Source organism: Hydrogenophilus thiooxidans, from assembly GCF_019049855.1.
GTDB classification, from domain to species: domain Bacteria; phylum Pseudomonadota; class Gammaproteobacteria; order Burkholderiales; family Rhodocyclaceae; genus Hydrogenophilus; species Hydrogenophilus thiooxidans.
This window is the reverse complement of sequence record NZ_JAHLSY010000001.1, coordinates 57,239-112,277: the sequence shown is the minus strand read 5'-3', so window position 1 is coordinate 112,277 and position 55,039 is coordinate 57,239. Positions and strand designations below refer to the sequence as shown.

The 55,039-nt window shown below is 58.8% G+C and carries 60 protein-coding genes (2 of these 60 cut by a window edge); 45 read left to right on the top strand and 15 right to left on the bottom strand.

Features of this window, described 5'->3' with window-relative positions; genetic code table 11:
* The 4 genes in view from rfbB to rfbC are tightly spaced (at most 20 nt apart) and all read left to right on the top strand, a layout consistent with a single transcriptional unit that may run on beyond the window.
* A protein-coding gene (gene rfbB / locus KUL93_RS00555) for a dTDP-glucose 4,6-dehydratase (protein ID WP_217125180.1) crosses the window boundary here: on the top strand, positions 1-173 show its final stretch. Its footprint begins 910 nt before the window's first position; only the last 173 of its 1,083 coding nucleotides appear in the window; the start codon falls outside the window, past its left edge; its stop codon occupies positions 171-173.
* On the top strand, positions 170-1,114 hold the full coding sequence (gene rfbD / locus KUL93_RS00550; protein ID WP_217125179.1) for a dTDP-4-dehydrorhamnose reductase: 945 nt from the start codon (positions 170-172) through the stop codon (positions 1,112-1,114). The genes rfbB and rfbD overlap by 4 nt, the downstream gene beginning before the upstream one ends.
* Positions 1,115-1,131: 17 nt before the next feature.
* Positions 1,132-2,082, top strand: coding sequence for a glucose-1-phosphate thymidylyltransferase RfbA (gene rfbA / locus KUL93_RS00545; RefSeq protein WP_217125178.1), 951 nt, complete (start codon positions 1,132-1,134; stop codon positions 2,080-2,082).
* A 20-nt stretch (positions 2,083-2,102) separates the two neighbouring features.
* Positions 2,103-2,654 carry a dTDP-4-dehydrorhamnose 3,5-epimerase gene (gene rfbC, locus KUL93_RS00540; protein ID WP_119334841.1) on the top strand — a complete coding sequence of 184 codons (552 nt, stop codon included), beginning with the start codon at positions 2,103-2,105 and terminating at the stop codon, positions 2,652-2,654.
* A 10-nt stretch (positions 2,655-2,664) separates the two neighbouring features.
* On the opposite strand, the gene KUL93_RS00535 is transcribed toward rfbC, so the two are convergent.
* A complete protein-coding gene (locus KUL93_RS00535) occupies positions 2,665-3,981 on the bottom strand; it encodes a M23 family metallopeptidase (protein ID WP_217125177.1) in 1,317 nt (438 codons plus the stop codon).
* A gap of 164 nt (positions 3,982-4,145) precedes the next feature.
* Here KUL93_RS00535 and KUL93_RS00530 point away from each other — a divergent pair, with 164 nt between their 5' ends.
* Complete coding sequence (locus KUL93_RS00530) at positions 4,146-4,349, top strand: cold-shock protein (RefSeq protein WP_119334843.1); 204 nt, start codon at positions 4,146-4,148, stop codon at positions 4,347-4,349.
* A gap of 102 nt (positions 4,350-4,451) precedes the next feature.
* Here KUL93_RS00530 and rpmG read toward each other — a convergent pair whose 3' ends face one another.
* The 3 genes from rpmG to radC all read right to left on the bottom strand — a co-directional run bounded on the left by rpmG (position 4,452) and on the right by radC (position 5,619).
* Positions 4,452-4,619 carry a 50S ribosomal protein L33 gene (rpmG, locus tag KUL93_RS00525; protein WP_119334844.1) on the bottom strand — a complete coding sequence of 56 codons (168 nt, stop codon included), beginning with the start codon at positions 4,617-4,619 and terminating at the stop codon, positions 4,452-4,454.
* 13 nt (positions 4,620-4,632) lie between these two features.
* On the bottom strand, positions 4,633-4,869 hold the full coding sequence (gene rpmB / locus KUL93_RS00520) for a 50S ribosomal protein L28 (RefSeq protein WP_119334845.1): 237 nt from the start codon (positions 4,867-4,869) through the stop codon (positions 4,633-4,635).
* Between the two features lie 66 nt (positions 4,870-4,935).
* The gene (radC, locus tag KUL93_RS00515; RefSeq protein ID WP_119334846.1) at positions 4,936-5,619 is read right to left on the bottom strand and encodes a RadC family protein; all 684 of its coding nucleotides are present in this window, start codon (positions 5,617-5,619) and stop codon (positions 4,936-4,938) included.
* A gap of 24 nt (positions 5,620-5,643) precedes the next feature.
* On the opposite strand from radC, the gene coaBC reads away from it, so the two are divergent.
* The 7 genes from coaBC (at position 5,644) to KUL93_RS00480 (ending at position 11,389) form a co-directional block, all read left to right on the top strand.
* The gene (gene coaBC / locus KUL93_RS00510; RefSeq protein WP_217125176.1) at positions 5,644-6,909 is read left to right on the top strand and encodes a bifunctional phosphopantothenoylcysteine decarboxylase/phosphopantothenate--cysteine ligase CoaBC; all 1,266 of its coding nucleotides are present in this window, start codon (positions 5,644-5,646) and stop codon (positions 6,907-6,909) included.
* Complete coding sequence (dut, locus tag KUL93_RS00505) at positions 6,890-7,351, top strand: dUTP diphosphatase (RefSeq protein ID WP_346731602.1); 462 nt, start codon at positions 6,890-6,892, stop codon at positions 7,349-7,351. The genes coaBC and dut overlap by 20 nt, the downstream gene beginning before the upstream one ends.
* Positions 7,348-7,842 carry an NUDIX domain-containing protein gene (locus KUL93_RS00500; protein ID WP_217125174.1) on the top strand — a complete coding sequence of 165 codons (495 nt, stop codon included), beginning with the start codon at positions 7,348-7,350 and terminating at the stop codon, positions 7,840-7,842. Before dut ends, KUL93_RS00500 begins: the two co-directional genes overlap by 4 nt.
* 66 nt (positions 7,843-7,908) lie before the next feature.
* Positions 7,909-8,427, top strand: coding sequence for a NapC/NirT family cytochrome c (locus KUL93_RS00495; protein ID WP_217125173.1), 519 nt, complete (start codon positions 7,909-7,911; stop codon positions 8,425-8,427).
* Positions 8,428-8,477: 50 nt separating this feature from the next.
* Positions 8,478-9,419: an ankyrin repeat domain-containing protein gene (locus KUL93_RS00490; protein WP_217125172.1), complete on the top strand. Its 942-nt coding sequence runs from the start codon at positions 8,478-8,480 to the stop codon at positions 9,417-9,419.
* Positions 9,420-9,502: 83 nt separating this feature from the next.
* The gene (locus KUL93_RS00485; protein WP_217125171.1) at positions 9,503-10,105 is read left to right on the top strand and encodes a c-type cytochrome; all 603 of its coding nucleotides are present in this window, start codon (positions 9,503-9,505) and stop codon (positions 10,103-10,105) included.
* Between the two features lie 15 nt (positions 10,106-10,120).
* Positions 10,121-11,389, top strand: a complete 1,269-nt coding sequence (locus KUL93_RS00480; protein ID WP_249419153.1) for an NAD(P)/FAD-dependent oxidoreductase — start codon at positions 10,121-10,123, stop codon at positions 11,387-11,389.
* A gap of 63 nt (positions 11,390-11,452) precedes the next feature.
* On the opposite strand, the gene KUL93_RS00475 is transcribed toward KUL93_RS00480, so the two are convergent.
* The 3 genes from KUL93_RS00475 to KUL93_RS00465 are packed head-to-tail and all read right to left on the bottom strand — an operon-like array spanning position 11,453 to position 13,730.
* On the bottom strand, positions 11,453-12,586 hold the full coding sequence (locus KUL93_RS00475; RefSeq protein WP_217125170.1) for an anthranilate phosphoribosyltransferase: 1,134 nt from the start codon (positions 12,584-12,586) through the stop codon (positions 11,453-11,455).
* Positions 12,587-12,612: 26 nt separating this feature from the next.
* Positions 12,613-13,035 carry a S24 family peptidase gene (locus tag KUL93_RS00470; protein ID WP_217125169.1) on the bottom strand — a complete coding sequence of 141 codons (423 nt, stop codon included), beginning with the start codon at positions 13,033-13,035 and terminating at the stop codon, positions 12,613-12,615.
* Complete coding sequence (locus KUL93_RS00465) at positions 13,032-13,730, bottom strand: iron-containing redox enzyme family protein (RefSeq protein WP_217125168.1); 699 nt, start codon at positions 13,728-13,730, stop codon at positions 13,032-13,034. Before KUL93_RS00465 ends, KUL93_RS00470 begins: the two co-directional genes overlap by 4 nt.
* 188 nt (positions 13,731-13,918) lie before the next feature.
* Between KUL93_RS00465 and dsrA the strand changes: the two genes are divergently transcribed.
* The 14 genes from dsrA (at position 13,919) to cobA (ending at position 26,831) form a co-directional block, all read left to right on the top strand.
* Positions 13,919-15,235 carry a dissimilatory-type sulfite reductase subunit alpha gene (gene dsrA / locus KUL93_RS00460; protein ID WP_217125167.1) on the top strand — a complete coding sequence of 439 codons (1,317 nt, stop codon included), beginning with the start codon at positions 13,919-13,921 and terminating at the stop codon, positions 15,233-15,235.
* Positions 15,236-15,302: 67 nt separating this feature from the next.
* Entirely contained in the window at positions 15,303-16,391 is a 1,089-nt protein-coding gene (gene dsrB, locus KUL93_RS00455) for a dissimilatory-type sulfite reductase subunit beta (protein ID WP_217125166.1), read from the top strand.
* A 17-nt stretch (positions 16,392-16,408) separates the two neighbouring features.
* A complete protein-coding gene (tusD, locus tag KUL93_RS00450) occupies positions 16,409-16,768 on the top strand; it encodes a sulfurtransferase complex subunit TusD (RefSeq protein WP_217125165.1) in 360 nt (119 codons plus the stop codon).
* A 10-nt stretch (positions 16,769-16,778) separates the two neighbouring features.
* A complete protein-coding gene (gene tusC, locus KUL93_RS00445) occupies positions 16,779-17,138 on the top strand; it encodes a sulfurtransferase complex subunit TusC (RefSeq protein WP_217125164.1) in 360 nt (119 codons plus the stop codon).
* 13 nt (positions 17,139-17,151) lie between these two features.
* On the top strand, positions 17,152-17,448 hold the full coding sequence (gene tusB / locus KUL93_RS00440; protein WP_217125163.1) for a sulfurtransferase complex subunit TusB: 297 nt from the start codon (positions 17,152-17,154) through the stop codon (positions 17,446-17,448).
* A gap of 27 nt (positions 17,449-17,475) precedes the next feature.
* Positions 17,476-17,811: a TusE/DsrC/DsvC family sulfur relay protein gene (locus tag KUL93_RS00435; RefSeq protein ID WP_217125162.1), complete on the top strand. Its 336-nt coding sequence runs from the start codon at positions 17,476-17,478 to the stop codon at positions 17,809-17,811.
* Positions 17,812-17,852: 41 nt separating this feature from the next.
* Positions 17,853-18,566, top strand: a complete 714-nt coding sequence (locus KUL93_RS00430) for a respiratory nitrate reductase subunit gamma (RefSeq protein ID WP_217125161.1) — start codon at positions 17,853-17,855, stop codon at positions 18,564-18,566.
* 2 nt (positions 18,567-18,568) lie between these two features.
* Complete coding sequence (dsrK, locus tag KUL93_RS00425) at positions 18,569-20,101, top strand: sulfate reduction electron transfer complex DsrMKJOP subunit DsrK (RefSeq protein WP_217125160.1); 1,533 nt, start codon at positions 18,569-18,571, stop codon at positions 20,099-20,101.
* 29 nt (positions 20,102-20,130) lie between these two features.
* Positions 20,131-22,104, top strand: coding sequence for an NAD(P)-binding protein (locus KUL93_RS00420; RefSeq protein ID WP_217125159.1), 1,974 nt, complete (start codon positions 20,131-20,133; stop codon positions 22,102-22,104).
* A 164-nt stretch (positions 22,105-22,268) separates the two neighbouring features.
* Positions 22,269-22,523 (top strand): hypothetical protein, encoded by a 255-nt coding sequence (locus tag KUL93_RS00415; RefSeq protein WP_217125158.1) that lies wholly within the window; start codon positions 22,269-22,271, stop codon positions 22,521-22,523.
* The gene (gene dsrO, locus KUL93_RS00410; protein ID WP_217125157.1) at positions 22,520-23,290 is read left to right on the top strand and encodes a sulfate reduction electron transfer complex DsrMKJOP subunit DsrO; all 771 of its coding nucleotides are present in this window, start codon (positions 22,520-22,522) and stop codon (positions 23,288-23,290) included. Before KUL93_RS00415 ends, dsrO begins: the two co-directional genes overlap by 4 nt.
* A gap of 3 nt (positions 23,291-23,293) precedes the next feature.
* Positions 23,294-24,475: an NrfD/PsrC family molybdoenzyme membrane anchor subunit gene (gene nrfD / locus KUL93_RS00405; RefSeq protein WP_217125156.1), complete on the top strand. Its 1,182-nt coding sequence runs from the start codon at positions 23,294-23,296 to the stop codon at positions 24,473-24,475.
* 30 nt (positions 24,476-24,505) lie between these two features.
* Positions 24,506-25,978: a cobyrinic acid a,c-diamide synthase CobB gene (locus KUL93_RS00400; RefSeq protein ID WP_217125155.1), complete on the top strand. Its 1,473-nt coding sequence runs from the start codon at positions 24,506-24,508 to the stop codon at positions 25,976-25,978.
* Between the two features lie 19 nt (positions 25,979-25,997).
* A complete protein-coding gene (cobA, locus tag KUL93_RS00395; protein WP_217125154.1) occupies positions 25,998-26,831 on the top strand; it encodes a uroporphyrinogen-III C-methyltransferase in 834 nt (277 codons plus the stop codon).
* Positions 26,832-26,844: 13 nt separating this feature from the next.
* Here cobA and KUL93_RS00390 read toward each other — a convergent pair whose 3' ends face one another.
* Positions 26,845-27,522, bottom strand: a complete 678-nt coding sequence (locus KUL93_RS00390) for a response regulator (RefSeq protein ID WP_217125153.1) — start codon at positions 27,520-27,522, stop codon at positions 26,845-26,847.
* Positions 27,512-28,621 carry a GAF domain-containing sensor histidine kinase gene (locus KUL93_RS00385; RefSeq protein ID WP_217125152.1) on the bottom strand — a complete coding sequence of 370 codons (1,110 nt, stop codon included), beginning with the start codon at positions 28,619-28,621 and terminating at the stop codon, positions 27,512-27,514. The genes KUL93_RS00390 and KUL93_RS00385 overlap by 11 nt, the downstream gene beginning before the upstream one ends.
* A 94-nt stretch (positions 28,622-28,715) precedes the next feature.
* Here KUL93_RS00385 and KUL93_RS00380 point away from each other — a divergent pair, with 94 nt between their 5' ends.
* Genes KUL93_RS00380 through KUL93_RS00370 form a run of 3 tightly spaced genes read left to right on the top strand, consistent with a single transcriptional unit; the run spans position 28,716 to position 33,227 of the window.
* Entirely contained in the window at positions 28,716-31,595 is a 2,880-nt protein-coding gene (locus KUL93_RS00380; protein ID WP_217125151.1) for a molybdopterin oxidoreductase family protein, read from the top strand.
* Positions 31,592-32,314 (top strand): 4Fe-4S dicluster domain-containing protein, encoded by a 723-nt coding sequence (locus KUL93_RS00375; RefSeq protein ID WP_217125150.1) that lies wholly within the window; start codon positions 31,592-31,594, stop codon positions 32,312-32,314. Before KUL93_RS00380 ends, KUL93_RS00375 begins: the two co-directional genes overlap by 4 nt.
* 1 nt (position 32,315) lies before the next feature.
* A complete protein-coding gene (locus KUL93_RS00370; protein ID WP_217125149.1) occupies positions 32,316-33,227 on the top strand; it encodes a dimethyl sulfoxide reductase anchor subunit family protein in 912 nt (303 codons plus the stop codon).
* Between the two features lie 80 nt (positions 33,228-33,307).
* Here KUL93_RS00370 and KUL93_RS00365 read toward each other — a convergent pair whose 3' ends face one another.
* The 4 genes from KUL93_RS00365 to KUL93_RS00350 all read right to left on the bottom strand — a co-directional run bounded on the left by KUL93_RS00365 (position 33,308) and on the right by KUL93_RS00350 (position 36,159).
* Entirely contained in the window at positions 33,308-34,252 is a 945-nt protein-coding gene (locus tag KUL93_RS00365; RefSeq protein WP_217125148.1) for a TauD/TfdA family dioxygenase, read from the bottom strand.
* Positions 34,239-35,342, bottom strand: a complete 1,104-nt coding sequence (locus KUL93_RS00360) for a YeeE/YedE family protein (protein WP_217125147.1) — start codon at positions 35,340-35,342, stop codon at positions 34,239-34,241. The genes KUL93_RS00365 and KUL93_RS00360 overlap by 14 nt, the downstream gene beginning before the upstream one ends.
* Positions 35,343-35,370: 28 nt before the next feature.
* Positions 35,371-35,838, bottom strand: a complete 468-nt coding sequence (gene dsrE2, locus KUL93_RS00355) for a sulfur carrier protein DsrE2 (RefSeq protein WP_217125146.1) — start codon at positions 35,836-35,838, stop codon at positions 35,371-35,373.
* 93 nt (positions 35,839-35,931) lie between these two features.
* Entirely contained in the window at positions 35,932-36,159 is a 228-nt protein-coding gene (locus KUL93_RS00350) for a sulfurtransferase TusA family protein (protein ID WP_217125145.1), read from the bottom strand.
* A 188-nt stretch (positions 36,160-36,347) separates the two neighbouring features.
* Between KUL93_RS00350 and KUL93_RS00345 the strand changes: the two genes are divergently transcribed.
* The 16 genes from KUL93_RS00345 to KUL93_RS00270 all read left to right on the top strand — a co-directional run bounded on the left by KUL93_RS00345 (position 36,348) and on the right by KUL93_RS00270 (position 53,601).
* Positions 36,348-36,815: a hypothetical protein gene (locus KUL93_RS00345; RefSeq protein WP_217125144.1), complete on the top strand. Its 468-nt coding sequence runs from the start codon at positions 36,348-36,350 to the stop codon at positions 36,813-36,815.
* A 126-nt stretch (positions 36,816-36,941) separates the two neighbouring features.
* Positions 36,942-37,832 carry a sulfurtransferase gene (locus tag KUL93_RS00340; RefSeq protein WP_217125143.1) on the top strand — a complete coding sequence of 297 codons (891 nt, stop codon included), beginning with the start codon at positions 36,942-36,944 and terminating at the stop codon, positions 37,830-37,832.
* Between the two features lie 47 nt (positions 37,833-37,879).
* Complete coding sequence (sulP, locus tag KUL93_RS00335) at positions 37,880-40,480, top strand: sulfate permease (protein ID WP_283249524.1); 2,601 nt, start codon at positions 37,880-37,882, stop codon at positions 40,478-40,480.
* A 162-nt stretch (positions 40,481-40,642) separates the two neighbouring features.
* Positions 40,643-42,001: a sulfite dehydrogenase gene (gene soxC / locus KUL93_RS00330; RefSeq protein WP_217125141.1), complete on the top strand. Its 1,359-nt coding sequence runs from the start codon at positions 40,643-40,645 to the stop codon at positions 41,999-42,001.
* On the top strand, positions 41,985-43,049 hold the full coding sequence (locus tag KUL93_RS00325) for a c-type cytochrome (protein ID WP_217125140.1): 1,065 nt from the start codon (positions 41,985-41,987) through the stop codon (positions 43,047-43,049). The genes soxC and KUL93_RS00325 overlap by 17 nt, the downstream gene beginning before the upstream one ends.
* A 25-nt stretch (positions 43,050-43,074) precedes the next feature.
* On the top strand, positions 43,075-43,539 hold the full coding sequence (gene soxY / locus KUL93_RS00320; RefSeq protein ID WP_217125139.1) for a thiosulfate oxidation carrier protein SoxY: 465 nt from the start codon (positions 43,075-43,077) through the stop codon (positions 43,537-43,539).
* 63 nt (positions 43,540-43,602) lie between these two features.
* On the top strand, positions 43,603-43,914 hold the full coding sequence (gene soxZ, locus KUL93_RS00315; protein ID WP_217125138.1) for a thiosulfate oxidation carrier complex protein SoxZ: 312 nt from the start codon (positions 43,603-43,605) through the stop codon (positions 43,912-43,914).
* A gap of 61 nt (positions 43,915-43,975) precedes the next feature.
* Positions 43,976-44,797 carry a sulfur oxidation c-type cytochrome SoxA gene (gene soxA, locus KUL93_RS00310; RefSeq protein WP_217125137.1) on the top strand — a complete coding sequence of 274 codons (822 nt, stop codon included), beginning with the start codon at positions 43,976-43,978 and terminating at the stop codon, positions 44,795-44,797.
* Between the two features lie 16 nt (positions 44,798-44,813).
* Positions 44,814-45,440 carry a sulfur oxidation c-type cytochrome SoxX gene (gene soxX / locus KUL93_RS00305; RefSeq protein WP_217125136.1) on the top strand — a complete coding sequence of 209 codons (627 nt, stop codon included), beginning with the start codon at positions 44,814-44,816 and terminating at the stop codon, positions 45,438-45,440.
* Between the two features lie 42 nt (positions 45,441-45,482).
* Complete coding sequence (gene soxB, locus KUL93_RS00300) at positions 45,483-47,207, top strand: thiosulfohydrolase SoxB (protein ID WP_346731601.1); 1,725 nt, start codon at positions 45,483-45,485, stop codon at positions 47,205-47,207.
* A gap of 45 nt (positions 47,208-47,252) precedes the next feature.
* Positions 47,253-48,305, top strand: a complete 1,053-nt coding sequence (locus KUL93_RS00295; protein ID WP_217125134.1) for an MBL fold metallo-hydrolase — start codon at positions 47,253-47,255, stop codon at positions 48,303-48,305.
* A 109-nt stretch (positions 48,306-48,414) separates the two neighbouring features.
* Entirely contained in the window at positions 48,415-50,154 is a 1,740-nt protein-coding gene (locus KUL93_RS00290) for a nitrite/sulfite reductase (RefSeq protein ID WP_217125133.1), read from the top strand.
* Positions 50,141-50,608, top strand: coding sequence for a DUF934 domain-containing protein (locus tag KUL93_RS00285; RefSeq protein WP_217125132.1), 468 nt, complete (start codon positions 50,141-50,143; stop codon positions 50,606-50,608). The genes KUL93_RS00290 and KUL93_RS00285 overlap by 14 nt, the downstream gene beginning before the upstream one ends.
* 2 nt (positions 50,609-50,610) lie before the next feature.
* Positions 50,611-51,366: a phosphoadenylyl-sulfate reductase gene (locus KUL93_RS00280; RefSeq protein ID WP_217125131.1), complete on the top strand. Its 756-nt coding sequence runs from the start codon at positions 50,611-50,613 to the stop codon at positions 51,364-51,366.
* Between the two features lie 34 nt (positions 51,367-51,400).
* On the top strand, positions 51,401-52,336 hold the full coding sequence (cysD, locus tag KUL93_RS00275; protein WP_217125257.1) for a sulfate adenylyltransferase subunit CysD: 936 nt from the start codon (positions 51,401-51,403) through the stop codon (positions 52,334-52,336).
* Positions 52,336-53,601 (top strand): sulfate adenylyltransferase subunit 1, encoded by a 1,266-nt coding sequence (locus KUL93_RS00270; RefSeq protein WP_217125130.1) that lies wholly within the window; start codon positions 52,336-52,338, stop codon positions 53,599-53,601. Before cysD ends, KUL93_RS00270 begins: the two co-directional genes overlap by 1 nt.
* 49 nt (positions 53,602-53,650) lie before the next feature.
* Here the strand turns inward: KUL93_RS00270 and fba are convergent, their stop codons facing one another.
* Positions 53,651-54,697, bottom strand: a complete 1,047-nt coding sequence (gene fba / locus KUL93_RS00265; protein WP_217125129.1) for a class II fructose-bisphosphate aldolase — start codon at positions 54,695-54,697, stop codon at positions 53,651-53,653.
* 62 nt (positions 54,698-54,759) lie between these two features.
* A protein-coding gene (locus tag KUL93_RS00260) for a phosphoglycerate kinase (RefSeq protein ID WP_217125128.1) crosses the window boundary here: on the bottom strand, positions 54,760-55,039 show its end. 923 nt of this gene lie beyond the right edge of the window; only the last 280 of its 1,203 coding nucleotides appear in the window; its start codon lies beyond the right edge, outside the window; it ends in the stop codon at positions 54,760-54,762.

Sequence of the window (55,039 nt, the reverse complement as noted above, 5' to 3'; positions counted from 1 at the left end):
AAATCGCATGCGAACTCGGTTGGCAACCGGCGGAATCGTTCGCAACCGGCCTCGAAAAAACGGTGCGCTGGTATCTTGTCCATCGCGATTGGGTCGAGCGGGTGCAAAGTGGCGCCTACCGCGATTGGGTTCGCACGCAATACGGCGCGCGGCTATCCCAGGAGGGGCGATGAGCCGTTTGCGTGTACTGCTTTTGGGTGCCAACGGCCAGGTCGGTTGGGCGTTGCGACCTCGGTTGGCGCTCGACTACGATCTGGTCGCGCTCGACCGGCAGGCGCTCGATCTGAGCGACCTCGACGCGCTGCAAGCGCGCCTTGACGCCGAGCGTCCTGCCGCGATCGTCAATGCCGCGGCGTATACGGCAGTCGACCGTGCCGAACGCGAGCCCGAACTGGCGTATCGTTTGAACGCGGCGGTGCCAGAACGGTTGGCGCGCTGGTGCGCGGCAAACCACGCGGCGCTCTTGCACTATTCCACCGACTACGTCTTCGACGGGTGCCGCAACCGCCCCTATCGCGAGACGGATACGCCGTCGCCACTCAATACCTATGGGGCCAGCAAACTGGCGGGCGAGCAGGCGGTGTTGGGCAGTGGTGCTCGTGCCGTCGTTTTGCGTGTTTCCTGGGTCTATGGCGTGCACGGCAACAACTTTCTCAAAACGATGCTGCGCTTGGCGCGGACCCGTGACCAATTGGCCGTGGTTGATGACCAAATCGGCGCGCCGACGAGTGCGGAATTGATCGCCGCAGTCAGCGAACGGTTGCTGACTCGGTTGCTCACAGTCGGTGATCGCGCCGCTCATGCACCGTCGCCGTCACCCGATCGCGTGCCACCGCTGCTGCACCTCGCGCCGAAAGGGGCGGTGAGCTGGTTTGGTTACGCGCGCTTTCTACTGAAATGCGCAGCGCAATATGGGTGGCCGCTGCGGGTGCACCCGGACGCCATTCGCGCCATTCCGAGCACCGACTACCCGACACCAGCACCGCGCCCGCGCAATTCGCGGCTCGCCACCGATTTGCTCGAACAGACCCTGGAGGTGACGCTTCCCAGTTGGGAGACGGACGTTGCCCGCACCGTCGAAGCGCTGGTGCAATGCTGCTCCCTCAGTGGATGACCTGAAGGAACGAGACGATGACATTATCCGTACCAACCGATTCGGCTGCCACTGTTGCGGTGGGGTTGCCGTATGCGTTCGAGCGGCGAACCAGCCAACGCAAAGGGATCGTCCTGGCGGGGGGGTCCGGAACGCGACTCTACCCCAGCACGTTGGCGGTTTCCAAACAGCTGTTGCCGCTTTACGACAAACCGATGGTCTACTATCCCCTCTCGACGCTGATGTTGGCGGGAATACGCGAAATACTCCTCATTTCGACGCCGCAAGACACGCCGCGCTTTGCGCAACTCTTGGGCGATGGCAGTCAATGGGGGATCGCGTTGCATTACCACGTTCAGCCGAAACCGGAAGGGATCGCGCAGGCGCTGCTGTTGGCCGAAGCGTTTCTTGCAGGTGCGCCTTGTGCGTTGGTGCTCGGTGACAACGTCTTCTACGGGCACGATCTGCAAACGCTCCTCTTTTCTGCCGATATGCGTGAAACGGGTGCTACGGTCTTCGCGTACCACGTCACCGACCCGCAACGCTACGGCGTCGTGGCGTTCGACCAAGCGGGGCGCGCGATCGATATCGAAGAAAAACCGGCGCGGCCGAAATCGTCTTACGCCGTGACCGGGCTCTATTTTTACGATGGGTCGGCGAGTGAGCGCGCCAAAAGGCTTCGTCCCTCGCCGCGTGGGGAGCTCGAAATCACCGATCTCAACCGCAGTTATCTTGCCGATGGCACGCTGCACGTCGAAGTGATGGGGCGCGGGTATGCGTGGCTCGATACCGGAACGCACGATTCGCTGCTCGACGCCGGCCAGTTCATCGCCACCATCGAACGGCGACAAGGTCTCAAGATCTCTTGCCCGGAAGAGATCGCTTGGCGGCAAGGGTGGATCGATGAGGAGGCGCTCTTGGCGCAAGCCGAGCGGCTCGGCAAAAGTGGCTACGGCGCGTACCTGCGCCGGTTGCTGCAGCGATTGTGAACGGACACAAGGAGTTTGGGATGCGCATCGTTCCCACCGCACTTCCCGAGGTGCTGCTGATCGAACCCGTCGTGCATGGCGACGAACGGGGGTACTTCTTCGAAGCGTTTCATCAGGCCCGTTTCGAAGCGGCGCTGGGGTATCGGGTGACCTTCGTCCAAGACAACGAATCCCGTTCGAAGCGCGGGGTGCTGCGGGGGCTCCATTATCAGTTGCCGCCGCACGCGCAGGGTAAGTTGGTTCGATGCGCAGAAGGGGCAATCTACGATGTGGCCGTCGATATTCGCAAAAGCTCGCCCACGTTTGGTCAGTGGGTGGGGGTGGAATTGTCGGACACCAACAAGCGGCAGTTGTGGATTCCACCGGGTTTTGCCCACGGTTTTCTCACGCTTACGGACTTTGCGCGCTTGCTCTACAAGGCGACCGATTACTACGCGCCGGAATACGACCGCGCAATCGCTTGGAACGATCCCCAGTTGGCGATCGCGTGGCCCGAACTCGACGTCCCGTTGATTATCTCAGAAAAGGATCGCCGAGCGCCACGCTTTGCCGATGCCGAACGGTTCGACTGAGCGCGCGTGATCATCCCTTTGGTTGGGATGGCTGCGCTCGCTGTTGCGTTGCAACCAATTCGGGGCGGCGCGCAACCGCTGCCAGTTGGGTCAGCGTGGATCGCGTCTGCTCGAGAAACCGCGCCAACTCCGCTTTCGGTAGCGGCTCGGGTCCAGGGAGGCGAACGGTTTGGGGGTTGTAGGGTTTACCGCCGATGCGTACCTCATAGTGGAGATGCGGACCCGTGACGCGCCCCGTCGCGCCCGAGTACGCGATCACTTGGCCCTGTTGCACTTTCTGTCCAGGCGCAAGTCCGTTGGCATACGCGGAGAGGTGCCCGTAACGGGTCTCGTAGCCGTTGCGGTGCGCGAGGATCACCAGTTTCCCGTATCCGCCTTTCCAACCGAGGAATGTGACGCGCCCGTCCGACGCGGCCAAAACAGGCGTTCCGGTCGCGGCAGCCAAATCGACGCCATAATGGTTTTTCATGCCGCCGGTTACTGGATGTTCCCGCAGACCAAATTGAGAGGTGACCCGGGTGAATTTGAGGGGGTAGCGCAAGAAACCGCTCCCCAGCGCTTTGCCGTCGGGGGTATAAAAGCCTGTTTCACCGTCTCGGTTGGTGTAGCGAAGAACCCGGTAGGTTTTACCCTGATTGGTGAATTCGGCGGCGACGATATCACCGACAGTTTTGTTTCCCAACGCGTCGATCGACGTCTCGTAGAGCACGACGAACGCGTCGCCTACACGCAAGTCGCGGGAAAAATCGATTTCGGTCCCGAAGACTTCCGCCAAACGGCTCGCGATTTCGTAGGGCAGCCCGATTTCGTCGGCAGTGGCGAAAAGAGACGACGAGATCACGCCTTCCCGTGCTTCAAGGAACGTGGTCGTGTCGCTGGAGTCGGCGTTATTTTTGACCGCAAAACGGTCACCGTCGCGTTCGATGGTCACCCGTTCACCGTGGGTGAGCGGAAGTTGTAGCGCAAAGACTTTGCCGGTTGGGTCCAGTTTGAGCGTGACCGTTCCGTTGCCCAAAAGGCGGCGATGGATCGGCTGGGCTTCCGGTGCCGCCAGCGCGTAATCGATCAATTCGGGGTCGTTCGCGCCGATTCGTTCCAACAATTCACTGAGTGTCTCTCCTTGTTGAACGCGGTCTCGGATCACAACCGGGGGGAGGGATGGCTCAGCGGCCGGGTGGAGAGAAATCGGGGGTAGCGAGGCGATGACCTCTTGCGGTGAGGGTGCCGTGCGGTTGGGATCGATTGCCGCAACGGCAAGACCCAAAGTGACGAATGCACCGGAAAGGGCGAACCAAAAAGGGGGGCGCAGCCAAATCGTTCGTTTCATCGCCTCCTCCGTTTTTCCTTTGCGCAGAATGCATCGAATTGTAGCGCATTTTTTTGTTGACATTGTGCGGGAAAGCGCGTATCGTGGAACCCGTGCTGCCGTGTTGCAGCACAAGCGAAGAGGGCTCTGCCCTGATTGATTGATGTTTGTAAGGAAGTAAAGCAATGGCAACAGGTACGGTTAAGTGGTTCAATGATTCCAAAGGCTTCGGGTTCATTACCCCGGACGAGGGCGGAGATGACCTCTTTGCGCATTTCTCCTCGATCAACATGCCCGGGTTCAAGACCCTCAAAGAGGGTGATCGCGTGCGCTTCGAGGTGACGCAAGGCCCCAAAGGTAAGCAGGCGTCGAATATTCAGAAAATCTGAGTTCGATACTGCCCTGGGCAGCAAAAAACCACCCGGAAGGGTGGTTTTTTTATGCTGTCCCGATCGCTGAAATGCCGACCGGGAGGCAAAGTACCGAAATGATTACTTCAACTTGGTCTCTTTGAACAGCACGTGTTTCCGGGCTTTCGGATCGTATTTTTTCAATTCCATTTTGCCCGGGGTGTTCTTTTTGTTCTTCGTCGTGGTGTAGAAATAGCCGGTACCGGCTGTGGATTCCAGTTTGATTTTTTCGCGGGCAGCTTTTGCCATGATGCGCTCCTAATCAGATCTTTTCGCCACGGGCGCGCAGTTCGGCAAGAACCGCATCGATCCCTTTCTTGTCGATCGTGCGCAGCGCCGCGTTGGAAACGCGCAGGCGTACCCAGCGGTTTTCCGCTTCGCTCCAGAAACGACGGTAGTGCAGGTTCGGCAAGAAGCGCCGTTTGGTTTTGATGTTGGAGTGGGAGACGTTGTGTCCCACCATCGGGCGCTTACCCGTCACTTGACAGACTCGAGCCATTGCTTTTGCTCCTCGAATTCCGATGAAACGCGGAATGTACCATAATTGCGCGTTTTTTTGCAAGAATCAGGTGGGGTCGAGCCATCCATGCTCGGCAAACGAAACGGCAGTGTCGCGGGTGACTAGGAAATGGTCGAGCAAGCGAACGTCGATCAACCGCAACGCGTTCTGGAGCCGCTGCGTCACCGCGATGTCGTCTCGACTGGGCACCGCGTGGCCGCTTGGGTGGTTGTGTGCGACGATCACGGCACTGGCGTTGAGCGTGAGCGCCAATTTCGCGACTTCACGGGGATAGACCGCCGCTTCGGCTACCGTGCCCCGAAAAAGGGTTTCGCTCTTGAGCAAGCGGTGACGCTGATCCAGTAGCAGTACCAGAAAGGATTCGTGGGGGAGCCCCCCGATTTGTAACCGCAGCCAATCCTTGACGGCTTGCGGCCGCTCGAAAGCTGGGACGGCTTGGGCTTCCTGCCACAACGCCCGGCGCGCCAGTTCCAGTGCCGCGAGCAGTTGCGCCGTTTTCGCCGGGCCGATACCTGGCATCTGGGCAAGCTGTTGGGGTTCGCAGTGAATGAGCCGAGCGATGCCGCCGAACGCGGCGATCAAGTCGCGCGCCAAATCCACGGCACTCTTGCCGCGTACGCCAACCCGTAGGAAAATCGCCAACAGTTCGGCATCGCTCAGAGCCTGCGCACCACGCGTCAAGAGTTTTTCGCGCGGGCGTTCCGCTTCGGGCCAATCGCTGATCGACATCGACAAGAGGAGCGAATTTCGACGATGGACAATCTTACCGCAAATGAAGGGCGCAACAGGGCGAAACCGCCATTCGTGCGCGGCGCGCGGATCGTATTGGCGGTGACCGGTGGGATCGCAGTATACAAAATTGCCGAAGTGGTCCGCCGGCTCGTCGACCGTGGCGCAACGGTCGACGTGGTCATGAGCGACGCGGCAACCCGGTTCGTCACACCGCTCACTTTTCAAGCGCTTTCTGGGCGGACGGTTTGGACCGATTTGTGGGACGGACGCGCCGAAGACGCGATGGCGCATATCGATCTGACGCGTGGTGCTGCGCTGATGGTCGTTGCACCTGCTACCGCCGACCATTTGGCGCGCTTCGCCCAAGGTCGTGCCGACGATTTGGTGAGCACTTTGGCGCTGGCGCGCACCTGTCCGCTTGCGGTAGTGCCCGCGATGAACCAGGCGATGTGGCACCACCCCGCTACCCAACGCAACGTGGCGCAACTGCAAGCGGACGGAGTTGCCATTTGGGGGCCAGCGGTTGGCGCCCAGGCGTGCGGAGAGGTCGGTGCCGGGCGGATGATCGAACCGCACGAAATCCTTGCGCGAATCGAAGCGGCACTCGCGCCCAAGTGGTTTCAGGGCAAGCGCGTCGTGCTCACGGCCGGGCCTACGTACGAGCCGATCGATCCGGTTCGCGTCCTCACCAATCTGAGTTCAGGCAAGATGGGCTTCGCGTTGGCCGAAGCCTTTGCAATGGCGGGCGCCGAGGTGACGGTGATCGCCGGTCCGACGGCGTTGCCGACCCCATGGGGGGTGACGCGTGTCGACGTCGTGACTGCAGAAGAGATGCGTTCGGCGGCGCACGAATATGCTGCGAACGCGGATATTTTCATCGGGGTGGCGGCGGTAGCCGACTACCGGCCGGAAACCCCGCAGGAGCACAAGATCAAGAAGTCCGCGGCGACGCTGACCCTCACGCTTGTCAAAAACCCCGATATCTTGGCGGAAATCGCTGCGTTGCCCAACGGGCCCCTCTGTGTCGGGTTTGCCGCGGAAAGCCGCGATTTGGACCACTACGCCGAGTGCAAACGCCGTGAGAAAGGGTTGTCGTTGGTGGTGGGAAATCTTGCGCAGGAAGCGCTGGGACAAGATGAGACGCGTGTCGTCCTCTATGACGATTTTGGATGCCATCCCGTGCCGGCCGGGAACAAGTCCGAAGTGGCGTGGGCGATCCTTGCCCACCTCAAACGCATGATCTCGGTTCGTGATGAGGGAGCTGCCAGTGAAACCACACCGTCGTAAAGTAGCGATTCGTTACCTCGACGAACGGATCCGGAAAAACCCACCCCATTACGCATCGGACGGTGCTGCTGGGCTCGATCTGCGCGCCGCGATCGCGGCACCGCTCATTTTGGCGCCCGGAGCGAGCGAACTCGTACCCACGGGAATCGCAATCCACCTCGCAGATCCCACCTTGGCGGCGATGATCCTGCCGCGCTCGGGGTTGGGGCACAAGCACGGACTGGTTCTGGGAAACCTAGTCGGTTTGATCGACTCCGACTATCAGGGTGAAATTTTGGTCTCGGTCTGGAATCGCGGGCAGCAGCCCTTCGTGATCGAACCGTTGATGCGCATCGCGCAGCTTGTCGTCGTCCCCGTGGTGCAGGTCGAATGGGATGAAAGCGACGCCTTTCCTCCGACGGACCGCGGCGCCGGCGGGTTCGGCAGTACAGGAAGCCAATGATGCAAGGTGGCGCGCCTGGGGGTGCCCGAGGCATCCCGACAGCGGTTCAGGTGCTGCTCCTGAACCCGAAAAAAGAGGTGCTCTTTCAACTGCGGCGTGGAACCGGTTTTTTCGACGGTTACTGGAGTCTACCCGGAGGGCACGTCGAACCCGACGAATCGTTATTCGCTGCCGCGTGTCGTGAGCTTGCCGAGGAGCTCGGCATCACGGTACAGGCGGAAGATCTGCGCCCAATCGGTGTGATTCACCGCCGTTCCGACACCAACCGGATCGAATTCCTTTTTGCCCTGACGCATTGGGGAGGGACACCCGCACGCTGTGAACCCCACCGTGCAGAGGCGCTGCGATGGCTACCGCTGGATGCCCCCCCGTCGCCTTTGGTTCCCTACTTGGAAGCGATTTGGCCCAGGCTCGGGCGAGAGTGGTTTTTCGAATGGGGGTGGGAGTTTTTGCGGTGCAGCACAAGTGATGGCGTCCATTTCTTGACATAGCGCAATTTCTTTATACAATCATGCTCATCATGGTATAATGTCAATCTATATCCACTAGGTGCTCCGATGAAGAAATGGCTTTTTGGCGCGGCGCTTTTTGCCTCGGGCGCTGTAGCGGTTGGCGCTGTCAACACCTTCTTCGAATACACGAATACCACAGAGTTTTGCACCTCCTGTCATACGATGCAATGGAACAAAGCGGAATGGATGGAGACTGTCCATTTCAAAAACCGGGTCGGTGTCCAAGCCGAGTGTGCTGATTGCCATGTGCCCAAGGAGTTTTTCCCCAAGGTCGCCGCAAAGATCATCGCGGTGAAAGATATCTACCACCACCTGATCGGCACCATCGACACCAAGGAAAAGTTCGAAGCCCACCGCTGGACGATGGCCAACCGGGTGTGGGAGAAAATGAAAGCGACCAATTCACGCGAATGTCGCACCTGCCACGAATTCGCCGATATGGACCTTGCGGTGCAAGGGCGTTCGGCGCGGCGCAAACACGAAGCGGCGGCGATGGAAGAGAAGACCTGCATCGACTGCCATCAGGGGATCGCGCACCGTTTGCCCAAAGAACCTGAATCGTGAGATCCTAAAAGCTACGGGGATCACTAGGGGATCAGAAAGGAGCAGGAGCAATGAGGCGCTGGTTGACGCGAATTGCATTGGGGCTGTTGTTCTCTTCGATCACACCAGCGCTTCAGGCGTTGTCAACCGAAGAGAAGGCGCTCTTTGACGCGGCGCAGTTGGGAGACGCTCGCGCGGTGCAGCGCCTGTTGGCAGCGGGGGTTTCGGCAAAAACGCAGGGCGCGTTCGGGGTGACGCCATTGATGTACGCTGCTGAAAGCGGTGACTTGGAAACGGTCAAAATCCTTCTCGATGCTGGTGCCGACATCCACGCGCGCTGTACGGTTGGGCGCACGGCGCTCTTTTATGCGATCGAATCGGGGCGTATCGAAACGGCTGCGTTCCTCATCGAAGCGGGCGCAAAAGTAAACGTCAAATCGCGAAGCGGTGTCACTCCGCTGGTTCTTGCGACGGAGCGGGGGTACTACCAGTTGATCGGCCTATTGCTCGCGCGCGGCGCCGACCCCGACAGCGCGGATCGCCATGGCATTACCGCGTTGATGCGCGCTGCGGAAAAGGGGGATCTCAAAGCGGTCGAACTGCTCGTAAGCGCAGGGGCTGATCTCGACCTGCGCGATCGCCAAGGACTCTCCCCGCTCCACTATGCGGCGCAAGCTGGGCGTTTGCATGTCGTACACTGGATGCTCGACCACGGCGCGCGGGTTGATGTTGTCGATGACGCGGGGCAGACGCCACTTATCCTGGCTGCAGCAAAAGGGCATATTCATACCGCTGAGGTGTTGCTCGACCGCGGCGCCGATATCAACCATCAGGACATCGACGGTCGAACGCCGTTGATCGCAGCTACCGAAAGCGGTCGGATCGAAATCGTGCGGTGGCTGGTGTCGCGCGGTGCCGCTGTGGCGGTGCGTGACCGCAACGGGATGGATGCGCTTGCGATCGCTAAAAAGCGGGGTTATGATGAACTTGCTCGCTTATTGCAAGCGCCATGAGGATTCGTCGCGCCGAACCGAATGCTCGACGCGATGAAGTGAGGGGCCCGTTTTGGGGACGTTGGGTAACACGAGAGGAGACGATGATGAAGCAGTTCAAACCGTTCGTGTTTGGGGCGGCTGCGGCTTTAGCCTTAGCGCTAACGCCGCAGGCAGACGCAGTCGAGGTCGATGATGCGCAGGTTATGGCCAATACCTGCGCGGGGTGCCACGGTCCCGATGGCTCGAGCCGTGGTCCTGCTGCACCAACCATCGCAGGGATGAGTCCGGAGATTTTCATCGATGCGATGAAGGATTATCGGGAGGGGAAGCGTCCCGGCACCATCATGCCCCGTATCGCTAAGGGCTACACCGATGAACAGATCAAACTGATGGCGGAATATTTCGCGAAACAGCCGTTTATGCGTTTCGCGCAACCGCACGACGCTCAATTGGCGGCGAAAGGGGCGAAATTGCACGAGCGCTACTGTGAAAAATGCCACGAAGAGGGCGGCAAAGCGAGTGCCGAAGCAGGGGTGCTTGCGGGACAGTGGCTGCCGTACCTCCATTATCAGTTAGAAGATTACCTTGCAGACAAACGCGCATATCGAGAAAAGAACATGCAGAAGCGGCTCAGCGAGCTTATTGAAAAAGAGGGGCAAGAGGGGCTCAAAGCAGTGCTTCATTTCTACGCGAGTCAGAAATAACGGAGGAGGACGAAGATGAACCGGATGCATCGTCGTACATTTTTGCAGGGACTGGGGGCTGCGGTTGCGGTGGGAGCCGTTGGCGCGCCGTCGCTTGCGCTGGGTGCCGCAAAGAAAGTGGTGATCGTCGGTGGTGGCACAGGCGGGGCAACCGCTGCGCAGTATCTGCGCCGTTACGACCCCTCGATCGAGGTAACTTTGATCGAACCCAACAAAGAGTATTACACCTGCTATTTCAGTAACCTAGTGATCGGTGGATTGCGCTCGCTCGACTCGATTCGCCATACCTATGACGGCTTAGCGAAGCGGGGTGTCAAAGTGGTGCATGACACCGTCACCGCCATCGACGGCACGGCGAAACAGGTCGTCACCGCAAGCGGTCAGAAATTCGCCTACGATCGTTGCATCGTCTCGCCCGGAATCGAACTCGTCTATACCGGCGTCGAAGGCTACAGCCAAGAGGCGGAAAAGGCGATTCCGCACGCTTGGAAAGCGGGAGAACAAACGGCGATCCTCGCCAAACAATTGCAAGAGATGCCTGATGGTGGCCAGGTGGTGATGGTTGCGCCACCGAACCCCTACCGCTGCCCGCCCGGTCCCTACGAACGTGCTTCGTTGATCGCGAATTACCTCAAGCAGCACAAGCCGAAATCGAAATTGATCGTTCTCGACCCGAAAGAGAAGTTTTCGAAGCAAGGGCTTTTCACTGCAGCGTGGAAGAACCATTACAGCGGCATCATCGAACGGTTGGGGCCTGATATGGCCGGCACCAAATTCACCGTCGACGTCAAAACGAAAACCGTGAAGTGCGACGCCGGGGAATTCAAGGCCGACGTCTTGAACATCATCCCACCGCAGCGTGCCGGCAAGATCGCGCAGGTGGCCAGCCTTACCGACGAAAAAGGGTGGTGCCCCGTGAACCAGCACACCTTCGAGTCGAAGCTGGTGCCTGGGGTGCATGTGATTGGCGATGCGGCAATCGCGGGGCAGATGCCGAAGTCTGGCTACGCGGCAAACAGTCAGGCGAAGGTGTGCGCGATGGCGGTTGCGCTTCTGCTCAACGGCAAAGAGCCGCTGAAACCGGCTTATACCAATACCTGCTACAGTTTCATCGCGTCCGATCAGGCGGTATCGGTCGCTGGGATCTATGAGCTCAAAGAGGGTGCGATTGTCGAAATCGCTGGCGGTTTGACGCCCGCCGATGCACCGGAGGCGATCCTGCGTCGCGAAGCGGAGTACGCCGAGTCGTGGTACAAGAACATCATTACCGATATGTTCGGCTGATTTCCTTTTCGCCCGTATCTTTAGCGTAAGAAACCCTCCCGCAGACGCAGGAGGGTTTTTTGTTCAACAGCAGTGGCGGGCAAGAAGCGCAAAGTGGGCCAGCGCCGTTCCGTTTTCAAGCGCCTGCCGAATCCGCATCGCAGCTTCTGCAAACGAAGGCGCGCAACCGCTACCCCAGAGCGCCAGTGCGCCCCCTAAAAGCAGCGCGTCCCACACCGCTCCTTTTTGACCCTTGAGCGCCGCAATGCCCTGCTCGAGCGTTGCCTCTGCAGCGGCATCGACATCAAACTCAGGTTGATCCACTTCGGTTTCGCTGACATCCTCGTCACGGTTGGGCAGTTGCGGGGCCCGAACACACTGCTCGATGCCAATCGCGCGTGGGTCGATCGCAAGCGTTTCCTCGTTGCTGCCATTCCGATAGCGGATCGCGCTACCTTCCTGCCGAAGTGAGGGGACAACGCCTCCTTCGACGCCGCGCACGAGCACCATCTCGGAAAATCCTGCTGCTTTGGCCAGCATCGTGTAAATGCGCGCGTAAGGCGGGTGGACATAGCCGGAGAGGTAACAGGTGCGTTCCCGACCGCGGACCGGCGCAACGACCGTTTCGACCGTTGTGATCGCCGAACGCTTGATCATCGCATTGCGAATGGGTAAAAGGGCATAGAGCGATGGTGCGTAACGGCTCTGGTCGCAATAGCTCCAACCCGCTTCTGTGAGCTGCTGCGCGCACTCCGAGACCGAGTGATCGACTGCGACCCCAGCCAGTGCGAGGACCCGATGGTGGGTGACTCCATGTTTCGGACCGAGATCGCGCACACCGATGCTGAGGGTAGGAAGACCGCAGGCGGCAAGTACCGCTGGGAGAAAGGGGGTAACTGGAAGTGACCGGTTGTAGCCGTCGAAAGGTTCGGCAAGCACCGCTACCATGGGAACCGCTGCGGTGACGGTCTCGGTTTCGGCTAAGCAGCCATCGAGGAGCCCAAGAAACTCCTCGTCGGTTTCCCGTTTCATGCGCAGTGCGATCAGAAAGACAGCCACCTGCACCGGGTCGGCAACGCCACTTAGCGCAGCAGCGAACGCAGCGCGGCACGCTTCTCGGCTGAGGTTCTTCGACAGCGCTGGACCCGTGGCGACTTTCTGGATCGCTTCACGCATGGCCAAGCGCAGTGCCGTAATGTTATCGTTCCGTCTTTCCATCGTACGCTCCAAAAAGGGTGGGAAACCTAACTCTGCGCAACGCCATCCGCATCCGGAAGATACCGCGTGATGAGATGGCGACGACCCGCATGACGTTTCTGGATCACTACCCCACGGACCTGATCTAAGGTGTCGAGCGGGATATCGGGATAAACAGGATTGAGCGGGTGGAGAATCCAGCGAGCTTCATCGGCGCTTTTTCGCAACTGGCGAAAATACCATTCGCCTTCGGCCCAAGCGACGACAAAAGCACCGTCACGCAACAAACCGTCAGGCTCAACGACGATCACGTCGCCATCGCGAAACTCGGGCTCCATACTGTCTCCCAAGACGACGAGCGCAAAAGGTTCAGCGCCCGCACACTGAGAAAAGAAGGGATCCGACGCGGTGGCTGTGGCTTCAGAAGGGGCAGCAACAACTGGAATGGGAATGGGTTTGCCGCGCATCATCGGGCTCCGAAGACGTAGCGCGAAAGACCCTCCATCAAGACCCAGCGGGCGTCTAAGTTATAGCGAACGCCAGCAGCGATGCGTGCCTGACCCTCTGGCGTCGATGCGTGGGGGGTAAGTGCCTGCCGCATCCACTCGCTGTGCGCTTCGTCGATTGTGATGTGGCTGGTGAAGAGCTCGAGCGCTCTCTCTTCGATCTCGGGAATCTGGCGCAGCGCAACGAGAAAGCGACGGTAAAGCGCCGGGATGGGCCATTCCATTGCGATTCCAACCGCAGCAGCGGCAGCCAGCCAGTCGCCGCAACGGGTGTAGGCCATCATCGCGTCAATGTAGAGGCGAACCTCTGGGATCAGGGGTTCGGTTGCCGCCTCGATCGCGGTTTCGTCGCACCCCACACCGCGCAAGAAGCGTCGATAAAGCGCCATATGGGTGGCTTCAGGGTCGCCGTTGCCGTACTCATCAGCCAGAATTTGCGCCAGCGCAAATTGCACGCGCTCATCGGGTGCGATCGCCAGCGCATGCGCCTGGTAGCGGCGGGTGTGCAGGATATGGGCGTAATAGGCCAAAGCAAAGCGTTGGGCGTGCGCACGGTCAAACCCCTGAGCCTGTTCCATCTGCGCAGCAAAACCGGAACAGATCGCAGGGTGGGCAAGGACCTCCTCTTGAAGGTGGTGAAAAAATTGGGTCGCGTCCATCGGCAAACCTGTCAATTCAAATGGCTACGATCAAAAGACAAAACGACGCACCTGCCAATACTCCTTTTAGGTACCGGTTGCATCGCCTTACGGGAGACGTGGTTCTCCATCAAGAGAATGGATAAGCATATGAATAGATCATAAGATAGGAACTGCGTGGAGGTTCCACCCAACACAAGGAGAGAATCATGGCCAAGCCAATGCACCCAACGCCGCTTCTGGACGAACTCGAAAAGGGGCCGTGGCCGAGTTTTGTTACCGGCCTGAAGCGTCTTGCTAAAGACAAAGATCTGGTTGTCGATCTGCTGGGACAACTGGAAACTTCATACGAAACCCGCCTGGGGTACTGGAAAGGGGGAACCGTTTCCGTCTTCGGCTATGGGGCAGGGGTAATTCCCCGCTTTACCGAGCTCAAAGACGAAAACGGTAATCCCAAGTTCCCCGATGCAGCGGAATTTCACACCTTACGGGTCATGCCGCCAGCGGGGATGCACTACAGCACGGAGATCCTGCGCAAGCTCTGTGATATTTGGGAGCGGTGGGGGTCTGGATTGATTGCCCTACACGGTCAGTCGGGCGACATCATGTTCCAAGGATGCACGACGGAAAACGTGCAAAACGCCTGGGAAGAGATCAACGCGCTCGGTTTTGACCTGGGTGGTGCTGGTGCCGCGGTGCGCACATCGATGTCGTGCGTGGGCGCGGCGCGTTGCGAGCAGAGCTGTTATAACGAAGCCGAAGCGCATCGCGCCGTGATCAACAGCGTCTTGAGTTACATCCACCGTCCCTCGCTTCCCTACAAATTCAAGTTCAAATTCTCTGGTTGCCCGAACGACTGCATGAACTCGGTGCAGCGCTCCGATTTTGCGGTGATCGGAATCTGGCGCGACAACATCCAGACAGACGAAGAACTGGCACGGCGCTGGGTGGAAAAGAACGGTGGCAAAGAGGGGGCGATTGCCAACGTCAGCGATTGGGTGGTCAATCGCTGCCCCACCAAAGCGATCCAGCTCAAGCGCGCTAACCAGGTCCGGCAAGGGGATTCGATCAGCAGCGTCCGGTTGACCGACGAATGGGCGCTGGAGATTGACAACCGCGATTGTGTGCGCTGCATGCACTGTATCAACGTGATGACCGGCGCGTTGGCCCCTGGGAAAGACCGAGGGGCGGCGATTCTGATCGGCGGAAAACGGACGCTCAAGATCGGCGACCTGATGGGTACGCTCATCATCCCCTTCATGAAACTCGATACCGACGAAGATCGCCAGAAACTGGTGGAATTTGCGCATAAGGTGATCGAATTCTTCGAAGAGAACGCGCTCGAGCACGAACGGATCGGCGAAATGATCGACCGCATCGGGTTGCCGACATTCCTGGAAGCGATGGGAATCGATCCCGATCCCAATATGGTGATCCATCCGCGCACCAACCCGTTCGTTCGGACCGATGGTTGGGACGAAGAGGTTGCGCGGCTCAAGGCGAAAAAAGAAGTGAAGACAGCGTGATGACGGAGCTGAGGAGAGCGGCGCAGCTCTCCTTGGCAACGAAAACAGCCAGAGCAAGGAGAATCCGATGAGCGAAACGCAAGCGGCGAAGACACCGAAAAAACCGATTCCACATGGGGTTCCGGATCCCAAGCAGTTCATGCATCCGGTTCTGCTGCGAAATATCGGTAACTGGAAGTACCACGATCGCCCCCGTCCCGGGGTCCTCCACCACGTGGCCAAGAGCGGCGATGAAGTGTGGACCGTCCGTGCCGGTACGCAGCGGCAAATGGACGTGTGGACGATCCGCAAATTGTGCGACATCGCCGACCAGTATGGCGACAGCTACATGCGCTTTACCATCCGCTCTAACGTCGAGATGACCGTTGCGGATCCGAACAAGGTCGAACCCCTCATCAAGGCGCTCGAAGAGAACGGGTTCCCGGTTGGTGGCACTGGGAATTCGATGTCGATGGTGGCCCATACCCAAGGGTGGCTCCACTGTGACATTCCGGGCACGGACGCCTCGGGTGTCGTCAAGTCGTTGATGGATGCGCTCTACGATGAGTTCAAAAACGAAGAGCTGCCCAATCGCCTCCACCTCTCGACTTCGTGCTGCGAAATCAACTGCGGCGGGCAAGCCGACATCGCGGTGATCGTCCAGCACACCAAACCTCCGAAAATCAACCACGACCTGGTCGCTAACGTCTGCGAACGCCCTGCGGTGGTTGCCCGTTGCCCTGTTGCGGCGATTCGTCCCGCGCTGGTCAATGGTAAGCCTTCGCTCGAAGTCGACGAAAAGAAATGCGTCTGTTGCGGTGCCTGCTTCCCGCCGTGTCCGCCGATGCAGATCAACGACCCGGTGCACACCAAGCTGGCGGTATGGGTCGGCGGGAAAAACTCCAACGCGCGTGGTCGCCCCACCTTTATGAAGATGGTTGCTGCGGGTCTGCCCAACAACCCGCCCCGTTGGCCAGAGGTCACGGAAGTGGTGCTCAAGATCGTCCGCGCGTACAAGGAAGACGGTCGTCCGTGGGAGCGGGTCGCTGATTGGATCGACCGGATCGGCTGGCCCCGTTTCTTTGAACGGACTGGATTGACCTTTACGAAGTACCTGATCGACGACTACAAACACGCGCGTCAAAGCCTCAACGCGTCGACCCATGTTCGGTTCTAAGTAAATAAGGAGGGAGGATGAATTTTGCGGTTTTGGTCAACGAGGGACCCTATCAGCACGAGGCGGCTGACAGCGCCTATCTCTTTTGTCGCGCCGCAATCGAAGCGGGCCATCGGATCAGTCGGGTCTTCTTCTATCACGACGGAGTGAATAACGCGAACCGACTCTCCGAACCCCCGCAGGATGACCGCAACATCGTTGCCCGCTGGTCAAAACTTGCCGAAGCGCACGGGGTGGATCTTGTCGTCTGTGTCGCGGCTGGGTTGCGGCGTGGCATCAAGGATGAGCTCCTGCCGCCTGGGTTTCGTATCTCTGGCCTAGGGCAGTTGATCGAGGCGGGGATCGAAGCCGACCGGTTGGTCACTTTTGGCGACTGAGGAGCGCGCGATGGCTAAGAAATTCATGTTCGTCAACCGCAAAGCGCCATACGGCTCGATCTATGCGCTGGAAGCGCTCGAGGTGGTCCTCATTACCGCTGCGTTTGAACAAGAGGTCTCATTGGCATTTCTTGACGACGGCGTCTATCAGTTGAAGAAAGGCATGATGCCGAAAGGGATCGAAATGAAGAATTTCGGCCCGTCGTACCGCGCACTCCCCGACTATGACATCGACAAGTTCTACGTGGAGCGCGAATCGATGGAGGCCCGGGGGCTAACCCCAGAAGATCTCTTGGTCGAGGTCGAAGTCCTCTCGGCTCAGGAGCTTGGGCAGTTGATGGAAGCCCAAGATGTCATTCTGAGCTTTTGAAAGGAGCGTGGCGATGTTACACATCATCAACAAATCCCCTTTCGACCGCCCAACGTTAGACACGGTGTTGCGCGTAGCGCAAGGGGGAGCCGCGCTACTCATCGAAGATGCCGTGGTTGCCGCCACGCGAGGGTGCATTGCGGCGAATAAAGTGGTTGAGCTTGCCAAAAAGATGCCCGTCTATGTCCTAGGCCCCGACCTTGAGGCGCGTGGGTTGGCCGATCGGGTGATCGAAGGGGTGCAAGTGGTCGGTTACGACGGTTTTGTCAATCTCGTTGCCGAGCATCGTAACTGCCAAAGCTGGCTCTAAGGTTTTTTTCACAATAGGAGGGTTGTCATGGCCACGATCGAAGTTGCTGGAAAAACGATTGAAGTGGATGAAGAAGGGTACCTCACCAATCTGAGCGATTGGGACGAGGAGGTTGCCGCAGAATTGGCCAAAAAAGAGGGGATCGATATGACCGAGAACCACTGGGAGGTGGTCAATTTCCTGCGCGAATATTACGAAGAGTACCAAGTGGCGCCGCCCATTCGCGTGCTCACCAAAGCGATCGCGAAGAAGCTCGGGCCGGAGAAGGGAAATAGCGATTACCTCTACGAACTGTTCCCTTATGGGCCCGCAAAGCAGGCGTGTAAGATCGCTGGGCTTCCCAAACCGACTGGGTGCGTTTGAACCAAGATAGTGGCTGGGCGTAACGGTGCTGGAGGAGAGTAATGAGCGGACTTTTTTATCTGGCAACGCTCACATTCCTCATCGGAATGGTGTGGAAGATTCTCCAATATGCTCGGACGCCCGCGCCGCTGAAAATCCCTACGACGCCTGCGCCACCCACCTCGGCCGGGGTGGTGGCGAGGCTTGCGCGTGAAACGCTCTTTTTCGAAAGCCTCTTTCGCGCCAACCTCCTCTTGTGGTTTTTTGCGGTTCTCTTTCATGGCGGTTTGGCGCTTGTCTTCATCCGCCACCTCCGCTATTTCGTTGACCCAGTCCCGGCATGGCTGGTGTGGATGCAACCGTTCGGCATCTATGGCGGCATCGCGATGGTTCTCGGCTTGATGGGTCTGCTTGCGCGCCGTTTTCTCATCCGACGCGTTCGCTACATTTCCACCCCTTCTGACTACCTCTGGTTGGTCCTGTTGCTCGTGATCGGCGTGAGCGGGCTGACGATGACCTATGTCGCCCATCCCGATGTCGTTGCGCTCAAAGCGTACATCCAGTCGCTGTGGCACTTCACCCCAGCCCCCTTTCCCGCCGATCCCTTTTTGACGCTTCATCTTCTTGGTTTTTTGGTGTTACTGGCGCTCTTCCCCTTCTCGAAATTGCTGCACGCGCCAGGGGTTTTCTTTTCGCCGACGCGCAACCAGGCCGATGATGCACGTGAACACCGCCATTTGGCCCCCTGGTCTCAATCTGAACTGGAGAGTCAATAAGCATGGCTACGCCAACCGCCGTCCCCACGCTTGATCCGACAACGATCGACCAGTTCACTCCTGACGCAATGGCTGGGGTGCGATCCTTTCCGGCACCTCCCGAGATTCAGGGCGCGATCGGATTTGCTCCGGAACTGAGTGAGGGCTGGGAGGCTCGGGCGATCGCCCGAATGGGGGAACTGCTGCAAGAAAATCGGGCGCTGCGGGTTTTTCTCGATGCCTGTGTGCATTGCGGCGCCTGCACCGATAAGTGTCATTACTATTTGGGGACCAAAGACCCAAAAAATATGCCGGTCGCGCGGCAAGAGCTGCTGCGCAGCGTCTATCGCCGCTATTTTACCTTTGCAGGTAAGTGGTTTCCGAAGCTCGTTGGGGCGCGTGACCTAACCCGTGACGTACTCGACGAATGGTACAGCTACTTTTATCAATGTTCGGAGTGCCGGCGCTGCTCGCTCTTTTGCCCCTACGGAATCGATACCGCTGAAATTACGATGGCAGCGCGCGAAATTCTCAACCATATCGGCTACGGGCAGAAATACACCAGCGAGATCATCGGTAAAGTCCACCGAATCGGCAACAACTTAGGACTGACGGCTCCAGCACTTCGCAATACCCTGGAAGGGCTTGAAGAGGAGTTGAAAGAGGAGACGGGGCTCGATATCCGTTTCCCGCTCGATGAAGCGGGCGCAGAGGTGCTGTTGGTTACCCCTTCTGCCGATTTCTTCGCCGAACCGCACATCTATAGTCTGATCGGCTACGCCAAGGTCTTTCACGCCGCGGGAATCTCTTGGACCTTGTCGACCAAAGCCTCGGAAGCGGGTAACTTTGGCCTCTTCATCGGCAACCATCAGCAGATGCGCAAAATCGCGCACCGCATCCGCGACGCCGCGCTCGATCTGGGTGTGAAGCGGGTGGTGGTTGGCGAATGTGGCCACGCCTGGCGCGTTGCTTACAGTTTCTGGAATACCCTGATTGGCGTGGGATCGGGTGCCGACCCAGATGACCGCTATGGTCATCTGCTGCAAAAGCAGCTCGACCATCGCTATAAGCAGCCGAGCCACATCTGTGAGGTGACGTGGGATCTTCTGCAGCGCGGTGCGATTCAGGTCGATCCGGAAGCCAATGACCATCTTACGGTTACCTACCACGACTCGTGTAACGTGGCGCGCGGTTCCCGTATGGGTGATACCCCCGATGGTGCATTTGAAATTCCGCGCGCGATTATCCGAAAAGTGGCAAACCGTTTCGTCGAAATGGATCCGGCAACGATCCGCGAACGAACCTTTTGCTGCGGGGGTGGCGGAGGGTTGCTCACCGATGACCTGCTCGATGTGCGCATCAAAGGGGCGGCGCCGCGCATGGCGGCCTTGCGCGAGGTGGTAGAGACGCACAAGGTCAATTTCATGGCGACGATTTGTGCGATTTGCAAAGCGCAATTCACGAAGGTCTTGCCTGCTTATGGGTTCAAGATGGGGATGGTGGGGGGCGTTCATCAGTTGGTCAGTAACGCAATCCGCCTAGGACAAAACGGGTAACGCAGTTCCCTATGACAGTGGAGAAGACAATGAGCGAAACCGAAACCCTACAAGAGACCAAATTGACCTTTCGTCGTTTTCGCGACGGCGATAACCGATGGCGCGATTTCCACGACAAAATTTTTCAGGGTGACTGGTCTTATAAGTGCCCCACCTACCAGCTCTCAGCGCCCCCCTGTCAGGCAAGCTGTCCCAGCGGTGAGGACATTCGCGGTTACCTCAACATCGTGCGCGGCATCGAAAAACCGCCGGTTGGCCCAGATGGCAAACCGGTGATGAGCGCGTTCGAATACGCGTGGCGACGGCTGACCGAAGCAAACCCATTTCCGGCAATCATGGGTCGCGTCTGTCCGGCGCCGTGTGAGCGGGGGTGCAACCGCAACGAGGTCGAGGACCATGTTGGCATCAATTCCGTTGAGCACTTCCTGGGTGAAAAGGCACTCGCCGAAGGGTGGCAATTCCGCAAACCCGAAAAACAGACTGGAAAAAAGGTCGCTGTGATCGGTGCCGGCCCCGCCGGTCTTTCCGCAGCGTATCAGCTCGCCCTCAAAGGGCACACCGTGACCGTTTTCGAAGCGAAAGACGAACCGGGTGGGATGATGCGCTACGGCATTCCCGGTTATCGCGTCCCTCGCGAAGTCCTTCAAAAAGAGATCGACCGGATCTTGGCGCTTGGGGTCGAGTTGCGGTGCGGCGTCAAGATCGGTCGGGATGTGACCGTGGAAGCGCTGCAGCGCGACTACGATGCCATCTTCATTGGAATTGGCGCGCAAAAAGGGCGTAAGTTGATGCTGCCTGACGTCGATCAGGTGGCCAACGTGATCACTGCGGTCGAGTTTCTTGAGAAATTCAACCGTGGCGAGCTGAAAGCGGTTGCGAAACGGGTGGTGATCGTCGGCGGGGGCGATACCTCGATCGACGTCGCGACGGTCTCGCGGCGCCTAGGACACATCAAACACGACCACCCCGTCGATCACGAACTGCCCCCTGAGGGGTACGCTGCTGCTGACGTGATGGAGTTCTCTGCGCGCGAAGGGGTCGAGGTGAAACTGACCTCGGTCTTTCCGCTCGACAAGATGCAGGCAAGCAAACATGAGCTAGAGCATGCACTTGCCGAAGGAATCGAGATCATCGGTGGCGTTGTCCCCGTTGCGCTCAAGCGTGACCCGGCCACAGGTCTTGGAACCGCATTGGTCGTCGCGCAGTGCGAAGCGAAATTGCTCAAAGGTCGCCTTGAGATTACGCCGATTCCCGGTACCGAATTCGAGCTGGAAGGGGATATTTTCGTCTCTGCGATTGGTCAGGAGCTCGATCTCACTGGGTTTGAGTCGCTGGCGGTGAATGGCCGTTTGGAGGTTGACAGCAACTATCAACTCAAAGGCCACCCCAATGTCTTTGTCGGGGGGGATGCCGTTCGACCCCACCTCTTGACGACTGCGATTGGCCAAGGGTGGATCGCTGCCGAGAACATCGACCGCTTCTTAGCTGGTGAAGAGCTGGGGCGGCGGCCAAAAATCGACGTCCATTCGTTCGATATTTTGCGCAAGCTGATCGAATCGGGTAAAGCACCGGGTCGGGTGACCGCGCCGCTGCGCGGAAGTGACCAGACCAAAGATGTGGTGCACAACATTGAGATCCGTAACGACCGCTATGTGATTCCGCACGAAGAACTGTTTCTGGGCCACTTCACCTATACGCCGCGCCACAAACGCAAAGAGATTCTGCTCAATGCCGAAGAGGCGATCGGTAACTTTGCGGAGCGGATCTTCCCGCTTTCGGAAGAGGAAGCAGTTGCGGAGGCAAAGCGGTGCATGAGTTGCGGCCTCTGTTTTGAGTGCGATAACTGCGTCGTCTATTGTCCGCAGGAGGCGGTGAAGCGGGTACCGAAGAACGAGCGAACCACCGGTCGCTACGTGTACACCGATTACGATCGCTGCGTGGGATGCCATATCTGCCACGACGTGTGTCCGACCGGTTATATCCAGATGGGGTTGGGGGAATGATGGTCGCCCGTTCCCGATGGCATCATGCCGCTCTGTTGCGGCGATGGCGCGCGTGGTTGGTTACCTTGTGCGCTCTCACTATCGCGGTAGTCGCGTTAGCGGGCGGGCCCCCGCAGGTAACGGTTTATCCCGAGCGGGGACCTTGTCTTGCTGATGCTGCGACGATGCGGCGAGATCACCCGAAGATGCTTCATGAGCAGAAGCACCGTACCGTCGTTTTGGGAGAACGGGGTGCGCGGGTGCAGCTTGCGCAATGCGTCAGTTGCCATGCGGGTGCTCAGAGCCACTCCGTCGTTGCGAGCGAACGCGATTTTTGTCGTGCCTGCCACGACTATGTAGCGGTCAAACTCGACTGTTTCCATTGTCACCAAGGAACGCTGGGCACGCAATCGGCATGGCGTTCCGGGGAGGGGCGATGAACAGGAACGATTCTTGTCGCGATCGGGAAATCTCAGAAACCGATCGTTCGCGACGCGCCTTCTTGGCGTCGGTAGCTACGGCGATGGGCGCGGTTTCGCTTGCCCCTGGGATTTTCCTCATGAGCGTGGGGCACGAGGTTGCAGCGGCGGACGAAGGGGTGCGCCGCGCTTCAGCAAGCGTGCGATGGGGGTTATTGATCGACGCAACGCGCTGCCGCGCCGATTGTGACGCCTGCGTGCTCGCCTGCCATCAGGAGAATGGCTTGCCGCTGCCGCAATCGTCTGCCGACGTGCGGTGGATTCGTAAAGTGACACTGCGTGACCCCAAAAGTGGCGCGGAACGCTCTTTTCCCGCGATGTGCATGCATTGCGCCCATCCGCCGTGCGTCGATGTCTGTCCTACCGGCGCTTCGTTCAAACGCGCAGACGGCATCGTCTTGGTCAACCGCCATACCTGTATCGGTTGCCGCTATTGTGTGATGGCGTGCCCGTATAAAGCGCGTAATTTCGTTCATGCCCCTGTCACGACGCAAAAACCGGAAGTTCCTCGGGGAATGGGGTGTGCAGAAGGGTGTACGCTGTGCGTTCATCGCGTCGATCAAGGGAAAGAGCCCGCTTGCGTTGCGGCGTGCCCTACTGGTGCGCTCCTTTTCGGTGACCTCAACGACCCACACAGTGCAATTGCGCAACGGGTACGGGAACTCAACGCACGTCCGTTGCGCAGCGATCTCAAACTCGATCCCGGTGTTCGTTTCTTTGGAGTATGACCGATGGCCGCAATGACCATTGCCCTCGATCATTACCGCTTGTCGGCACGCTACTGGCGTCTGCTTGCGCTCTTGGCGCTTTTTCTTGCCGGGGGGGCGCTCTCCTTCTTTGCGATGGAGCACTGGGGGCACGCGATCACCGGGATGAGCAACCACATCGTCTGGGGGACGCCGCACGTGGCCGCGATTTTTCTCATCGTCGCTGCTTCCGGTGCGCTCAATGTGGCGTCGATCGCGTCGGTTTTTGAACGGGTCGAGTATAAGCCGCGGGCGCCGCTCTCGGTGTGGCTGAGCATCGCCCTTTTGGTTTCTGGATTGGCGATCTTGGTTCTTGACCTTGGGCAACCGGGGCGATTGACCGTCGCGATGACCCATTTCAATTTCACATCGATCTTTGCCTGGAACGTCTTCCTCTACACGGGTCTCTTGGCGCTTGCGGTCTTCTATCTCTGGACGATCTACTCCCCTTTTGGGAAGCCTTACGCAAAAGCGGCAGGCGTTGCGGTCTTCTTGTGGCGGTTGATCCTCACGTCGGGTACCGGCTTGATTTTCGGTTTTCTCGTCGGCCGTGACGGGTATGGAAGCGCGATGCTCGCACCGACCTTCATCGCGCTGTCGCTTGCGTGGGGGTTGGCGCTCTTTTTGCTCACTGAAGCAGGGTTGGAAGCGTTCGCTGAGTTGGTACCGCTAACCGACCTGCAGGATCGTTTGCGCAAGCTCTTGATCGTGTTCGTTGCCGCGTCACTCTATTTCGTCGTTGTCCATCTCATGACTCTCGCCTATTTCGAGCGAAACAGCGCGTTTGTGCGCTTTCTTCTGCTCAAAGGGGGGCAATTTACCGCAGTTTTTTGGCTCGGTTACGTGGCGATCGGTAACCTTTTGCCGCTTTTCTGGTTACTCAATAAGCGCAATCAGCCGCGCCGCTCGATGCTGCTGAGTTCGTTGGCAGTGGTGTTGGGAGGGATCGCTTTTCTCTACGCGTTCATTATCGGCGGGCAAGCCTACCCGTTGCAGCCGTTCCCTGGGTACGAAGTGGTGGCAAGCGGCTTCGATGACGGTCAGGTAGCCGCCTATATCCCCTCATTGCCTGAGATCGGCCTTGCGTTGGGTGGTTTTGCGCTTGCGGTAACGGTGATTCTGGTCGGTGCCCGTGTCTGGCCATTCGTACCCCGACGCGATGGGTAACCTTCGCTTGCTGCGCGCAAGGTATGTGCCGTGACTTACCGCTTCTATTTGAGCGCGCTGCGCCAATCGTCAGGAAAGACATCGGTGAGCATCGGCTTGGCAGCGGCATTGCGGGCGCGCTGCCTGCGGGTTCAACCCTTTAAGAAAGGGCCTGATTACATCGACGCTGCGTGGTTGGCGCTTGCGGCGCGGCGCCCCTGTTATCACCTCGATCCCTATTTGACCGGTTTTCCTGAGACGATCCGGCAATTTGCCACCCAGAGTGAGGAGGCCGATGTCGCGTTCGTCGAGGGCAACAAAGGGCTCCACGATGGGATGGCGCTCGATGGCAGCGACAGTAACGCGGCGCTGGCGGTTGCGCTCGATCTGCCGGTGGTGCTTGTCGTCGACGTCAAGGGGATGACGCGGGGGGTTGCCCCCTGGCTTCTTGGGGTACTCGAATTTGCGCCGAAAGTACGGTGTGCTGGTCTCATCCTCAACCGCGTAGCCGGTTCTCGCCATGAGGCAAAGGTGCGCGCTGCGATTGACCATTACGTCGGTCTTCCGGTTTTTGGTTCGCTTCCGCAGCTCGGGCCTTCAGCGGCGATCGAAGAGCGCTACCTCGGATTGACGCCCGCTTGTGAGGATGAGGTGGCGGAGTCCCGTATCGAGGCGTTGCGCGCCTGGTTGGAGGCGGGGGTCGATCTGGACGCGCTGCTGGCCGCTACGCAAGCTGCACGCCATTCACCGGTCGCGTCCCAAACCGCGGAGGCGCAATCCTCTCAGGAGGAAGATGAGGAACTCACTCGCTGCGCTCCCCCTTTTGTCCGAGTGCAGCGGCGGTGTCGACTCGCCGTCCGTTTTCGCCTTGCCTATCCCTACGACAAAGCTTTCCACTTCTATTACGACGAAGATCTGCACCGTTTTGCCGAACTGGGGGTCGAACTGGTTCCCTTCGACACCACCACAGATCGCCGTTTGCCCAAGTGTGACGCGTTGTGGTTGGGCGGTGGCTTCCCAGAGCGTGCGGCTGAAGTTCTGAGCGAAAATCGCGCATTGCGCACCGAAATTTTCGCGGCCTGTCGGGACGGTTTGCCTACCTATGCCGAGTGTGGGGGGCTGATTTATCTGGCAGAGCGGCTGCGTGTCAGCGACGCGGTCTATCCGATGTGTGGCCTTTTCCCGGCGGAGATTTCGTTACACGCGCGACCGGTGGGTCGGGGTTACGTTGCGCTAAGCCCCTTACCGGACCACCCATGGCAGCAGGCGCAGCAGTTGATCAACCAGCCGCCGCTACTTGCGCATGAGTTTCACTACACGTCGCTGACGTGGTTGGAGAGCGTGCCTCCTCGCTTTGCCTGGTCGGTGGTGCGGGGCCACGGGATCGATGGGGGTCATGATGGTCTGGTCGTCCACCGGACCTTAGCCAGTTATGCCCATCTGCGCAATCTGCCGCAATGGCGCTGGACCGATGCTTTCCTTTCCGCATCGGTCGATGCGGCGATGGCTGCGGCGCTTGCCTAGCTTTTTGAGGAGCTCAACGATGGCTGTCCCTTTTTCTCTCGCGTCCTTGACCGCAGAACTGGAACCTGGCACGGTTGCGTTGGTTGGCGCAGGTCCTGGTGATCCTGGCCTTTTGACTGTGCATGCGCTCAATTTGCTTGCGCAAGCGGAGGTGATTTTCTACGACAACCTTGTATCCGCGGAGGTGTTGGCGCTTGCTTCCCCGCAGGCAGAGCGGGTTTTCGTCGGAAAAGAACGGGGCCGTCACCACGTTTCTCAAGAGGAGACGATTGCCCGAATGATCGCGGCGGCTCGTGCGCAGCGCCGAGTGGTGCGCCTGAAAGGGGGGGATCCCTTTGTCTTCGGGCGCGGGGGTGAGGAGGTTGATGCCTTGCGCGCCGAAGGGATTTCCGTTCGGGTTGTGCCGGGAATCACTGCAGCGGTTGGCGCGGCAGCCTATGCCCAGATTCCGCTGACCCATCGGGATCACGCGCACGGCTGCCTTTTTGCTACCGGCCACCGCCAGGTGGCGAAGTCCGATGATTACGATTGGCCTGCGCTCGTTTCCCCCCATTTGACGGTGGCTTTTTATATGGGGCGGCACCGACTTGCTGAGATCGCTCGGCAATTGATCGCCCACGGACGAGATCCGGAGACGCCCGCTGCGTTGGTCGAACGGGCAACGACGCCGCAGCAAAAGGTGCTGCGCGGTCGTTTGGAGACATTGCCCGCGCTTGCTGAAGCGTTTGGCGTGGGGGCGCCGTCGATCCTTTTCGTCGGGGGGGTGGCTCAGGAGCGCACCGGCGCTTTGCCGGCTGCACCCGGTTGGGAAGGCTCGTTGCAGGTTGCCTCGGTGACTTCCGACGATGTTTGAGGCAAAGATGCGACTATACGGATTGGCTCTTTTGCCCAGTGACACCATACTTGACTGCGAGCACGGCGGCTTCGACGCGTGAGGTCAATCCCAATTTGGCAAGGATATGGCGCACATGCAGTTTCACCGTATCGGGAGAGATCGCCAGGTAGCGCGCAATCTCTTTGTTGCTTTTCCCGTTGGCGAGGTAACCGAGAATCTCGAGTTCGCGCTCGGTGAGTGCAGCCAGTGGCGTATTGGCGTGCCGCGGTGAATCCTTCTCTTGAAGAATGGCAGCAAGTTTACTTGCCATTTCCGGCGCAACGACCAACTCGCCGCGCGCAGCGCGCTGGATCCCTTTCAGCAGGTCCTCCGGGTCCATGTCCTTGAGAAAATAGCCGTTTGCCCCTAGGCGCAGCGCGGTGGCAAGGTGCTCTTTTTCTTCGCTCATCGTCAAAATCGCAAAGCGGGTAGTGATTCCCGCTTTACGGCATTCGGCAAGAAGTTCCAGACCATCGCCTGAACCGATCCGTAAGTCGATCAAGACCAGATCCGGCGCTTTTGCACGGATGAGCTCAAGCGCCCCTTCGATCGTGTTGAGGGCTGCGATCACCTTCATTCCCCCCGCAGGCGACTGAAGAAGATCGGTAACTCCTTTGCGGCAGAGCGGGTGATCTTCAATGAGAATGACGGTGGGGGTTTCACAGCTCATGGGCAGGATCCTTCAAGACCACGCGGACAATCGTTCCCCCTGTGGCCGGGGAGTCGATCTGCAATTCGGCGCCGATCGCTTCGGCGCGTTTGCGCATCAATTGTAACCCAAACGGGGGATCGGAGTGGGAAACGGATGAGGGGGAGAGGCCAACGCCATCGTCTTGGATTGTAAGCGTATGGGGCATGGTGTTTGTGCGCCACGAGAGGGTCACTCGATGGGCACGTGCGTGTTTGCGGATGTTGTTGAGCGCCTCCTGAACGATGAAGTAGAGCTGTTCGGCAACGAACGCATCGCGCGAAGTAGGCGGCTCATCCGCTTCAATGGTGACTTGGATGTTGGGGTTTTCTTCGGCAAAACGTTTCACGACCGTTCGCCAGTCGTAATTGTCGGTGTGCGGGGTTTCGGTGGTGAAACAGCGGATCAGTTCTCGAACTTCGCGATGGGCAGCCGCAAGGAGCTCCTCAAGCGTATGCAGTCGGGCATGATAGGCTTGCGTGCCATCGCTTGCTTCTTGAAGCGCCAACCGTAGTTGCATCCGTGCAAAGGTGAGGCGCTGCGCCAAACCGTCGTGCAGCTCCGCTGCAAGGAGCTGCTTTGAGCGCATCAGCCAGAGTCGCGAACGCATCTCCTCAAGTCGAATGTTTTCAAACGAAAGGCCGATCAGTTGCCCTAAAGGGGTCAGTAGCCGTCGCCACCACCCCGTTCGGCTCGGGTGATGGTCAAAGAAAAGGGTCAGTACCCCGATCGGTCGGCCGCGAAAGTTGAGCGGAGCGGCTAAGGTATGGGCAAGTGGGCGATGATCCGGAATGAAAAAGTCGTTTTGGCACAACCGTAACAGTTCACAACCGTCTGCGGAACTTTTGACTTGGTCGCTTTGGATCGCTTCTGCGCATACGCCGCAGTTGGACCGGTTTCGTTCGAAGGCAAGTTGATCGCTACTTAGCCCCACCGCAATTTCACAATGTTCCGTGTGGTTGTGCAGATCGCAGAGGCGGATCACAGCAGCGGTGGCGCCGGTGACTGCGAGAACCGCTTCGAGCGCCTCACTCAATCCTTCCGGAACTGGGGTGTTGGACGAATACCCATTCAAGGTCATCTCTCCTACGCCTTTGGTGTTCCCCTTCTAGGGGGGATTCTCTTCTTTGTTATAACAATAGAATTGCCGCTAATAATAGCATCAGAGAAGAGCAATGTACGAGGCAAGCGAACCGATCCGAAACGGCGTCAAGGCCACTACCTGTTACATGTGTGCCTGTCGCTGTGGCATTCTCGTCCATGTTCAGGACGGCAAGGTACGTTATATCGAAGGCAACCCAGACCATCCCCTCAACGCGGGTGTCATTTGCGCGAAGGGGGGATCCGGAATCATGAAAGAGTATTCGCCGGCACGCCTCACCGTGCCGCTCAAACGGCGACAAGGGGCTGAGCGGGGGAAAGGGGAGTTTGAAGCGATCAGTTGGGAGGAGGCGTTTGCGATCCTGGAAGAGCGATTGGCGCGCATCCGTGCCACCGACCCCAAGCAGTTCGCCCTCTTTACCGGTCGCGATCAGATGCAAGCGCTGACCGGCTTGTTCGCGCGTCAATTCGGTACGCCCAATTACGCCGCGCATGGGGGGTTCTGCTCCGTCAATATGGCCGCTGGAATGATCTATACGATCGGCGGTTCATTCTGGGAGTTTGGCGGCCCCGACCTCGAACACGCCAAGCTATTTGTGATGATCGGTACTGCGGAAGATCACCACTCCAATCCGCTCAAACGGGAGATCAGCGCGTTCAAACGCAGAGGCGGGCGCTTTATCGCGATCAACCCGGTGCGGACCGGCTACGCAGCGATTGCGGACGAGTGGATTCCGATCCGCCCCGGCACCGATGGCGCGCTGTTTCTTGCACTCATGCACGAGCTGGTTCGATTGGGGCTCTACGACCGCGATTTTCTGATCCGCTACACCAACGCGGCTTTTCTGGTCAATCAAGACCCCGATTCGCCCGACTATGGTCTCTTTGTCCGTCATCCGGAAGGGGCGATCATCAACCCATTGCGCCCGCATAACTTCGCATGGTGGGACAAAAACAAAGGCTGTGCGGTTCCCGACCACAGCGCACAGTGCGATCCGGCGCTCTTTGGTGCCTTTCAACTGGCAGATGGCACGCCAGTCAAACCCGCATTTCAACTGCTCTGGGAGCGGCTCGAAACCGCTACGCCCCAATGGGCGAGCGAGATTACCGGCATCCCCGCCGAGCGGATTCGGCGTTTGGCGCACGAGATGGGGGTTGTGGCGCGTGACTTTCAGTTGGAGCTCCCGATTGCCTGGACCGATTGGTGGGGCGAAAAGCACGATCGCGTGATTGGCCGCCCGGTGGCGTTCCACGCAATGCGCGGCCTGGCGGCGCACTCCAACGGGTTTCAGACGATTCGTGCCCTTGCGCTTTTGATGACGATCCTGGGAACGATCGATCGACCAGGCGGGTTCCGCCATCGTGCCCCTTATCCGCGCGCGGTGCCACCCAATGTTCGCCCGCCGAACGGTCCCGAAGCGGTCGCTCCCAATTCGCCGCTCAAGACTGCCCCGTTGGGGTGGGTGGAGTTTCCAGAGGATCTTGCGGTGGATGAAGAGGGCAATCCGCTGCGGATCGACAAAGGGTTTTCGTGGGAGCATCCGCTATCGGCCCACGGTTTGATGCACAACGTGATTACCAACGCGTGGCGGGGCGATCCCTATCCGATCGATACCCTCTTTCTGTTCATGGCCAACATGGCGTGGAATTCGAGCATGAATACCGCCCAGGTGCGGCGGATGCTCACCGACAAACGGCCTGATGGCGAGTACAAGATCCCCTTCCTGGTGGTGTGTGACGCCTTTTATTCGGAGACCGTCCCGTTCGCCGATCTGGTGCTTCCCGATACCACCTATTTGGAGCGCTACGACTGCCTGTCGCTTCTTGACCGTCCGATTTCGGAGTTCGACGGGCCGGTCGATTCGTGCCGGGTGCCCGTGGTGGAACCGCCTGCTGGGGTGAAACCCTTTCAAGAGGTGCTCCTAGAACTCGGTTATCGCTTGAAACTGCCGGCGTTTACCAATCCCGACGGCAGCCGTAAGTATGCCGATTACCCCGATTTCATCGTTCACTTTGAAACACAGCCCGGGTCGGGGATCGGCTTCCTTGCGGGGTGGCGCGGCGAGAACGGTGACCTGGCGCTACGGGGCACCCCAAACCCGTCGCAGTGGAAGCGTTACGAGGAACACGGCTGTGTTTTCCACTATAAGCTGCCGCCGGGGATGCGCTACATGCGCAACTGGAATCGCGACTATCTGAAATGGGCGCAAGAGGTCGGTTTCCGCCGCGATTTCGACCCGATCACCATCCATCTCTACTCAGAGATTTTGCAACGTTTCCGTCTGGCAGCGCAGGGCAAGCGCCCCGGAAGACAACCGCCCGAGGCGCTCCGCGAGCGGGTGGCGCGGTTTTTCGATCCGCTACCGTTCTGGTATCCGCCGATCGAAGATGAACAGACCGACACCCAACGTTTTCCGCTCCGAGCCCTGACGCAACGCCCGATGGCGATGTACCACTCTTGGGATTCGCAGAACGCTTGGCTGCGTCAGATCCACACGTTTAACTTTCTCTATGTGCATCCTGAGACGGCGAAAGCGGCGGGGATCGCCGACGGCGGATGGATGTGGGTCGAATCGCGGTGGGGCAAAGTGCGTTGCCTGTGCCGCTACAGCGAAGCGGTCGAACCGAACACCGTCTGGACGTGGAACGCAATCGGAAAAGCTGCAGGGGCATGGAATCTCTCCCCTGATGCCAACGAGGCCAAGCAAGGTTTCTTGCTGAACCATCTGATCAGCGAAGAGCTTCCTTTCGGTGCGGGGCGTATCTCCAACTCCGATCCGATCACTGGCCAAGCTGCCTGGTTCGATGTGCGGGTTAGGATCTATCCCGCCACCCCGGGGGAACCGAAGGAGAGCTGGCCGCAGTTCGACCCTCAGCCAGAAGCAATACCGGGGATGGTTGAGCGTCCGAAGCGGGTGGTCGCTTATCACCTCACTAAAGGAGTGATGGAATGACGCAGTTTGCGCTCGTGATCGACCTCAATGTGTGTGTCGGCTGTCACGCCTGTGTGACCAACTGTAAACAATGGAACACAGGGGGTGAAGCGGGGCCACTTGCTGACCTCAATCCTTACGGGAAAGATCCAAACGGTACCTTCTTCAACCGCATTTTGAGCTATGAAGTCGGCACTTTTCCGAATACCGAAACGTGGTATTTGCCCAAATCGTGTCTGCATTGCGAAGACCCTCCCTGCGTTCCCGTCTGCCCCACCGGCGCATCCTACAAACGGAAAAGCGACGGCATCGTGTTGGTCGACTACGACAAGTGCATTGGCTGCAAATACTGCTCATGGGCTTGCCCCTACGGCGTTCGCGAATTTGACGAAGAGCGAAAGGTAATGACCAAATGCACCCTCTGTGTCGACCGGCTCTACGACACGTCTCTGCCTGAATCGCGCCGAAAGCCCGCATGCGTTCTGGCTTGCCCTGCTGGTGCGCGGATTTTTGGCGACATTCATGATCCCGACTCTGAGGTTTCGCGCCGAATTCGGGAAGAGGGGGGGTTCCAGCTCATGCCCGAACTGGGAACGCGCCCGGCAAACCACTATCTACCGAGGAGTAAAACGGTGTTGCCAATCGACGAGGCGCAGGTGGTACGCGCAGAAAATCCCTTGCGACACGACGAAGCCCCACACGCTACCGGTTTGCAACCGATCGAAGAGGAGATGGGTTAAGATGCGGCCTGCTTTTTCTGTTTTGTTTCTGACAACCCTGATTGGGGCAGCCCAAGGGGCGGCGATCATTCTCTACGCGCTCTTCTTAGCAAAAGGCAGTGGCCCCGACGCCCCCCTTGCTTTCTATCTCACGACGGGAGGCGTTTCGCTGCTTTTGCTTGCAGCCGGTTTGGTTGCCTCGTTTTTCCACCTGGGTCATCCTGAGCGCGCTTGGCGTGCGGTAACCTGTTGGCGCACCTCGTGGTTGTCGCGCGAGGTGATCGTTCTTCCCCTTTTCGGTTTTGCGGAACTGCTCTGGTTGCTGCTGTTGTGGCAAGGAGATTGGCGCGCTGCTGCCGCTTGGGGCAGCGTGATGGCGTTTTTGGCGATCGCGCTCTATGTCTGCACAGGAATGATCTACGCTGCGGTGAAGGTATTGCGTGAATGGGCGCACCCCATTACCGTCGTCAATTACCTCCTGATGGGGGTTGCCTCTGGCGCGCTCCTCACAGCGGGCATCGCCGAAGGGTTGGCTCCGGCGGTAGCACCGATGTTAGCGAAGGCTGCGCTTTGGCTGACGCTGATCGCATTGGTAGGTCGTGGGGTGTCGCTGTGGCGTAATGCACGCATTCCTCCCTATTCGACCGCGCGCGCCATCGGCGTTCATCACCAGCGGATCCGGCAAATTTCCCAAGGGTCGATGGGGGGGAACTACAACATGCGGGAGTATTTCCACGGACAACCGCCAGAGGTGGTGCGAGCGGTGCTCATCGCAGCACTTGGCGCGGGCTTTCTTGCACCAGTTGTGTTGTTACTCCTGGGTGTCCCAGCACTTCTGGTTTTTCTTCTCCAATATGGCGGATTGCTTGCCGAGCGTTGGTATTTCTTTGCTGAGGCGCGCCATCCGCAAAACCTCTACTATCAAGTGGTTTAACCAAGCGGTTGTTTCAACGCCGTTCTGAGCCTTACCCCGCAGGGGTAAGGTTTCCCTTTCCCAAAAGGCAACCGAGTTCGTTACTCCAGCGCGCACAGCGGGTCGATGAAACGCCCCCGAAAAAGAAGCCGACGCTTCTCGGGTTCGGGGGCGTCGACGAAGGGTTCCCGCGTATGAAGAATATTGTGTCCGATCAGCCCCATGCCCGCTTCTAAGCGAATCTTGAGGCAGTAGGGGCTAGCTGGATCGTTGAGGGTGCGTGTCACAGCTGCGCGGGCCGCGGCTACTGTTGCGTCATCTCGCCAGGCGACGTTTCGCTGCCGCGCGGTATAGCGCATCTCAAGACGGACGCCCTCTGGGTATGGCTCCCAAAAAAAGACGGGCCCTTTACTCCAATCGCGCTCATACCCGTCAGGATCTCGTCCCGGCGGAATGTTCATCGTCTCAGCGGCGCAGAGTGCGTCCAGATAGTCGGGATTTTCGTTGCCCAGCAGCAGATAGAGCATTTCCGGGTCAAACAGGCGATTTTCGCCCCCGGAAAGGGCGGGGCGAACGGCATGCAGAACGAGGCTTCGCACCCTTCGGTGCGGGGCATTGTAGTACCCGTCGGTGTGCCACTGGATCGGATGGTTGGTATACGGAATGTAGCGGGCGCGTTCGCCGCTTTCGTGAACGGTGATCGGTGTGATTCCATCATCGTCAGCCAGCAGGTTGGCGTCTAGCCGCTTCAGACCAAATGCGCCGGCGAAACGGAGGAGGTAGGGTTTGAGCGAACTGCTCGCAACTCGGTTGAGTGACGGTTGAAAACGGTACACGGCAACGCCGAACCGCTGAATTCGCTCGCAAACAGCGCGTCGCTCGGCCGGCGTTGGGCTTTCGGGGTTGGTAATTTCGACGATGAGCTCGTCTGGAGTAACCGGGTAGTTCGCGCTTTTTTCCTCCCACCACCGTTGCCAGAGCGTGGGTGAATAGCGAGGATCGGGGGGGGAGGCAAATGCGCGCTTAATGAGATCAACCCTCCTCATGCATCATTTTCCAGTAGAGGAATTTGAGGGTTGCGTAACTGCCCGCGATGATCGCCACAAGGGTGAGCATACTGCCAAAAGCTAAGGTCGAGAGGCCGGTGATCCCTTGACCGAACGTGCAGCCCATGCCGAGGATCCCACCAAACCCCATGAGCACTGCGCCGACGAGGTGGTTACGAAAGTCTTTCCAGTCGGCAAACCATTCGATGCGAAAACTCCGGGTGATGAGCGCATAGACGAATGAGCCCAGGACGACGCCCATCAGTACCATCAAGCCGACATTGAGCCGTTGCGTCTCGCTGGGGGCGGTGAGGTAGTGGACGAGATCACCCATTGGCGCGATGAAGGTAAGCGATTGGGTGTTGACGCGGCTAGGAGCGACATCGGCAAATTCGGCGTATTCGCGCCATGCCGTGCCAGGGGTGCCGCCAGTGAGCCACCACAGGAATGCAACAGTTGCGCCGATCACGAGGCCAGCCGCGATCAGTTCGCGGTTACGGCGAAATTCTGCGTCGCGAAACGCAAAAATGAGCAGCGCTGCCGCCACCGCAACGCCCAACGCCAAGTGCAAAAGGAGCGTTGCCTTGCTGCCAAAGAGCAGGTGGGAGAGTTCCTGCGTGGGGAAGGTGATCGCCGCGAAAGAAGCAATCGGCTCGAGCAGCGCATAGCCGTTTCGCCAGACGAGCCAATAGGCGATCAAACCGATCACGGCAAGGACGACGAGCGACTTGAGATTACCCCCGCCGATACGGACAGCCGTCTTGTTCCCGCAGCCACTTGCCAGAGTCATTCCGATTCCAAAGAGGAAACCGCCAAGCAGGTGACGAACCCATTGCAAATTGCCGTTGCGGTAGGGTGGAAAGAGCCCACTATCGAGATCGACCGCGCCAACACCTTCAAGGCCGAGCGTCAAGAGAAGCGCGACCGCTATTGCCAAGAACCAGGAGCGCATGCGGGAGAGATCCCCCATGAAGACCCAGTCAGAGACTGCGCCCATCGTACAGAAATGGGAGCGATTCGCGATTGCGCCGACAACTATCCCAGTTCCCAGGGCACCGGCGAGTACCGTATGGTGAATGGTCCATTCCATCGCAGCAGATCCTTAGCGGCTCAGGTACTCAAATGAAGAGGGTAATATCCGCTTCGCCGGCGAACTCGAAAAAGGTTGCCGCACCGCCGAGTTCAATGCCGTCGATGAAGTCGTCGGGATTCATATCGAAGAGATCGATCGTCATTTGGCAGCCGATGAAACGGACGTCGAGCTCGCGGCACATATCGCGAAGCGACTCGAGGTTCGCTACCCCTTTTTTCGCGATCTTTTGTTTCATCATCATCGTTGCCATTGCTTCCATGCCGGGGAGTGCCTGCACCAGAACGGGCATCGGAACGGGCATCGGCATCGCCGGGTTGGCCAGAGGACTGACTTTGACACCGCTCAGGTCTTTTTTCAGCAGTTCGAGCCCGTAAAACGTGAAGAAGATCGCCACTTCATAACCGAGCGATGCTGCGGTGGAACCGAGAATGAAAGGAGGATACGCCCAATCCAGCGTTCCTTTGCTTGCGATCATCGCTAATTTCTTACTCATCTCCCCTCCAGTATGCATGTGGGTGGCAATTGCGCCCACGCCCGGTGGTCGTGCTCTCCCACGGCCCCCCGTTATGTGGGCGAGCAATTGGAATTAGGCTTTTTTCAGGTAAAAGACGTAGGCGTTACCTTCCTGCTCCTGTCCCACCAGCTCATTCCCTGTCTGCTTAGCAAACGCCGACATATCTTTGACAGAACCGGGGTCGGTCGCGATCACTTTTAGGACCTGTCCGGAGCTCATCTCGCTGAGCGTTTTCTTGGTCTTGACGATCGGCAGCGGGCAGTTGAGTCCGCGGGCGTCGAGCGTTTTGTCAAATTGCATAGGTCGTTCCCTCACGAAGTCCAAACAAATGTAATCGCAGCATAACTTTTTTCTGAAACTGCGACAAGCTGCCCATTGGGTGTGCGATTTATCCCTTTCGGGGAGCGGGGTTTAGTTCCTTAGGGTTATAGAGGAACTGACGAAGCGATTTTACCCTTGAGGCGGACAACCCCAACAGGAGAAAAAGGATGTACCGCATCGACGAGACCGGACGTTTGCCTTTCGCTGAGGCTGTTCGCTTTGCGTTGAACGAAGGGCAGCCCCTCTTTTGCGTCGTTCCCGTCTTTCCCGACGTCATTGACGATGTGGAAGCGAGGGCCGAAGGGGCGAAGGTCTGGATCATCCAGCCAACGCCTGGAGGCGGTTGGGAGCTGCTTTATATCGCAGGGCCTTTTTTCACGGCTGCGCACGCCGCAAACGAACGGATTCCCCCCGAAGAGATACCCGAGGGGGTCCGATCGCTCTCGTTTGCGCCCACTTGGGTCGAAGAGGAGTGGTTGACCGCGCCGATCCAGATTCTGGTTCAAAAACTGGTTGCGGCCTCTGAACTCGATGCCGACCTTCCTGACTATGCCGGTCAGCGCCGCCGCCGTGCTGCTTCTGAGGTACGCTTCCCTGCAGCGATGATCGGACGGCGTCGTCCCTCTGGCGATTGACCCCGCTTGGCATGCACCCTATCGCGATGAATACCCAAAAAGGTGAAAAGCATCCTCTTTCTGGGGGGTGCTGCTTTGTCCATTTCGGTTTATAGTTATAAACAAATAACTTGACGGCAAAATGCTATGGGGCTCGATTACCGTCATACCCTGATCAGCGTAGAAGAGGCGCAGGCGTGGATCGCGACGGGTCGCGCTGTCGTGATCGATTGTCGGTTTGAGCTTGCCGATCCCGATGCGGGCGCGGCGCTGTACCGAGCTGCCCACCTTCCGGGCGCCTTTTTCTGGGATTTGGAACGGGATCTGTCCGGACCCAAAGGGGTGGGAACTGGGCGCCATCCGCTTCCCGCGATCGAGGCTTTTGCTGAATTGATCGCGCGCTCAGCGATTACACCTCAGACCCAGGTGATTCTGTACGATGAGTGGGACGGGATGAATGCCGCGCGCGCATGGTGGATGCTCCACGCCTGCGGGTACGCGGCAACTGCGGTGCTCGATGGCGGTTTTCGCGCTTGGCGCAGCGCGAAATTGCCTGTGACCAAAGAGGCGCCGCTTCCGCCGTTCCGCTACCGGGTGCCCGATCTGCCGGGATGGCGTCTACCGATCGTTGAAACCGAGGAGGTCGTAGTGGCGCGAGAGCGGACTGATGTCTTGCTCATCGACGCCCGCGCGCCGGACCGTTTTCGCGGTGAGGTGGAACCGTTTGACCCGGTTCCGGGCCATATCCCGGGGGCGGTTAACCGTTTTTTTCGCGCGAATGTCGATCCGGCAACCGGCCGGTTTCGCGCCGCTACTCAGTTGCGCGCCGAATTTGAAACGCTCTTGGCGGGGCGCGATCCGGCGCAGGCGATCCATTACTGTGGCTCCGGGGTGACGGCGTGTCACAATCTGTTGGCCTGGGTCCATGCGGGTTTGCCCATGGCGCGCCTCTATCCGGGCTCATGGGGTGCCTGGTGCAGCGATCCGTCCCGCCCTGTCGCCTGCCCGGCGCGATCGCAACAAGCGCCAGATTCCTGAGCGGCCCAGAGAGACCTCCTCAATTGCGACTAAAGATCTAACGGCGAATGGCTCAGCAGACGCGACCAGGACGGGTGGCTCTTTCTACAAAAGTGGCACATTTTACGAGGCTTTTTCCTTTTCTGAGCTGGTTACCGCGGGTAGACCGCACAACGCTGCGCGACGATCTCATGGCTGGATTGACTGGCGCGCTGGTGGTTCTGCCGCAAGCGGTCGCGTTTGCGATCATCGCGGGTCTTCCGCCGCAGTACGGTCTTTACGCGGCGATGACGCCAGCAGTCGTTGCGGCGCTCTTCGGCTCCTCGTGGCATCTCGTCTCCGGTCCCACCACAGCGATCTCGATCGCGGTCTTCGCGGCAGTATCCCCATTGGCCGAACCGGGAACACCTGAGTACATTCGTTTGGTCCTAACCCTCACCTTTCTGGTTGGCTGCTACGAGCTGATTCTGGGGATCGCGCGGCTTGGCGTGTTGGTCAATTTCATTTCGCATACGGTCGTCGTCGGGTTTACCGCTGGTGCGGCGCTGCTCATCGCCGCAAGCCAGGTGAAACATTTTTTTGGCATTGCGATTCCAAACGGCACTCCTTTCTTTGGCATACTTGCCAGTTTTGTTCAGCGGGTTACTGAGATCAACCCGTGGGTCTTCTCGGTGAGCGTCGTGACGTTGCTCACCGGCATCCTGACCCGACGGTATGTGAAGCAGATTCCGTACATGATCGCGGCGATGTTGGTCGGTTCGCTGTGGGCTGCCCTTCTTAACGCATGGTTTGGCCAGGAGCGGACGGGAATCAAAACGGTTGGCGCGTTGCCTGCGGGGCTGCCGCCGCTCTCTTTCCCGGATTTCTCGCTCGATGCGATCGGTGCGACCGCAGTACCGGCGGTGATCGTCGCTTTTTTGGCGCTGACCGAGGCGGTTTCGATCGCCCGTGCACTGGCGCTTCGTTCCGGTCAGAGGCTAGATGGCAATCAGGAGTTCATCGGTCAGGGGCTCTCGAACCTAATCGGCAGTTTCTTCTCTGCTTATGCGACGTCGGGTTCTTTCAACCGCTCGGGCGTCAATTTCGAGGCGGGGGCGAAGACACCGCTTGCGTCGGTTTTTGCCTCCATTTTCCTCATCGTGATTCTGCTTTTTGTTGCACCCCTTGCTGCCTATCTTCCCAATGCAGCGATGGCGGGAATCCTATTTCTGGTTGCCTGGGGTTTGATCGATTTTGCCCAGATTGCTCATACATGGCGGGCAAGCAGAAGCGAAAGCGCGATCCTATGGGTCACCCTCGTTGGGACGCTCTTTAGCCTTGAGGCGGGAATCTTTCTTGGGGTGGCGCTGACGCTGATCGAGTACCTCTACCGAACCTCACGCCCTACTGTCGAGCCGGTGCTCCCTGCTCCGGAAGCAGGTGCCTACCATTTTGTTTCGGCGAATGGCTCAGCGGAGTGTCCGCAGCTCTCCATTCGTCGGATCACCGGTGCGCTCTATTTTGGTTCCGTCGATTTTGTGCAGGCTAAATTGACTTCTGACCACCCCCACCAACGCTGGTTACTCCTGGCCTGTTCAGGGTTGTCTTACCTCGATTTGGCGGGGGCCGAGTTCTTGGCTCAGGAAGCCAGGAGGCGTCGTCGTCTTGGCGGCGACCTTTTCTGTTACCGCATGAATCTCGCCAACGTGGCGCTTTTGCGGCAGAGCGGGGCGCTTGACGTGATCGGTGAGAACCACCTATTTCCCGTGCGCAGCGACGTCATCGGGGCGATCTACCGACAGCTCGACCCTGAGATCTGCCGAACCTGTACCATTCGCGCGTTCAGCGTTTGCCGCAGCGGTACGCTGCCGGTTGGTGGCGTGGCACTGCGCTGCTTGTTGGCAACCGATGGCAGCGAATATGCCCGTGCGCCCACGGAGGTGGCGGTCGCTTGGGCCGCCGCATCGCGGGTGCCGTTAGCGGTGGTGACCGTGGTCGATCACGATGCTGAAGACGCCTCGCTCGTCGAGGGGCGCTTGAGCGTCGTGAAAGAAGAGGCAGCGCGACGCCACGTTACGGTGACCCCCCTCGTCCGTCACGGCAAAGACCCGGTGGGGGAGATCGTTTCGACGGCCAGGGAATTGGCGACGCACCTCTTGATCGTTGGTCGTCGGCCGCCCCGTACCACGCTGATCGAGCGGTTCCTGGGTGATCGGGTCGAACGAATCCTTCTGGAGTCGCCGTGTCATGTGCTGGTGGTTCATCCGGAAGCGAAACCTCCTGCCCGCCATATCGTCGTAGCCTGGGATGGGTCAACGATGCTCCTAGAGGCGTTGGGCTTCCTAGCTCACATGGCTAGGGTCCTTCAGCTTCCGGTGACCTTGGTTACCGGGGTCTCCAGTGAAGCGGAACGCGAAGCGGCGCTCCACGCCCACGAAGAGGCGTTGGCAGCGTTGCAACAAGAGGGGGTGACAACCCGATCCCAGGTGTTGACAGGGACCTTCGCCGACGCGATCTTTTCGACGGTCCTTGCAACGGGAGCCGATCTCGTGGTGGTCGGTAACGACCCTAGAAGCGGTTTGGCGCGCCACGTCACCCCTTCCTTGGCCGATCAGGTGATCGGCGGTCTCTCTTGTTCCGTTCTGGTGATCCAGCCAGCGACCACTTTGCGCGACGCCGCGCACGCCTAAACGAACCCCCCTCGTGAAGTGGCCAGAGCAGGCACTCGCCTCTGAGTCTGTGTTTGGTCAACAGTGATCTTCAGTTTTTGCGAATAGAATGAATTGTTGACAAATTCAGCGACCCGGATAAAATGTTGACATAAATCAAATTTTGCAGTCAAGGAGCAACTGATGGAAGAGACATTACGGCGTCGGATGGGTTTGATCCGCAAGGCGCCAGAGAATTTTCTGTCACCAGAGGAGATCGACGCGATTAAGCAAGGGCGCCGCGATTTTATCCGTAAAGCGTTTGCCACAGCAACCGCGCTTGCCGCTAGCGGCCCGGTGATCAACGCCTATGGGGAAACGGTCGATCCCGGAAAAGGCGACCCAAACATCCTGAACCTTCCAGAGTGGAGTACGACGCTCGGCATGCCGGTTGCCACCCGTGGCTATGGTCTGCCCTCGAAATATGAGGCGGGGTTGATTCGCCGCCAGAGCCCGGGGCTGACGCAGACGGCGGCAGCGTCGGTCTCTTTTACCCCGCTGCAGGGGACTTTCGGGATCATCACGGCTTCAGGGCTTCACTTCGAGCGCCACCACCAAGGGTGGCACGAGATCGACCCCACCAGACACCGCTTCATGATTAACGGACTGGTGAAGACGCCGATGGTTTTCACTATGGATGACCTTCTGCGGCTGCCGTCGGTTTCGCGGATCCATTTCATCGAGTGTGGGGCGAACACGGGGATGGAGTGGGCAAACGTTGCCGTGCCCACGGTGCAATACACCCACGGGATGATCTCCTGTTCGGAATTTACGGGCGTACGGCTGATCGACTTGCTCGAGATGTGTGGCGCCGACCTCAAGAAAGGGCGGTACTTGCTTGCCGAAGGTGCTGACGGTTCATCGATGACCCGAACCATTCCGATGGAGTTGGTCGAATCCGGCGAAGTGCTCGTCGCCTACGGGATGAACGGCGAGATGATCCGGCCGGAAAACGGCTACCCGCTGCGCCTGGTGGTTCCCGGCGTGCAAGGGGTGAGCTGGGTGAAATGGCTGCGGCGCGTCGAAGTGGGGGATAAGCCCTATGGGACCAAAGACGAAGCGGTCCACTATATCGATCTGATGCCAGACGGCACGCACCGCCAATATTCCTCGTTGCAAGAGGTGAAGTCGGTGATTACGACGCCCTCGGGCGGGCAAATCCTCCTCGATAAAGGGTTTTACAACATTACCGGGTTGGCGTGGTCGGGGCGCGGCAAGATCGTGCGCGTCGATGTTTCGACCGACGGTGGAATCAACTGGCGGCAAGCGCGCCTTGAGCAGCCGGTGCTGCCTAAAGCGCTGACGCGCTTTAATATCGACTGGGTGTGGGACGGCAAACCCGCCATTTTGCAATCGCGGGCGGTCGATGAAACCGGGCACATTCAGCCCACCTACGGGCAACTCCGTAAAGTGCGAGGAACCCGCTCGATCTACCACAACAATGCGATCCAGTCGTGGTTGGTGAATGAAAATGGCGAGGTGAGCAATGTCCAAGTTCTCTAAAACGGTGATCGCAGTGGCCACTGCGGTGGTGTGCGGCGCAGCGGGCGCAGCGAAATACGAAGGGATCGGTCGGCCAGCAACGCCGGCAGAGGTCAAAGCGTGGGATATTGACGTTCGTCCCGACTTCGTAGGTCTTCCCCCGGGGCGCGGTACCCCAGAGCAGGGCGAAGCGATCTGGTTGCAGAAATGCGCGATGTGCCACGGCGACTTCGCAGAATCGAACGAAGTCTTTACCCCACTCGTTGGCGGAACGACGCAGGAGGACATCAAAACTGGTCGCGTCAAAGCGTTGGTGACCGGTAGCGTGCCGCAACGCACGACGATCATGAAGGTGCCAACCGTTTCTACTCTTTGGGATTACATCCACCGGGCTATGCCCTGGACGAGTCCCAAGTCGTTACAATCCGACGAAGTTTATGCTTTGGTTGCCTATCTCCTCAATTTGGCCGAGATCATTCCGTACGACTACGAACTCAACCAAGAAACAATCAAAGAGGTGCAGAATCGCATGCCCAACCGCAACGGGATGACGTGGGACCACGGGATGTGGCCGTGGGGCCCTGGAGTCAAAGCCGGCGGCATCGGCAACGGTGGGAAACCGGACGTGCAGGGTAGCGACTGCATGAAAAATTGTAAAAAAGAGGTGGTGATTGGCTCGAACCTCCCAGAGTATGCCTGGGATGCCCACGGCAACCTCAAAGAGCAAAACCGGGTCTTTGGGCCTGTGCGTGGAAAAGAGATTTCTGAAGCAGCCAAAGAGGAGGCGCAGACAGCCGCAGGAAGGCAGCAGTCGATGCTCGATCTGGCAAAGCAGAAGGGGTGCACGGCGTGCCATGGGGTCGACAAGGCGATCGTCGGGCCCGCGTATCGGGATGTTGCCGCGAAATACGCTGGGAAGGCTGACGCCGTTGACTACTTGGCGCAAAAGATTAAAAATGGGGGTGCAGGGGTGTGGGGCAACGTTCCAATGCCCCCTCATCCCTCGCTGACCGAGGAGGAGCTCCGCTCGTTAGCGCAATGGATTGCGAGCGGCGCCAAGGTGGATTGATTTTTTTGTTCATGGAGAAAAGGGTATGCAACGTCGAGAAGTCTTGAAAGCAGGTGTTGGTCTTGGGGTATTTGGCACGCTGATCGCAAGTGGCCTGGTGCAGCCTCGCCTAGCCCATGCCGCTCGCCAGATGGAAAACGCGTTTCAAGCAAAAAGTCTCGAGGAAGCGCTCAAAGCGGTGGGCGCATCGGGAGCCGCTGCAAGCAATGACATCGTGCTCACGGCGCCAGACATTGCCGAGAACGGGGCGGTGGTTCCGATCGAGCTCGAAAGTAAGCTGCCCAACACCGAAATGATCGCGCTCTTTGTCGAAAAGAACCCGAATGCGCTTTCAGCCGTGTTTCATTTCACTCCGGAGGCGCTGCCCCGGGTCAAGACGCGGGTGAAGATGGGTCAGAGCTCGGACGTCGTTGCCGTGGTGAAAGCGGGCGGCAAGTACTATATGACCAAGAAAGAGGTCAAAGTGACTTTGGGCGGTTGTGGTGGCTAAGCCGCTTGAATTGAGCGCTCGATTGGTAAAAACAAACCGCTAATGGATTAAAGGAGCAAAGCGATGGCAGCAGGACCAATGCGGATTCGTGCCAAGATTGATGGGGAAACGGTCAACGTGCGCGCTCTGATGTCGCACCCGATGGAGACGGGATTACGCAAAGACAGCTCAGGAAATACGATCCCGGCGCATTACATCACTGAGGTGACCGCAAGCGTAAACGGCAAGACTGTGCTTACCGCAGAATGGAGTGGCGCAATCTCCACCAACCCCTATTTCGAGTTTGACGTCAAGGCAAAAGCCGGCGATAAGATCACCCTGAAGTGGGTGGACAATAAAGGGGAAAGCAAAGAAGAGACGATTGAGGTGAAGTAAGGAGTCGCTGAAAGGGGGGCCATTTGCCCCCTTTTGTTATGACCAGCGTGGAGGGGCCAACATGTTCAAAAAACAGGTGCTGGCAGTGTCGCTGATTGCGGCGGTCTGGAATATAACGTCTTTTGGGGCTTTTGCGGCGAACGACGAAGACGCCCGCTTGAAGGCGATTGAAGCCTACCGCAAGCAAATTGCCGACGGGAACCCGTCTGACCTCTTGGCGATGGAGGGCGAAGAACTCTGGCGAACGCCGTACGGTCCGAAAAACCAGTCGCTTGAGCGGTGCGACTTGGGATTGGGGCCTGGGGTGGTCAAAGGCGCTGCGGCCAAATTGCCGCGCTACTTCCCGGACACTGGAAAAGTAGAAGACCTCGAATCGCGTTTGATGACCTGTATGGAGCAGCTGCAAGGGGTTGAACGCCAAAAAGTGATCGATTCTCCTTGGCGCAAGGGCGAGAAACTCCGCATGGACAAGATCGTTGCGTACATCGTCACCGAAAGCAACGGGGAGAAAATCGAGGTCGATATGTCGCACCCCAAAATGAAAGAGATGTACGAATTGGGTAAGCGGATGTTCTTTTACCGCACAGGCCCCTTCGATTTTTCCTGCGCGACATGCCACGGCAAGGATGGCCAGCGGATCCGACTCCAAGAGCTCCCCAATATTACTAAGCAAGAAGGTGCTGCGGCGGGTTGGGGGTCATGGCCGGCTTACCGGGTTTCCAACAGCCAGTTCTGGACGATGCAAATGCGTTTGAACGACTGCTTCCGTCAGCAGCGCACTGCCGAGCCCATTTATGGTTCCGACGCGACGATCGCGCTTTCGGTCTATATGGCAGCGAACGGAAACGGTGGGGTGATGCTCACCCCCGGGATCAAGCGCTGAGCAAGGAGGAGGCTTCATGAAACCGATCACATTGGCATTGGCAGGTGTGTTGGGGTTTGCGACACCCCTTGCATGGGCTGGAAATGCGGATCTCGACGCGAAGTTCAAAGAGCTCGTCGATCGTTCGTTCAAGACGACGGGAATCGCGCAAAAAGAGCGCATGATTCAACTCGATTTCCAAAAGCTCTGCTCGGCGCTCGAGGCCGGAGAAAAGGTTGACCCCAAGAAGATTGAGGAGTTGCGGCAGGCTCAGGAGCAGACGATCCGCTGGCCCTCCGACGGAAAGTTTTTAGGTAATTGGAAAGAGGGCGAAAAGATCGCGCAAAGCGGCAGAGGCCTGACTTGGACCGATAACCCCGATACGGTCAATGGGGGGGGTTGCTACAACTGCCACCAGATGGATCAAAAAGAGCTGTCGTACGGAAACATCGGACCGTCGCTTTCGGGCTACGGTAAACTGCGCGGCAATTCTGAAGAGGTGCTCAAGTATGCGTGGCGGCAGATTTGGAACAGTAAGAGCTTCAATCTCTGTTCCAGCATGCCCCGTTTCGGCGACGCCGGTATTCTCACCGAGCAACAGATCAAGGACGTGATGGGCTATCTCTTTGACCCCGAGTCACCTGTAAACAAAAACCACAAGTAATTCTGAGTAATTGTTGAAACATCCCACCCCGAGGTTATCGATATGGCAATGAATCGTCGTGAATTTCTGCAAGTGCTGGCGGTTGCAGCGGCTGGCGGCTGGAGCCTTACCAGCAACGCCGAGCAAGCGGCGAAAGAAGCCGATCAGCTCTACAACTTGCCGCCCTTTGGCAACGTGAGTCTGTTGCACATCACCGATTGTCACGCGCAGCTTCGTCCGATCTACTTCCGTGAACCGCAGGTCAACCTTGGGGTGGGGTCGATGGCGGGGCAGGTTCCCCATTTGGTGGGCGAGCATTTCTTGAAGTATTACCGGATTCCTCGACAGAGCATCGAAGCGCACGCATTCACTTACCTCGATTTTGAAGAGAAGGCGAAGCTCTACGGAAAAGTAGGCGGGTTTGCCCACCTCAGAACACTTGTGAAGCGGCTCAAAGCCTCTCGGCCAGGGGCGCTGCTCCTAGATGGCGGTGATACCTGGCAGGGTTCTGGTCTTTCGCTTTGGACCAACGCGCAAGATATGGTCGATGCCTGTAAGCTCCTGGGGGTCGATGTGATGACGCTCCATTGGGAGGCGACCTTCGGTGCCGAGCGGGTGAAAGAGATCGAAGAGAAGGATTTTGCGGGCAAGATCGAGATCGTTGCGCAAAACGTTCATACCACCGATTTCGAAGATCCGGTCTTCAAACCCTATGTGATCAAGAGCATCAACGGAGTGCCGGTAGCGATCGTGGGGCAAGCGTTCCCTTATACGCCCGTGGCGAACCCGCGCTGGCTCGTTCCCGAGTGGAGCTACGGCATCAAAGATCAGCAGATGCAAGAGGCGGTAAACCGAGCCCGATCCGAAGGGGCGCAGGTGGTTGTCGTGCTCTCCCACAATGGGATGGACGTTGACCTCAAGATGGCGTCGCGCGTGACCGGTATTGACGTGATCTTTGGCGGCCACACCCACGATGGCGTCTATCAACCGGTCGTGGTCGAAAATGCGGGGGGTAAGACGCTCGTCACCAATGCCGGTTCGAACGGTAAGTTCCTGGGGGTGATGGACCTCGAGGTGAAAAACGGCAAAATCCAGGGGTATCGTTACCGGCTGGTCCCGATCTTCGCCAATCTACTCCCGGCTGACCCGGAAATGGAAGCGTACATCGCAAAAGTGCGCGCCCCGTATGAAAGTAAGCTCGCCGAGCCGCTTGCCGTTGCCGAAGGGTTACTCTACCGCCGTGGGAACTTCAACGGTACGTGGGACCAGTTGATTTGCGACGCGCTCATTGCGGTGCGCGGTGCCGACATCTCCTTCTCACCCGGTTTCCGTTGGGGAACGACGATCCTTCCGGGGCAGACGATCACGATGGAGCATCTGCTTGACCAAACCGCAATCACCTACCCGTGGAGCACGCTCACCGAAATGACCGGTGCGCAGATCAAGAATGTGCTCGAGGATGTTGCGGACAACCTCTTCAACCCCGATCCCTATTACCAGCAGGGTGGGGATATGGTGCGGGTTGGGGGGCTCAAATATGCGATCGATCCCAACGCGCCTATGGGTAAACGCATCCAGGAGATGACGCTCAACGGCAAGCCGATCGACCCGAACAAAAAATATAAGGTGGCTGGCTGGGCGCCGGTTGCTGAAGAGAGCCGCGAAGCGGGGCCGCCGGTTTGGGAGGTGGTTGCCGAATACCTGCGGGCTCAGAAAACGATCCGGATCAAAGCGCTCAACGTGCCGCGGATCATCGGCATGGAGGGAAACCCGGGGCTTGCGCTGTGATGGTGTAGTGGGGGAGTTCGCCTTCCCCATTCACTTGGAGGGGCTATGAAACGGGAAAACAGCTCTATCGATGGGCGTCGCCGTCGGCTGATCAAAGGGACGTTGGCAGCGGCATTTCTGGCCGGGATGGGCGGCTTTTGGCGTGAGGAACTGCTTGCGGTTGCCAAAGACGCCGAGCTCTTCATCAAGGGGCCGCCCGTTCCCGACATTCCGCCCGAGCGGCTGAGCGAACATGTCTGGATGATCTACGCAAAAGACGGTTTTCCGACACCGGAAAACCGCGGGATGATGTCGAACATCACCTTCGTCGTCACCGACGTCGGGGTGGTGATTTTGGACGGAGGCGGGTCGGTACAGATCGGCGAAATGGCGATTCGGATGATCCGCACCGTCACCGACAAACCGGTGGTCGCGATTTTCGCAAGCCACTACCATGGCGACCACTACCTGGCCGCGCACGCCTATTTCGAAGCGTTCGGTGACCTGCCCTTCTATGCGCACCCGTTTACCAAAGAGGCGATTGCAAAGAAAGAGGGGAATTTGTGGCTGAACCTACTCGAGCGGTGGACCAATGGCGCGACTGCGGGCACGAAATTGATTCCACCCAACCGGGAAGCGAACCACGGCGATACTTTCCGCTTTGGCAATGTGACGATCCGCTGCCACCATTACGGCATTGCCCATACCCCTGGTGATCTCTGTTTCGAGGTGGTCGAGGACAAGGTGACCCATGTTGGCGACGTTGCGATGGATCGCCGCATCGCCAATATGGACGATGGCTCCTACCCGGGGTCGCTGCGTTTCATCGACGCGCTCAAAGCGGCTTGTCCCGGTCACCTTTGGGTCCCCGGGCATGGGCGGCCGAGCCAGACCGTGCTCGATTGGCAGCGCGAGCTCTTTGCTGGTATCTGGGAAAATGCGCTCAAGGCGTTTGACGAAGGGCTCGATCCTTCGGAAGCTAAAGCGTTGGTGCTCAAAGATCCGCGCGTTGCGAGCAAAGCGGCTGAGACCAAAGGATGGGACAACAACATTGGCAAGTATGTGAGCCTAGCGGTGCTCGAAGCGGAACGGCTGGCGCTTGCAGGGAAGAGCAACTAAGTTTGTTTTATAACCTAACTGCATAAAAGCCAAATCTTTAGTGGCTTAAATTATCTAAGCGAGATCGCTACACTTGCCCTAACCCCATTTGCAAGAGGTTAGGGCTAACATGTACCGTTACGACACGTTTGACCGGCAACTGGTCGCCGAGCGGGTGGCGCAGTATCGCGATCAGTTGGCGCGTTACCTCGCAGGCGAGCTGCGCGACGAGGAGTTTTTGCCACTCCGCCTCCAAAACGGTCTCTATCGAGAACGCCATTCGCCGATGTTGCGGGTGGCGATCCCCTATGGGCTACTTTCTGCGGATCAGTTGCGCGCCTTGGCCACGGTTGCCGAACGCTGGGATCGAGGCTACGGGCACTTCACGACCCGTCAGAACATTCAGTTCCATTGGGTACGGCTCGAGGAAACCGCTGAGATTTTGGCGTTTTTGGCCGAACACGATCTTCATGCCATTCAGACTTCTGGAAACTGCATTCGCAACATCACCACCGATCCGTTGGCTGGGGTTGCCGCTGACGAACGGGTCGATCCCCGGCCGTGGTGCGAGTTCATTCGCCAATGGGCGACGTTGCATCCGGAGTTTGCCTTTTTGCCGCGGAAATTCAAGATCGCAGTAAATGGCGCCAAGGAAGATCGTGCTGCGATCCGAGCGCATGACATCGGCTTGGACCTGTACCCAACCGATGATCCGTTGGCGCCTGAGTTCGATATCTATGTCGGCGGTGGTTTGGGTCGAACCCCGATCGTAGGGAAACGTCTCTACGCGCGGGTTCCTGCTGCCGAACTCATTCCAACATTGGAAGCGATTCTTCGGGTCTATAACCGTTTTGGCCGCCGCGACAACAAGTATAAAGCGCGCATCAAAATTTTGCTACAGGCGTTGGGTGTCGAGGCATTTCGTGCCGCGGTCGATGCCGAGCGGGCGCGTGGCGACACGGTGGTCGCAACCTACCGCGACGGGTGGCGGGATGAGGTGGCGCGTATCGCAGCCCATTTCGCAGAGGACGACGAACGTGCGGCGCGCACGGCGTCGAAATGGCGCGCGGAGCAAGCACAACCTACGCTCCGCGATGCTGGTGAGGAACGGGCGTTCGCACGCTGGCGGAGTCGCAACGTCCTACCGCATCGGGTGCTGGGATTCGTCGCGGTGGCTCTGGTGACGAAACGGCATGAGCGTGCTCCGGGTGATGTGACCGCTGAAGAGATGCGTGCGATCGCCGATTGGAGTGAGCGCTATGCCGACGGTGAAATTCGGGTAACGCACGAACAAAATTTGGTATTGGCGTGGGTTCCGGAAGCGGCGCTCCCGGCGTTGTGGCGGGAAGTCCGCGCGTTGGGGTTTGGCCGACCCACGTTCCGGTTGGCAACCGACGTGATTTCGTGCCCAGGGGGGGATTACTGCGCGTTGGCGAACGCCCGTTCGATTCCGGTTGCGCAAGCGGTGATCGCGCAGTTGGATCGGGATCCGAAACGTTTGGCAGCGCTCGGCAAAGTGGCGATCAACCTTTCCGGTTGCATGAACGCGTGTGGACACCACCATCTGGGTGCGATTGGTGTCCTCGGTGTCGACAAAAAGGGGGAAGAGTGGTATCAGATCACGATCGGCGGTCAAGAGGGGAACGATTTGCGTTTGGGACAGGTGATCGGGCCGTCGGTGCGCGCAGAGGCGGTCGCGCCGGCGATCGAGCGGTTGCTCGATACCTACCTGGCGTTGCGGCGTCCCGAAGAACGGTTTGCCGAGACGGTGGCCCGTGTGGGGGCCGAACCGTTCGCAACGGCGGTTTATGGTGACGTTTCCACCGTTTCCACGCAACAAAATCCGGAGCACGACCATGTGGTGGCTTGATCTTGCGGGTGCGGTACATCCCTTCGACCGCGAACGTTTCAAACCGATGACCGAACCGAGCGCGGCGGTGTGGATGACCGTCGAGGACGATCCCGCATGGCTTCCCGACGAAGCGTTGGCGCACGTGGAAGCGATCGCGATCGAATTCCCCAAATTCACCGACGGACGACCGTTTTCTCTCGCGACAATCTTGCGCGCGCGGGGTTGGCACGGACCACTCTTTGCCGTTGGCCATTTTCTGCTCGATCAACTCGATTACCTCCGTCGCTGCGGATTTACCGGTTTTGCGCCGGATCCGGAACGCTATCCGTACGAAACGTTATGCGAACTGGGGCCCCGCTTGCTGCGAGTCTTTACCGAACCCTATCAGGCGAGCAGCGCCGTACCGCAACCCCTGTGGTTACGCGTGCGTCGTGATCGAGCCGAGCAACCCGTTTCTGAAATCGAGGTGTGACGATGAGTCATCCGTACATGCATCCCAATCTGGACGATCCCCAATTGCGCGAACAGGTGCAAGCAAAGCGCGCTAGCGCCCTTCGCTTGCTCGAAGAGGCGGTTGCCGAGTGGGGCAACATCGTTTTTGCTTCCAGTTTGGGCGCAGAAGATCAGGTCGTGATCGATTTGGTGGCGAAAAGTCCTTTCCGCGATCAAGTTGCACCGTTCGTTTTGGATACCGGGCGGCTTCCGGAAGAGACCTACGCGACGTTGGCGAAGACCGAGGCCCACTATGGGCTGCGTTTCGCCGTTTATGCGCCCGAAGCCGCCGATGTGGAACGGGTGGTGCGCCGCTACGGAATCAACGGCTTTTATCACAGCCTGGAAGCCCGCCACGCGTGCTGTGAAGCCCGTAAGGTGTTGCCGCTCAAACGTGCACTTGCCGGGCAAAAGGCGTGGATCACTGGGTTGCGGCGGCAACAAAACGTGACACGCGCTGAGCTCGAACCCAAAGCGTGGGACGAGGCGCACGGTCTGTGGAAGATCAACCCCCTTTGGGATTGGACCCACGAGACGGTTTGGGCCTATATCCGGCTCTATCAGGTTCCCTACCATCCGTTGCACGACGCGTTCTATCCCAGCATCGGCTGTGCACCGTGCACGCGCGCCGTGGCGGTGGGTGAAGACCCGCGCGCGGGACGCTGGTGGTGGGAGCACGCGGAAACGCGAGAGTGTGGCTTACACCGTCGCGATCCCGTCGCGGTGGTCGAACGGTAAGCGAGACGAAAGGACAACCATGAGTGAAACAACCATGACGCGAACCCATCAGACGGCTACAGAGCCTCAGCTTTGGGACGACGAAACGTTGGATTGGTTGGAAGCAGAAGCGATTTATATTTTGCGGGAAGTGGCGGCGCAATTTCAGCGTCCGGCGCTTCTCTTTTCCGGGGGCAAAGATTCGGTCTGCCTGTTGCGCTTGGCGGAAAAGGCCTTTCGACCCGCGCGCTTCCCGTTTCCGCTGGTGCACATCGACACGGGGCACAACTATCCCGAGGTGATCGCGTTTCGCGACGCGCGTGCCGAAGAGCTCGGTGAGCGGCTGATCGTGCGCTCGGTCGAGGACTCGATCCGCCGAGGTACGGTGCGTCTTGCGCATCCGTTGGAATCCCGCAACCGCCACCAATCGGTGACGCTTTTGGAAGCGATCGAGGAGTTCGGTTTCGACTGCTTGATCGGGGGCGCCAGACGTGACGAAGAGAAAGCGCGGGCAAAAGAACGGGTCTTCAGTTTGCGCGACGAGTTTGGACAGTGGGACCCGAAAGCGCAGCGGCCGGAATTGTGGAATCTGTACAACGGGCATACGCGACCGGGTTGGCACGTCCGCGCGTTTCCGATCAGCAACTGGACCGAACTCGACGTCTGGCGGTACATCGCGCGTGAACGACTCGCGTTGCCGTCGATCTATTTTGCGCATGAGCGTCCCTGTGTGCGCCGCGGACGTTTGTTGGCCCCAGTGACGCCGCTCACCCCGCCCAAAGAGGGGGAGGTGGTCGAGCCGGTTTGGGTCCGTTTCCGCACCGTTGGCGACATGACATGCACGGCGCCGGTGGAAAGCCGTGCGACCACGGTGGAAGCGATCATTCGCGAGACCGCCGAGACGATGATTTCGGAGCGGGGCGCGACGCGGCTCGACGATCAAACCCATGAGGCATCGATGGAACAACGCAAACGCGAGGGGTATTTCTGATGAGTGACGTATTGCGGTTCATGACGTGCGGGAGCGTCGATGATGGCAAGAGCACGTTGATTGGGCGTCTGCTCTACGATACGCGCGCCGTCTTGGTCGATACGTTGGAAGGAGTGCGTCATGCCAGCGAACGGCGGGGGTTGTCGCGGATCGATTTGTCGCTTTTGACGGACGGGCTGATCGCAGAGCGCGAGCAGGGGATCACCATCGACGTGGCGTACCGCTATTTCAGTACGGGACGACGCAATTTCATCATCGCCGACGCACCGGGGCACGAACAATACACGCGGAACATGGTTACCGCAGCAAGTACGGCTGAGTTGGCCGTGCTGATGGTCGACGTGCGCCAGGGATTGACGACGCAAACACGGCGGCACGCGCTGTTGTGCGAACTGATGGGAATTCCCCATCTGGTGATCGCTGTGAACAAAATGGATTTGGTCGGTTACGACCCCGAACCGTTTGCCGCGGTGCAGGCGGCGTTTGAGACCTTTGCGGCGCAGGCGCAATTGCGGGCCGATCGACGCTATCTGCCGATTTCGGCGCTCGAAGGGGAGATGGTGGTCGAACGGGGGGAGCGGATGCCTTGGTATCAAGGCCCCACCCTGCTCGAAGTGCTGGAGTCGGTCCCTTCTGCCCACACGGGCAAAGCAGAGTCTTTTCGATTCCCGGTGCAATGGGTGTGCCGACCCCAAGCCGCGGATGATCCCACATTGCACGATTACCGCGGCTACGCGGGTATGGTGACCTCCGGCTCGGTTGCCGTGGGTGATGCGGTCACCGTGTTGCCAGCAGGGTTGACGACGACGGTGCAGGCGATCGAGTTGGGGGGGCAACCCTTGACGGCTGCACGGGCGGGACAGTCGGTGATGCTCCGGCTGCAAGACGATTTGGATGTTTCGCGCGGCGACATGATCGTGCGCAGCGACGAACCCATGCCGGCGGTAACGCGTGCGTTGGTGGCCGATCTGGCGTGGCTTGCGAATGGTCCGCTCGATCCACGTCGCGTTTACGGGTTGCGGCAAACGACCCGTGAGGTGAAAGCGAAGATCGAGGCGATCGCATACCGTTGGGACGTGGCCACGATGCGGCGTGCGGATGTCGATACGCTCACCGCGAACGACATCGGGCGGGTGCGCGTAAAGCTTTCGGCGCCGATCGTCGCGGAACGTTACGAGGAAGACCGCGCTTTGGGGGCGTTCATCCTTTTCGATCCCGCAACGGGCGACACGGTCGCAGGCGGTGTGATTCGTGAATGGGCGTAAACAAAAAAACCCCGCTTCATGAGCGGGGCCAACACCAGGGAGTGATCGGTTATTTGACGCCGTAGTAGTGTTTGGCTGCGGCAGAGAGCGCCATCGGCTTAATCTTATCGGCCATGCCGGCACAGCCGAACTGCTCATACCGCGCTTTGCAGAGCGCTTTCGCGGCGGCGCGCGCGGGCTTCAAGAACTCACGCGGGTCGAATTTCGATGGGTTCTCTGCGAGGAAACGGCGAACCGCTGCGGTCATCGCCAAGCGGATATCGGTATCGATATTGACCTTGCGAACGCCGTATTTGATCGCCGTTTGGATCTCTTCGACCGGAACCCCGTAGGTCTCTTTCATCTCGCCCCCGAACTGGCGGATTTCTTCGAGCAATTCCTGTGGGACGCTCGAGGAGCCGTGCATCACGAGGTGGGTGTTGGGGATCTTGGCATGAATGGCTTTGACCCGATCGATCGCCAGGATGTCCCCGGTGGGTTTGCGGGTGAATTTGTACGCGCCGTGGCTGGTGCCGATTGCGATCGCGAGGGCATCCACACCCGTTTGTTCGACGAAATCCTTGGCTTGGTCTGGGTCAGTAAGCAGCATCGAGTGGTCGAGCGTCCCCTCTGCGCCGACACCATCCTCTTTCCCCGCTTGACCGGTCTCAAGGGAGCCGAGGCAGCCGAGCTCCCCCTCCACCGAAACACCGACTGAGTGGGCGATTTCGCACACTTTGCGGGTGACCACGACGTTGTACGCATAGGTGGCTGGGGTCTTCTGGTCTTCCAAGAGCGAACCGTCCATCATCACGCTGGAAAAGCCCAAGCGAATCGCCTGCACGCAGACGGCAGGAGAGGCGCCATGGTCTTGGTGCATGCAGACCGGGATATCGGGGTAGGCTTCGATCGCCGCGGTGACGAGGTGCGCAAGGAACGTCTCCCCAGCGTATTTGCGGGCGCCAGCCGAGGCCTGCAGGATCACAGGGCTGCGGGTTTCCGCGGCCGCTTCCATGATCGCCTGGACCTGTTCGAGGTTGTTTACGTTGAACGCGGGTACGCCGTAACCGTGTTCGGCGGCGTGGTCGAGCAGTTGTCGTAACGAGATGAGTGCCATTGGGTACCTCCTTAGCTTGAGACGGTGCCCGCACGATGCGGGCACCTAGGGATATAAACCGTTCAGTCCTCGGCACGCTTGGCGAGGATTGCGATCGCAGGCAGCACTTTGCCTTCGAGCATCTCCAAAAAGGCGCCGCCGCCGGTCGAGATGTAATCGACTTGGTCAGCAATGCCGAATTTTTCGATCGCGGCGATCGTGTCACCTCCGCCGGCAAGGGTGAAACCGGGGCAAGCGGCGATGGCGCGCGCAAGCCGCTCGGTGCCTTTGGCAAAGGCATCGAACTCAAAGACACCGAGTGGTCCGTTCCAGACGACCGCGCCGGTGCATCCTTCGATCGTT

Bases quoted from the DNA above. Each gene is read 5' to 3' on its own strand.
- KUL93_RS00390 (WP_217125153.1), bottom strand. From the start codon at position 27,522: ATGAGCTGTGAAACCCCCACCGTCATTCTCATTGAAGATCACCCGCTC.
- KUL93_RS00385 (WP_217125152.1), bottom strand. From the start codon at position 28,621: ATGACCTTGAATGGGTATTCGTCCAACACCCCAGTTCCGGAAGGATTG.
- dsrK (WP_217125160.1), top strand. From the start codon at position 18,569: ATGGCTACGCCAACCGCCGTCCCCACGCTTGATCCGACAACGATCGAC.
- KUL93_RS00375 (WP_217125150.1), top strand. From the start codon at position 31,592: ATGACGCAGTTTGCGCTCGTGATCGACCTCAATGTGTGTGTCGGCTGT.
- cobA (WP_217125154.1), top strand. From the start codon at position 25,998: ATGGCTGTCCCTTTTTCTCTCGCGTCCTTGACCGCAGAACTGGAACCT.
- KUL93_RS00490 (WP_217125172.1), top strand. From the start codon at position 8,478: ATGAGGCGCTGGTTGACGCGAATTGCATTGGGGCTGTTGTTCTCTTCG.
- KUL93_RS00535 (WP_217125177.1), bottom strand. From the start codon at position 3,981: ATGAAACGAACGATTTGGCTGCGCCCCCCTTTTTGGTTCGCCCTTTCC.
- KUL93_RS00430 (WP_217125161.1), top strand. From the start codon at position 17,853: ATGAGCGGACTTTTTTATCTGGCAACGCTCACATTCCTCATCGGAATG.
- soxC (WP_217125141.1), top strand. From the start codon at position 40,643: ATGGAAGAGACATTACGGCGTCGGATGGGTTTGATCCGCAAGGCGCCA.
- KUL93_RS00360 (WP_217125147.1), bottom strand. From the start codon at position 35,342: ATGGAATGGACCATTCACCATACGGTACTCGCCGGTGCCCTGGGAACT.
- KUL93_RS00435 (WP_217125162.1), top strand. From the start codon at position 17,476: ATGGCCACGATCGAAGTTGCTGGAAAAACGATTGAAGTGGATGAAGAA.
- rpmB (WP_119334845.1), bottom strand. From the start codon at position 4,869: ATGGCTCGAGTCTGTCAAGTGACGGGTAAGCGCCCGATGGTGGGACAC.
- soxZ (WP_217125138.1), top strand. From the start codon at position 43,603: ATGGCAGCAGGACCAATGCGGATTCGTGCCAAGATTGATGGGGAAACG.
- KUL93_RS00420 (WP_217125159.1), top strand. From the start codon at position 20,131: ATGAGCGAAACCGAAACCCTACAAGAGACCAAATTGACCTTTCGTCGT.
- cysD (WP_217125257.1), top strand. From the start codon at position 51,401: ATGACGCGAACCCATCAGACGGCTACAGAGCCTCAGCTTTGGGACGAC.
- KUL93_RS00290 (WP_217125133.1), top strand. From the start codon at position 48,415: ATGTACCGTTACGACACGTTTGACCGGCAACTGGTCGCCGAGCGGGTG.
- soxY (WP_217125139.1), top strand. From the start codon at position 43,075: ATGCAACGTCGAGAAGTCTTGAAAGCAGGTGTTGGTCTTGGGGTATTT.
- KUL93_RS00270 (WP_217125130.1), top strand. From the start codon at position 52,336: ATGAGTGACGTATTGCGGTTCATGACGTGCGGGAGCGTCGATGATGGC.
- KUL93_RS00345 (WP_217125144.1), top strand. From the start codon at position 36,348: ATGTACCGCATCGACGAGACCGGACGTTTGCCTTTCGCTGAGGCTGTT.
- rpmG (WP_119334844.1), bottom strand. From the start codon at position 4,619: ATGGCAAAAGCTGCCCGCGAAAAAATCAAACTGGAATCCACAGCCGGT.
- dsrO (WP_217125157.1), top strand. From the start codon at position 22,520: ATGAACAGGAACGATTCTTGTCGCGATCGGGAAATCTCAGAAACCGAT.
- KUL93_RS00295 (WP_217125134.1), top strand. From the start codon at position 47,253: ATGAAACGGGAAAACAGCTCTATCGATGGGCGTCGCCGTCGGCTGATC.
- rfbA (WP_217125178.1), top strand. From the start codon at position 1,132: ATGACATTATCCGTACCAACCGATTCGGCTGCCACTGTTGCGGTGGGG.
- soxA (WP_217125137.1), top strand. From the start codon at position 43,976: ATGTTCAAAAAACAGGTGCTGGCAGTGTCGCTGATTGCGGCGGTCTGG.
- nrfD (WP_217125156.1), top strand. From the start codon at position 23,294: ATGGCCGCAATGACCATTGCCCTCGATCATTACCGCTTGTCGGCACGC.
- tusC (WP_217125164.1), top strand. From the start codon at position 16,779: ATGGCTAAGAAATTCATGTTCGTCAACCGCAAAGCGCCATACGGCTCG.
- dsrA (WP_217125167.1), top strand. From the start codon at position 13,919: ATGGCCAAGCCAATGCACCCAACGCCGCTTCTGGACGAACTCGAAAAG.
- KUL93_RS00500 (WP_217125174.1), top strand. From the start codon at position 7,348: ATGATGCAAGGTGGCGCGCCTGGGGGTGCCCGAGGCATCCCGACAGCG.
- KUL93_RS00380 (WP_217125151.1), top strand. From the start codon at position 28,716: ATGTACGAGGCAAGCGAACCGATCCGAAACGGCGTCAAGGCCACTACC.
- KUL93_RS00485 (WP_217125171.1), top strand. From the start codon at position 9,503: ATGATGAAGCAGTTCAAACCGTTCGTGTTTGGGGCGGCTGCGGCTTTA.
- KUL93_RS00370 (WP_217125149.1), top strand. From the start codon at position 32,316: ATGCGGCCTGCTTTTTCTGTTTTGTTTCTGACAACCCTGATTGGGGCA.
- rfbD (WP_217125179.1), top strand. From the start codon at position 170: ATGAGCCGTTTGCGTGTACTGCTTTTGGGTGCCAACGGCCAGGTCGGT.
- KUL93_RS00530 (WP_119334843.1), top strand. From the start codon at position 4,146: ATGGCAACAGGTACGGTTAAGTGGTTCAATGATTCCAAAGGCTTCGGG.
- KUL93_RS00480 (WP_249419153.1), top strand. From the start codon at position 10,121: ATGAACCGGATGCATCGTCGTACATTTTTGCAGGGACTGGGGGCTGCG.
- coaBC (WP_217125176.1), top strand. From the start codon at position 5,644: ATGGACAATCTTACCGCAAATGAAGGGCGCAACAGGGCGAAACCGCCA.
- tusD (WP_217125165.1), top strand. From the start codon at position 16,409: ATGAATTTTGCGGTTTTGGTCAACGAGGGACCCTATCAGCACGAGGCG.
- sulP (WP_283249524.1), top strand. From the start codon at position 37,880: ATGGCTCAGCAGACGCGACCAGGACGGGTGGCTCTTTCTACAAAAGTG.
- KUL93_RS00285 (WP_217125132.1), top strand. From the start codon at position 50,141: ATGTGGTGGCTTGATCTTGCGGGTGCGGTACATCCCTTCGACCGCGAA.
- radC (WP_119334846.1), bottom strand. From the start codon at position 5,619: ATGTCGATCAGCGATTGGCCCGAAGCGGAACGCCCGCGCGAAAAACTC.
- dsrE2 (WP_217125146.1), bottom strand. From the start codon at position 35,838: ATGAGTAAGAAATTAGCGATGATCGCAAGCAAAGGAACGCTGGATTGG.
- KUL93_RS00365 (WP_217125148.1), bottom strand. From the start codon at position 34,252: ATGAGGAGGGTTGATCTCATTAAGCGCGCATTTGCCTCCCCCCCCGAT.
- tusB (WP_217125163.1), top strand. From the start codon at position 17,152: ATGTTACACATCATCAACAAATCCCCTTTCGACCGCCCAACGTTAGAC.
- soxB (WP_346731601.1), top strand. From the start codon at position 45,483: ATGGCAATGAATCGTCGTGAATTTCTGCAAGTGCTGGCGGTTGCAGCG.
- KUL93_RS00495 (WP_217125173.1), top strand. From the start codon at position 7,909: ATGAAGAAATGGCTTTTTGGCGCGGCGCTTTTTGCCTCGGGCGCTGTA.
- KUL93_RS00340 (WP_217125143.1), top strand. From the start codon at position 36,942: ATGGGGCTCGATTACCGTCATACCCTGATCAGCGTAGAAGAGGCGCAG.
- KUL93_RS00475 (WP_217125170.1), bottom strand. From the start codon at position 12,586: ATGGAAAGACGGAACGATAACATTACGGCACTGCGCTTGGCCATGCGT.
- KUL93_RS00280 (WP_217125131.1), top strand. From the start codon at position 50,611: ATGAGTCATCCGTACATGCATCCCAATCTGGACGATCCCCAATTGCGC.
- KUL93_RS00465 (WP_217125168.1), bottom strand. From the start codon at position 13,730: ATGGACGCGACCCAATTTTTTCACCACCTTCAAGAGGAGGTCCTTGCC.
- fba (WP_217125129.1), bottom strand. From the start codon at position 54,697: ATGGCACTCATCTCGTTACGACAACTGCTCGACCACGCCGCCGAACAC.
- KUL93_RS00325 (WP_217125140.1), top strand. From the start codon at position 41,985: ATGTCCAAGTTCTCTAAAACGGTGATCGCAGTGGCCACTGCGGTGGTG.
- soxX (WP_217125136.1), top strand. From the start codon at position 44,814: ATGAAACCGATCACATTGGCATTGGCAGGTGTGTTGGGGTTTGCGACA.
- KUL93_RS00350 (WP_217125145.1), bottom strand. From the start codon at position 36,159: ATGCAATTTGACAAAACGCTCGACGCCCGCGGACTCAACTGCCCGCTG.
- KUL93_RS00415 (WP_217125158.1), top strand. From the start codon at position 22,269: ATGCGGCGAGATCACCCGAAGATGCTTCATGAGCAGAAGCACCGTACC.
- rfbC (WP_119334841.1), top strand. From the start codon at position 2,103: ATGCGCATCGTTCCCACCGCACTTCCCGAGGTGCTGCTGATCGAACCC.
- KUL93_RS00470 (WP_217125169.1), bottom strand. From the start codon at position 13,035: ATGATGCGCGGCAAACCCATTCCCATTCCAGTTGTTGCTGCCCCTTCT.
- dsrB (WP_217125166.1), top strand. From the start codon at position 15,303: ATGAGCGAAACGCAAGCGGCGAAGACACCGAAAAAACCGATTCCACAT.